Source organism: Streptomyces sp. NPDC001678 (genome assembly GCF_042892945.1).
Classification (GTDB): Bacteria; Actinomycetota; Actinomycetes; order Streptomycetales; family Streptomycetaceae; genus Streptomyces.
Window position 1 is genome coordinate 220,032 of sequence record NZ_JBIAUP010000004.1, and the last position, 57,377, is coordinate 277,408.

Annotated in this window: 48 protein-coding genes and 1 riboswitch (2 of these 49 cut by a window edge); of the genes, 16 read left to right on the forward strand and 32 right to left on the reverse strand. The window is 73.4% G+C overall.

Going from position 1 to position 57,377, the window contains the following annotated elements; translation table 11 throughout:
* From gatA to ACFYZR_RS10405, 6 genes are all read right to left on the reverse strand, one after another.
* Positions 1 to 164: the beginning of an Asp-tRNA(Asn)/Glu-tRNA(Gln) amidotransferase subunit GatA gene (gene gatA / locus ACFYZR_RS10380; protein ID WP_391907811.1), read on the reverse strand. It extends 1,330 nt beyond the left edge of the window; the window shows 164 of its 1,494 coding nt (coding positions 1–164); the start codon lies at positions 162 to 164; the stop codon falls past the left edge of the window.
* A 5-nt stretch (positions 165 to 169) separates the two neighbouring features.
* Positions 170 to 466, reverse strand: a complete 297-nt coding sequence (gene gatC, locus ACFYZR_RS10385; RefSeq protein ID WP_361699689.1) for an Asp-tRNA(Asn)/Glu-tRNA(Gln) amidotransferase subunit GatC — start codon at positions 464 to 466, stop codon at positions 170 to 172.
* A 478-nt stretch (positions 467 to 944) separates the two neighbouring features.
* On the reverse strand, positions 945 to 3,050 hold the full coding sequence (locus ACFYZR_RS10390) for a putative bifunctional diguanylate cyclase/phosphodiesterase (RefSeq protein WP_391907814.1): 2,106 nt from the start codon (positions 3,048 to 3,050) through the stop codon (positions 945 to 947).
* Positions 3,051 to 3,223: 173 nt separating this feature from the next.
* Positions 3,224 to 5,479, reverse strand: coding sequence for an NAD-dependent DNA ligase LigA (gene ligA / locus ACFYZR_RS10395; RefSeq protein ID WP_391907817.1), 2,256 nt, complete (start codon positions 5,477 to 5,479; stop codon positions 3,224 to 3,226).
* Positions 5,480 to 5,487: 8 nt separating this feature from the next.
* A complete protein-coding gene (locus ACFYZR_RS10400) occupies positions 5,488 to 6,510 on the reverse strand; it encodes a methionine synthase (RefSeq protein ID WP_391907820.1) in 1,023 nt (340 codons plus the stop codon).
* Positions 6,511 to 6,562: 52 nt separating this feature from the next.
* Positions 6,563 to 7,261, reverse strand: coding sequence for an SDR family oxidoreductase (locus ACFYZR_RS10405; protein WP_391907823.1), 699 nt, complete (start codon positions 7,259 to 7,261; stop codon positions 6,563 to 6,565).
* A 267-nt stretch (positions 7,262 to 7,528) separates the two neighbouring features.
* Between ACFYZR_RS10405 and ACFYZR_RS10410 the strand changes: the two genes are divergently transcribed.
* The 3 genes from ACFYZR_RS10410 (at position 7,529) to ACFYZR_RS10420 (ending at position 9,383) form a co-directional block, all read left to right on the forward strand.
* Positions 7,529 to 7,978, forward strand: coding sequence for a hypothetical protein (locus ACFYZR_RS10410; protein ID WP_391907826.1), 450 nt, complete (start codon positions 7,529 to 7,531; stop codon positions 7,976 to 7,978).
* Between the two features lie 186 nt (positions 7,979 to 8,164).
* Positions 8,165 to 8,722 carry a hypothetical protein gene (locus ACFYZR_RS10415; protein ID WP_391907829.1) on the forward strand — a complete coding sequence of 186 codons (558 nt, stop codon included), beginning with the start codon at positions 8,165 to 8,167 and terminating at the stop codon, positions 8,720 to 8,722.
* Between the two features lie 124 nt (positions 8,723 to 8,846).
* Positions 8,847 to 9,383, forward strand: a complete 537-nt coding sequence (locus tag ACFYZR_RS10420; RefSeq protein ID WP_391907832.1) for a Uma2 family endonuclease — start codon at positions 8,847 to 8,849, stop codon at positions 9,381 to 9,383.
* A gap of 2 nt (positions 9,384 to 9,385) precedes the next feature.
* On the opposite strand, the gene mnmA is transcribed toward ACFYZR_RS10420, so the two are convergent.
* Positions 9,386 to 10,537, reverse strand: a complete 1,152-nt coding sequence (gene mnmA / locus ACFYZR_RS10425; RefSeq protein WP_391907835.1) for a tRNA 2-thiouridine(34) synthase MnmA — start codon at positions 10,535 to 10,537, stop codon at positions 9,386 to 9,388.
* Between the two features lie 95 nt (positions 10,538 to 10,632).
* Between mnmA and ACFYZR_RS10430 the strand changes: the two genes are divergently transcribed.
* Entirely contained in the window at positions 10,633 to 11,337 is a 705-nt protein-coding gene (locus tag ACFYZR_RS10430) for an N-acetylmuramoyl-L-alanine amidase (RefSeq protein ID WP_391907838.1), read from the forward strand.
* Between the two features lie 85 nt (positions 11,338 to 11,422).
* Here ACFYZR_RS10430 and ACFYZR_RS10435 read toward each other — a convergent pair whose 3' ends face one another.
* Positions 11,423 to 12,592, reverse strand: a complete 1,170-nt coding sequence (locus ACFYZR_RS10435) for a cysteine desulfurase family protein (protein WP_391907843.1) — start codon at positions 12,590 to 12,592, stop codon at positions 11,423 to 11,425.
* A 13-nt stretch (positions 12,593 to 12,605) separates the two neighbouring features.
* On the reverse strand, positions 12,606 to 13,616 hold the full coding sequence (locus ACFYZR_RS10440; protein WP_391907846.1) for a helix-turn-helix transcriptional regulator: 1,011 nt from the start codon (positions 13,614 to 13,616) through the stop codon (positions 12,606 to 12,608).
* Between the two features lie 111 nt (positions 13,617 to 13,727).
* Between ACFYZR_RS10440 and ACFYZR_RS10445 the strand changes: the two genes are divergently transcribed.
* Positions 13,728 to 14,306, forward strand: a complete 579-nt coding sequence (locus tag ACFYZR_RS10445; RefSeq protein ID WP_391907849.1) for a TIGR03086 family metal-binding protein — start codon at positions 13,728 to 13,730, stop codon at positions 14,304 to 14,306.
* Between the two features lie 24 nt (positions 14,307 to 14,330).
* Here the strand turns inward: ACFYZR_RS10445 and ACFYZR_RS10450 are convergent, their stop codons facing one another.
* From ACFYZR_RS10450 to ACFYZR_RS10500, 11 genes are all read right to left on the reverse strand, one after another.
* Positions 14,331 to 15,167 (reverse strand): thioesterase family protein, encoded by an 837-nt coding sequence (locus tag ACFYZR_RS10450; RefSeq protein ID WP_391907851.1) that lies wholly within the window; start codon positions 15,165 to 15,167, stop codon positions 14,331 to 14,333.
* A gap of 51 nt (positions 15,168 to 15,218) precedes the next feature.
* Positions 15,219 to 15,887 carry a trimeric intracellular cation channel family protein gene (locus ACFYZR_RS10455; RefSeq protein ID WP_391907854.1) on the reverse strand — a complete coding sequence of 223 codons (669 nt, stop codon included), beginning with the start codon at positions 15,885 to 15,887 and terminating at the stop codon, positions 15,219 to 15,221.
* 119 nt (positions 15,888 to 16,006) lie between these two features.
* Positions 16,007 to 17,470: a M1 family metallopeptidase gene (locus ACFYZR_RS10460; RefSeq protein ID WP_391907857.1), complete on the reverse strand. Its 1,464-nt coding sequence runs from the start codon at positions 17,468 to 17,470 to the stop codon at positions 16,007 to 16,009.
* Positions 17,471 to 17,611: 141 nt separating this feature from the next.
* Positions 17,612 to 18,688 (reverse strand): ABC transporter ATP-binding protein, encoded by a 1,077-nt coding sequence (locus tag ACFYZR_RS10465; RefSeq protein ID WP_391907860.1) that lies wholly within the window; start codon positions 18,686 to 18,688, stop codon positions 17,612 to 17,614.
* A gap of 23 nt (positions 18,689 to 18,711) precedes the next feature.
* A complete protein-coding gene (locus ACFYZR_RS10470; protein ID WP_391907862.1) occupies positions 18,712 to 19,827 on the reverse strand; it encodes an ABC transporter ATP-binding protein in 1,116 nt (371 codons plus the stop codon).
* Positions 19,824 to 20,822, reverse strand: coding sequence for an ABC transporter permease (locus ACFYZR_RS10475; protein ID WP_391907865.1), 999 nt, complete (start codon positions 20,820 to 20,822; stop codon positions 19,824 to 19,826). Before ACFYZR_RS10475 ends, ACFYZR_RS10470 begins: the two co-directional genes overlap by 4 nt.
* Positions 20,823 to 21,014: 192 nt before the next feature.
* Positions 21,015 to 22,793 carry an ABC transporter substrate-binding protein gene (locus tag ACFYZR_RS10480; RefSeq protein WP_391907867.1) on the reverse strand — a complete coding sequence of 593 codons (1,779 nt, stop codon included), beginning with the start codon at positions 22,791 to 22,793 and terminating at the stop codon, positions 21,015 to 21,017.
* Between the two features lie 122 nt (positions 22,794 to 22,915).
* Positions 22,916 to 23,914, reverse strand: coding sequence for an ABC transporter permease (locus ACFYZR_RS10485; RefSeq protein ID WP_391907870.1), 999 nt, complete (start codon positions 23,912 to 23,914; stop codon positions 22,916 to 22,918).
* A 436-nt stretch (positions 23,915 to 24,350) separates the two neighbouring features.
* Positions 24,351 to 25,151, reverse strand: a complete 801-nt coding sequence (locus ACFYZR_RS10490) for an enhanced serine sensitivity protein SseB C-terminal domain-containing protein (protein WP_391907873.1) — start codon at positions 25,149 to 25,151, stop codon at positions 24,351 to 24,353.
* A 72-nt stretch (positions 25,152 to 25,223) separates the two neighbouring features.
* Positions 25,224 to 25,958, reverse strand: coding sequence for an enhanced serine sensitivity protein SseB (locus ACFYZR_RS10495; protein WP_391907876.1), 735 nt, complete (start codon positions 25,956 to 25,958; stop codon positions 25,224 to 25,226).
* Positions 25,959 to 26,106: 148 nt separating this feature from the next.
* Positions 26,107 to 26,712, reverse strand: a complete 606-nt coding sequence (locus ACFYZR_RS10500) for an AAA family ATPase (RefSeq protein ID WP_391908548.1) — start codon at positions 26,710 to 26,712, stop codon at positions 26,107 to 26,109.
* 137 nt (positions 26,713 to 26,849) lie between these two features.
* Positions 26,850 to 26,947: riboswitch (glycine riboswitch) on the forward strand.
* Positions 26,948 to 27,115: 168 nt separating this feature from the next.
* On the opposite strand from ACFYZR_RS10500, the gene gcvT reads away from it, so the two are divergent.
* From gcvT to ACFYZR_RS10520, 4 genes are all read left to right on the forward strand, one after another.
* On the forward strand, positions 27,116 to 28,231 hold the full coding sequence (gcvT, locus tag ACFYZR_RS10505) for a glycine cleavage system aminomethyltransferase GcvT (RefSeq protein ID WP_391907879.1): 1,116 nt from the start codon (positions 27,116 to 27,118) through the stop codon (positions 28,229 to 28,231).
* Between the two features lie 78 nt (positions 28,232 to 28,309).
* Complete coding sequence (gene gcvH, locus ACFYZR_RS10510) at positions 28,310 to 28,684, forward strand: glycine cleavage system protein GcvH (protein WP_391907882.1); 375 nt, start codon at positions 28,310 to 28,312, stop codon at positions 28,682 to 28,684.
* Between the two features lie 33 nt (positions 28,685 to 28,717).
* A complete protein-coding gene (gene glyA / locus ACFYZR_RS10515) occupies positions 28,718 to 29,980 on the forward strand; it encodes a serine hydroxymethyltransferase (RefSeq protein ID WP_391907885.1) in 1,263 nt (420 codons plus the stop codon).
* Between the two features lie 232 nt (positions 29,981 to 30,212).
* On the forward strand, positions 30,213 to 31,595 hold the full coding sequence (locus ACFYZR_RS10520) for an L-serine ammonia-lyase (RefSeq protein ID WP_391907888.1): 1,383 nt from the start codon (positions 30,213 to 30,215) through the stop codon (positions 31,593 to 31,595).
* 64 nt (positions 31,596 to 31,659) lie between these two features.
* Here ACFYZR_RS10520 and ACFYZR_RS10525 read toward each other — a convergent pair whose 3' ends face one another.
* Positions 31,660 to 32,724: a hypothetical protein gene (locus ACFYZR_RS10525; RefSeq protein WP_391907891.1), complete on the reverse strand. Its 1,065-nt coding sequence runs from the start codon at positions 32,722 to 32,724 to the stop codon at positions 31,660 to 31,662.
* 171 nt (positions 32,725 to 32,895) lie between these two features.
* On the opposite strand from ACFYZR_RS10525, the gene ACFYZR_RS10530 reads away from it, so the two are divergent.
* The gene (locus ACFYZR_RS10530; protein WP_391907893.1) at positions 32,896 to 33,138 is read left to right on the forward strand and encodes a hypothetical protein; all 243 of its coding nucleotides are present in this window, start codon (positions 32,896 to 32,898) and stop codon (positions 33,136 to 33,138) included.
* 43 nt (positions 33,139 to 33,181) lie between these two features.
* Here ACFYZR_RS10530 and ACFYZR_RS10535 read toward each other — a convergent pair whose 3' ends face one another.
* The 5 genes from ACFYZR_RS10535 to ACFYZR_RS10555 all read right to left on the reverse strand — a co-directional run bounded on the left by ACFYZR_RS10535 (position 33,182) and on the right by ACFYZR_RS10555 (position 38,344).
* Positions 33,182 to 33,592 (reverse strand): hypothetical protein, encoded by a 411-nt coding sequence (locus ACFYZR_RS10535; protein WP_391907896.1) that lies wholly within the window; start codon positions 33,590 to 33,592, stop codon positions 33,182 to 33,184.
* Between the two features lie 99 nt (positions 33,593 to 33,691).
* The gene (locus ACFYZR_RS10540; protein WP_391907899.1) at positions 33,692 to 35,659 is read right to left on the reverse strand and encodes an FG-GAP-like repeat-containing protein; all 1,968 of its coding nucleotides are present in this window, start codon (positions 35,657 to 35,659) and stop codon (positions 33,692 to 33,694) included.
* A 290-nt stretch (positions 35,660 to 35,949) separates the two neighbouring features.
* Positions 35,950 to 36,492 (reverse strand): RNA 2'-phosphotransferase, encoded by a 543-nt coding sequence (locus ACFYZR_RS10545; protein ID WP_391907902.1) that lies wholly within the window; start codon positions 36,490 to 36,492, stop codon positions 35,950 to 35,952.
* Between the two features lie 32 nt (positions 36,493 to 36,524).
* Positions 36,525 to 37,511: a helix-turn-helix transcriptional regulator gene (locus ACFYZR_RS10550; protein ID WP_391907905.1), complete on the reverse strand. Its 987-nt coding sequence runs from the start codon at positions 37,509 to 37,511 to the stop codon at positions 36,525 to 36,527.
* A gap of 2 nt (positions 37,512 to 37,513) precedes the next feature.
* Complete coding sequence (locus tag ACFYZR_RS10555; RefSeq protein ID WP_391907908.1) at positions 37,514 to 38,344, reverse strand: SRPBCC domain-containing protein; 831 nt, start codon at positions 38,342 to 38,344, stop codon at positions 37,514 to 37,516.
* Between the two features lie 179 nt (positions 38,345 to 38,523).
* Between ACFYZR_RS10555 and ACFYZR_RS10560 the strand changes: the two genes are divergently transcribed.
* From ACFYZR_RS10560 to ACFYZR_RS10585, 6 genes are all read left to right on the forward strand, one after another.
* Positions 38,524 to 39,789: an ABC1 kinase family protein gene (locus ACFYZR_RS10560; protein WP_391907911.1), complete on the forward strand. Its 1,266-nt coding sequence runs from the start codon at positions 38,524 to 38,526 to the stop codon at positions 39,787 to 39,789.
* Between the two features lie 57 nt (positions 39,790 to 39,846).
* Entirely contained in the window at positions 39,847 to 41,160 is a 1,314-nt protein-coding gene (locus tag ACFYZR_RS10565; RefSeq protein ID WP_391907914.1) for a KR domain-containing protein, read from the forward strand.
* A gap of 92 nt (positions 41,161 to 41,252) precedes the next feature.
* Entirely contained in the window at positions 41,253 to 42,578 is a 1,326-nt protein-coding gene (locus ACFYZR_RS10570; RefSeq protein ID WP_391907917.1) for a HEAT repeat domain-containing protein, read from the forward strand.
* A gap of 46 nt (positions 42,579 to 42,624) precedes the next feature.
* Complete coding sequence (locus tag ACFYZR_RS10575) at positions 42,625 to 43,296, forward strand: DUF6073 family protein (protein WP_391907919.1); 672 nt, start codon at positions 42,625 to 42,627, stop codon at positions 43,294 to 43,296.
* Between the two features lie 111 nt (positions 43,297 to 43,407).
* Positions 43,408 to 45,507, forward strand: coding sequence for an SRPBCC domain-containing protein (locus tag ACFYZR_RS10580; protein WP_391907922.1), 2,100 nt, complete (start codon positions 43,408 to 43,410; stop codon positions 45,505 to 45,507).
* Positions 45,508 to 45,509: 2 nt separating this feature from the next.
* A complete protein-coding gene (locus ACFYZR_RS10585; protein WP_391908551.1) occupies positions 45,510 to 46,532 on the forward strand; it encodes a methyltransferase in 1,023 nt (340 codons plus the stop codon).
* 70 nt (positions 46,533 to 46,602) lie between these two features.
* On the opposite strand, the gene ACFYZR_RS10590 is transcribed toward ACFYZR_RS10585, so the two are convergent.
* The 6 genes from ACFYZR_RS10590 to ACFYZR_RS10615 form a co-directional block, all read right to left on the reverse strand.
* Positions 46,603 to 46,956 carry a hypothetical protein gene (locus ACFYZR_RS10590; protein WP_391907925.1) on the reverse strand — a complete coding sequence of 118 codons (354 nt, stop codon included), beginning with the start codon at positions 46,954 to 46,956 and terminating at the stop codon, positions 46,603 to 46,605.
* Positions 46,957 to 47,018: 62 nt separating this feature from the next.
* Positions 47,019 to 47,459, reverse strand: coding sequence for an acyl-CoA thioesterase (locus ACFYZR_RS10595; protein ID WP_391907928.1), 441 nt, complete (start codon positions 47,457 to 47,459; stop codon positions 47,019 to 47,021).
* Complete coding sequence (locus ACFYZR_RS10600) at positions 47,456 to 53,932, reverse strand: SDR family NAD(P)-dependent oxidoreductase (protein WP_391907931.1); 6,477 nt, start codon at positions 53,930 to 53,932, stop codon at positions 47,456 to 47,458. The genes ACFYZR_RS10595 and ACFYZR_RS10600 overlap by 4 nt, the downstream gene beginning before the upstream one ends.
* Positions 53,929 to 54,912 (reverse strand): enediyne biosynthesis protein UnbU, encoded by a 984-nt coding sequence (locus tag ACFYZR_RS10605; RefSeq protein ID WP_391907934.1) that lies wholly within the window; start codon positions 54,910 to 54,912, stop codon positions 53,929 to 53,931. Before ACFYZR_RS10605 ends, ACFYZR_RS10600 begins: the two co-directional genes overlap by 4 nt.
* A 51-nt stretch (positions 54,913 to 54,963) precedes the next feature.
* Positions 54,964 to 56,877, reverse strand: coding sequence for a CRTAC1 family protein (locus ACFYZR_RS10610; RefSeq protein WP_391907937.1), 1,914 nt, complete (start codon positions 56,875 to 56,877; stop codon positions 54,964 to 54,966).
* 195 nt (positions 56,878 to 57,072) lie between these two features.
* A protein-coding gene (locus tag ACFYZR_RS10615; protein ID WP_391907940.1) for a DUF1702 family protein crosses the window boundary here: on the reverse strand, positions 57,073 to 57,377 show its 3' portion. It continues 682 nt past the right edge of the window; 305 of the gene's 987 nt are visible here — the last part of the coding sequence; its start codon lies beyond the right edge, outside the window; its stop codon occupies positions 57,073 to 57,075.

Here is a 57,377-nt window from a genome sequence, read left to right on the forward strand (position 1 = left end):
TGGGCGAGCGCGCCCTCGCGGTCGACGTGGAGGAAGGCGTGCACCTTCTCGTCGACGGCCTCGATACGGGCCAGGTGGGCCTCGGTGACCTCGACGGCCGTGAGCTCGCCGGAGGCGATCTTCTCGGCGATCTCGGCCGCGGTGAGCTTGATCAGATCTGCCATCGTGGTCAGTCCTCCCCCAGGATCTGCGGCACCTTGAAACGCTGCTGCTCCTGGGCGGGGGCGCCGGAGAGCGCCTCCTGGGGGGTCAGCGACGGGCGGACTTCGTCCGCACGCATGACGTTGGTCAGGGGCAGCGGGTGGGAGGTCGGCGGTACGTCCTCGTCGGCCACATCGGAAACGCGGGCGACCGCGCCGATGATCACGTCGAGCTGTTCGGCGAAGTGGTCGAGCTCTTCGTCCTTCAGCTCCAGACGCGACAGCCGGGCGAGGTGGGCGACCTCCTCGCGCGTGATGCCAGGCATGCAGCGATCCTCAAGGGTGGGATGTATAGGGTTTCGGCCCAATCCTATGGCTCCGGCGGGTGTGCCCGCGAAACGGTTTCGCTGCCGCTGGGCCGGGTGGTCCTTTCGGGGGCTTCGGACGGTCGGGCACCGCCGGGCTCCCCGGCGGGGGTTGCTCGCCATCGCGGCGGGGTGGAGGGGTGCCCCGGTCCCGCCCTTTCACCGTTTCCCGGGGCTGCCGCCCCCGACCCCGCAGGGCATGGCCGAGGGCTTCGCCCCGGCCCGGGCACGGAACCCGGGCACGGAACCCGGGCACGGAACCCGGGCACGGAACCCGGGCGGCGGCCGAGCCGCTCGCCCTCCCGGGGGCTCCGGGGGCTTGCCCCCGGGAAACGGTGAAGGGGCGGGGCTGGGGTCCCTTCCCGCCGCGGCGGCGGTCGGCCACCGGCTACGGGCCCGGCGGTGCCGGACCGCCGGAAGCCCGGGCAGCCCGACCCGCCTACGTGACCGCGTCCTCCTCCGCCGGCGCCGGTGCCGGCGTCGGCGCCGGGGTCAGCGGCTCCTCACGGACGCGGACACCGGATTCGCGGAGGCGGAGCCAGGCCGTGGTCTCGTCCGGCGGCATCGCCGCCGCGACGAGCCAGCCCTGGACCGCGTCGCAGCCGAGGTCGCGCAGTCGTTCCCAGGTCTCGTCGTCCTCGACGCCCTCGGCGACGACGAGGAGGCCCAGCGAATGGGCGAGGTCGAGCGTGCAGCGGACGATCTCGGCGTCCTCGTTGTCGATGGCGAGCCGGGCGACGAAGGAACGGTCGATCTTCAGCTCGCTGACCGGGAGGCGGCGCAGGTGGACCAGCGAGGAATACCCCGTGCCGAAGTCGTCGAGGGACATCTTCACGCCGTGGCCGGTGAGCCCGGCCAGCGTGTCGGCGGCGCGCTGCGGGTCCTCCAGGAGCACGTGCTCCGTTATCTCCAGCTGGAGCGCCCCGGGAGGCACGCCGTGGCGGGCGAGGCGGGCGGCGACGGAGCCCGCGAAGCCCGGGGTGTGGACGTCGCGCGGGGAGACGTTGACCGCTACGGGGACCTCCAACCCCATGGCCCGCCACTTCGCCACCTGGCCGAGCGCGGTCTCCAGGACGTACTCCGTCAGCCGGGGCATCAGGCCCGACGATTCCGCGATCGCGATGAACTCGTCCGGGGAGACCCGGCCCCGCTCCGGGTGGACCCAGCGGACCAGGGCCTCCAGGCCCTCGACATGGCCGTCGAAGCCGACCTTGGGCTGGTAGTGGAGCTCGACCTCGCCGGCGTCCAGCGCGCGGCGCAGGTCGCCGAGGAGGCCGAGGCGGTCGGGGGTGTTGCCGTCGCGGCGGGCCTCGTAGACCTCGACGCCGCTGCGGTCGCGCTTGGCCTGGTACATCGCCACGTCGGCCCGGCGCAGCAGCCCCTCCGCGTCCAGGGCGTGGTCGGGGTAGACGGCGACGCCGGCGCTGGCCTCCAGGACGAGGGTGAGCCCGTCCAGGTCGAGGGGGGAGCCGAGGTCGGCGACGAGGGTACGGGCGACCCGCTGGGCGCTGGTGAGGGAGTCGGCGGTGGGCAGCAGCACGGCGAACTCGTCGCCGCCGAGGCGGGCGGCCTCCGCGTCGCGGGGCAGGGCGAGCCGGAGTCGTTCGGCGATCTGGAGGAGCAGCCGGTCGCCGGCGAGATGACCGAGGGTGTCGTTGACCGACCGGAAACGATCGAGGTCGATCAGGACGAGCGCGGCGCGGGCCCCGGCCCGTTCGGCCTCGTCCAGGGCGCTCCAGGTGCGTTCCAGCAGCCACTGACGGTTGGGCAGTCCGGTGAGGGGGTCGCGCAGTTGTTCCTCGGCGCGGGCGCGGGCGATCCAGAGGGTGGAATCGAGGGCGATGAGGGGGACCGCGAAGAGGGGCAGGAGGACGGGCGAGTGGTCGGCGACGACCGCGATCAGCGGGGCGATGCCGAGCAGGGCGATGCCGACGAGGGCCTGCCGCATCAGGGCGGTGCGGGCGATGCTGGTCAGCGCGGCGCGCGGGGCCATGGACCACCAGAGGAGCGCGCGGGTGACGGCGAGGTAGAGGAAGGCGGCGAGGGCGATCTTGGGGGCGGCGGAGAGCCGCCAGGTGTCGGGCAGCCAGGGGCTCTCGACGCCGGCGGTGATCCCGCAGGCGGCGAGGCCGAGCCCGGCGGCCGCGATGCCGAGGATGTCGACCGCGCCGTGGAGTAAGGCCTGCCGCCATCGGTGGCGGCGGGCGGTGGCCACCAGGGTGACGACCGCGATGCTGATCAGTACGGCCGGGAGCCAGCCGTAGAGGAGCAGGACGGCCAGGGTGAGGGCGGCACCGGATCCGGTGCCGCCCCACCAACGGTCCCGGCCGAGGGCGACGAGATGGGCGACGATGAGCGCGGTGAGGGTCGCGAGCGACCAGCCGACCGTCTGCCCCGGGAAGAGGGCCCGTTCCGAGGAGACCGCCCGCAGTACGCCGACGGTGAGCCCGAGCGCGGCCAGGGCCACGCAGACCGTCGGCAGCCCGGGCGGGGAGAGCCGCCGCGGCCGCGATGCCGGTTCGGCGCTGTCGGTGGTGGGTTTCATGCCCGTCCCTCTCACAGCCGGCGGTGCCCGCGCCACGGCAGGCGCACATCTCAACAGTAGGCCGCAGAAGGCTACGGCGGGCAGCGATCGGCAGCGGTTGCCCGAATGCGATCCGGCGTTCTGTAGCCATCTGGTATGCGCTGTAGGGGTAATGCCCACTGCCTATGCGGGCATTACTCCGCTGGGGTGGCCTCCTGGGGCACGGCCGCCTCGCGCGCCGCCTCGGGGCCTTCCTCCAGCAGGACGGTGAAACCGTCCTCTTCGAGGACCGGGACCTTCAGCTGCATCGCCTTGTCGTATTTCGAACCGGGGTTGTCACCGACGACCACGAAGTCCGTCTTCTTCGATACCGACCCGGTCACCTTCGCGCCCCGGCTCTGGAGGGCCTCCTTGGCGGCGTCCCGGGTGAAGCCCGTGAGGGTGCCGGTGACGACGACGGTCAGCCCGGCGAGCGGACGCGGACCCTCCGCCTCGCCGGCCTCCTCCTCCATCCGGACCCCGGCGGCCCGCCACTTCTCGATGATCTCGCGGTGCCAGTCCTCGGCGAACCACTCCCGGACGGCGGTGGCGATGGTGTCCGAGACGCCGTCGACGGCGGCGAGCTCCTCCTCCGTGGCCTCGGCGATCCGGTCGATCGAGCGGAACTCGCGGGCCAGCGCCGCCGCGGCGACGGGACCCACATGGCGGATGGACAGGCCGTTGATCACCCGGGCGAGCGGGCGCTGCTTGGCCGCCTGGATGTTCTCCAGCATGGCCAGGGCGTTCTTCTTCGGCTCGCCCTTCTGGTTGGCGAAGAAGGTGACGACCTTCTCCTCGCCCGTCTTGGGGTCGATCTTGGGCAGACCGCTGTCCTGGTCCCGCACATACGACTTGATGGGCAGCAGTTCCTCGATCGTCAGACCGAAGAGGTCGCCCTCGTTGACCATCGGCGGGGTGGCGGGCTCCAGGGGCTGGGTGAGGGCCGAGGCGGCCACATAGCCGAAGTTCTCGATGTCGAGGCACTCGCGGCCCACGAGGTAGTACAGCCGCTCGCGGATCTGGCCCGGGCAGGAGCGGGCGTTGGGGCACCGGAGGTCGATGTCGCCCTCCTTCATCGGGCGCAGCCCGGTGCCGCACTCAGGGCACTCGGCGGGCATCACGAACTCCCGTTCGGTGCCGTCGCGCAGATCCACGACGGGGCCGAGGACCTCGGGGATCACATCGCCGGCCTTGCGGATGACGACGGTGTCGCCGATGAGGACGCCCTTGGCCTTGACGACCTCCTGGTTGTGGAGGGTGGCGAACTCGACCTCGGAGCCGGCGACGGTGACGGGCTCGAAGACGGCCTGCGGGGTCACCCGGCCGGTGCGGCCGACGCCGACGCGGATGTCGAGGAGCTTGGTGTTGACCTCCTCCGGCGGGTACTTCCAGGCGATGGCCCAGCGCGGGGCGCGCGCGGTGGAGCCCAGCCGGCCCTGGAGGGGGATCTCGTCGAGCTTGACGACGACGCCGTCGATCTCGTGCTCCATCGAGTGCCGGACCTTGGGCTGCCCGTAGTTCGCGATGAACTTCCGCACCTCGTCGAGCGAGCCGAAGACCTCGGCGTGCGCGGCGGTGGGCAGGCCCCACTCCCGCAGCAGCTCATACGCGTGCGACTGGCAGTCGATGTCGAAGCCCTCGCGGGCGCCGATGCCGTGCACCACCATGTGCAGCGGGCGGGTGGCGGTGACGCGCGGGTCCTTCTGGCGCAGCGAACCGGCCGCCGCGTTGCGCGGGTTGGCGAAGGGGGCCTTGCCCGCCTCCACCAGGCGGGCGTTGAGCTCCTCGAACTTCTCCATCGGGAAGTAGACCTCGCCGCGCACCTCGACGAGGGCGGGGATCCGCTCGCCCTTCAGCCGGTCCGGGACCTCGGAGATGGTGCGGACGTTCGGCGTGATGTCCTCACCCGTGCGGCCGTCGCCGCGGGTGGCGGCGCGGGTGAGCCGGCCGTGCTCGTACGTCAGGTTGACGGCGAGGCCGTCGACCTTGAGCTCGCACAGGAAGTGGTAATCGGCACCTTCGCCGAGGTCCTTGGCGATGCGCTCGGCCCAGGCGGCGAGCTCCTCGTCGTCGAAGGCGTTGTCCAGGGAGAGCATGCGCTCGCGGTGCTCGACGGCGGTGAACTCCGTCTCGTACGCGCCCGCGACCTTCTGGGTCGGCGAGTCCGGCGTGCGCAGCGGCGGATACTCCTCCTCCAGGGCCTCCAGCGACCGCAGCAGCTTGTCGAACTCGGCGTCGCTGACGACGGGGGCGTCCTTCACGTAATACCGGAAGCGGTGCTCCTCGACCTGCTCGGCGAGCAGGGCGTGCTTCTCCCGCGCCTCGGCGGGCACCGCCGCTTGCGCCGCGAGCTTCTCGAGCTCTTCGCCTCGCCGTTCGACAGCCACCGTCTCGTCCTCCCGTTGATCCATGAGCGCCGTCACTCAGGGTTGTCTGCGAGTGATTTCGCCGCCCGGACGCAGTGGGCGAGGGCCGCCCGGGCATACGCGGGCGAAGCGCCCGCGAGCCCGCACGACGGGGTGACGACCACGGACTCCGAAAGAGCCCCCGGTGCCAGCCCCAGCCTGCGCCACAGCGTCCTGACACCCATGACGCTACCGGCAGGGTCGGACAATGGGCCGTCCACGCCGGGCACCATGCCGGCGAAGAGGGTCGTGCCCGCCTCCACCGCCTCACCGATCGCATCGTCCTCACGCTCGGTGAGGAGCGAGAAATCGAACGAGACGCCGGTGACTCCGGCGCGGCGCAGCAGCGCGAAGGGCACGCCGGGGGCGCACGAGTGCACGACGAGTTCGGCGCCGGCCTCCGTCGCGACCGCCGCCATGTCTCGCAGCGCGCCCTCGACGACGGCCCGGTCGACGGCACGGTGGGTGCGGTAACCGCTGGCCGTACGGATCTGGCCGCGCAGCACGGCGGGCAGGGAGGGCTCGTCGAGCTGGAGGACGAGCCGGGCGCCGGGCACCCGGCGGCGCACCTCGGCGAGGTGGCCGCGCAGGCCCTCGGCCAGGGAGGCCGTGAGGTCGCGGCAGGCGCCGGCGTCGCCGAGGGCGGCCTCGCCGCCGCGCAGCTGGAGGGAGGAGGAGAGGGTCCAGGGCCCGACGGCGGAGACCTTCAGCGCGCCCTCGTGGCCCTGAGTGAACTCTTCAAGGGCGTCCAGGTCCTCGCCGAGCCAGGAGCGCGCGCGACGGGTGTCGCGGCCGGGCCGGTCGCTGACACGCCAGCCGCTGGGCTCCAGGTGTGCGAAGACCTCGACCAGCATCCCGGCGGTGCGGCCGATCATGTCCGCCCCGGGCCCGCGCGCGGGCAGCTCCGGGAGGTGCGGCAGCGCCTCCAGCGACCCGGTGACGGTCTTCGCGGCCTCGCGCGCGACTCCCCCGGGCATCGAACCGACGCCGGTGGCGACCCCCGCGCCCCAGCTCCTGACGTTGCTCTTCTCGCTCACTCAGGAAGGGTACGAGAAAGGGGCCGCGCGCCCGGCCGGGGCCGGAGGGCTATCAGCCGCCCGAGTACCCCGGGCGGACCGACAGGTCGTTGACCTCCGCGTCGCGCGGCAGGTCCAGGGCGAGCAGGATCGTCGCCGTGACCGACTCCGGGCTGATCCACTTGCCCGGCTCGTACTCCTTGCCCTCCTGCTGGTGCACGCTCACCTGCATGGCGGTGGCCACCCGGCCCGGGTAGACGCTGGTGACGCGGACGCCGTGGGTGTGCTCCTCGGCCCGCAGGGAGTCCGCGAGCGCCTTCAGGCCGTGCTTGCTGGCCGCGTACGCGCCCCAGCCGGGGTTCGCGCGCAGCCCGGCGCCGGAGTTGACGAAGACGACGTGCCCCTGCGAGACGCGGAGCTGCGGCAGCAGCAGCCGCGTCAGCTCGGCGGGCGCGACCAGGTTGACGGCGAGCGTCCGGTTCCAGGTCTTGGGGGTCAGCTCGCCGATGTCCCCGAGGTCGGCGACGCCCGCGATGTGCAGCAGGGAGTCGACGCGGTCGGGCAGGGTCTGGTGGCCGAGCGCCCAGGAGAGCCGGTCGGGGTTGCCGAGGTCGGCGACGAGGGTGTGGGCGCCGGGGAAGCGCGCGGCGAGCTCCTTGGCCCGGCCCGCGTCGCGCGCGACGAGCCAGAGTTCGTCGCCGCGCTCGTGCAGCCGCCGGGCGACCGCCTCGCCGATGCCCGACCCGGAGCCGGTGATCACATGTGTTGCCATGCCCCCCAGCTTGCCCCACCGCGCCGGGGGCGGGCACCGGCCCCGTACGCCGCGTCTGTCCCCTTGTGTGGCGTCTTCGGGCGAGCCGGACGCTAAGGGACGATTTCCTATGTCTCCGATATGGATTCGGAATCTTATGGGTCGCGAACCGATCACAGTGTTACCGACGGTATCGCAAAAGCGGTAATGGCATGCCTAGCGTGACGCGGGCTCACCGGCGGCGTAATCCCCGCGCCGTTTTCCGTCATTTCACTGAAAGCAGTCATAGTGAAGATTCGCATATCCCGCACCGCCGCCATATCCGGATTCGTCATCATCGCCCTGACCGGAGCGAGCGGCTGCGGCAGCGACTCGAGCGGGAAGAGCGGCTCCTCCGGCTCGGGCGCCGCGGCCGCCGCCGCTGCCACCACCGACGGCTCCGGTGACGGCACGAAGGACGTCACCATCTCCGACTGCGCATACGTCGAGAAGCAGGGCATCGCGGCCAAACTGAGCGCCATGAACCCCAGCGCGACGGCCACTTACAGCTACACCGTCACCGTGAAGTTCACGGCCCCGGACGGCTCCGCGCTCGAGTCCCAGGACTTCTCGCTCCTGTTCGTCCGCCCCGGCCGCACGGACAACCACGACATCACCGCCCCCTACAGCCCGAAGGCGGGAGCCCCCACGAAGGGCGCGAAGTGCGAGATCGCCAAGGTCGTGCGCGGAACCGGCTGAAAATATTCCGCCCGTACCGTCCCGCCCCGCCCTATCCCTCTTCGGAAGCCGTTCTGTCGCGGTCGTGTCACAGAAACAGCCGGTGACCTGCTGGGATTTGGCCATGTGTAAACACCCCGTTAGCGTGACGTGCGCTCGTCAAATGATCAACGCATCGTCTCGTCACTTCATCGGGGGAGTTCACATATGAAGCTTCGTCATGTCCGCGCGACCGCCGTTTTCGGAATCGTCGTCGTCGCCCTCACGGGCGCCCGGGGTCACCATGGCGCGAGCTGCGGCGGCGGATCCAGCCATCACAGCAGCGGCTCGTCCACGAGCGGGGGCACGACCGGGGGCACGACCGGGGGCTCGTCGACCGGCGGCGGTTTCAGCGGCGGCGGGACGACGAGCGGTGGCGCCACCACCGGCGGTACCACCACCGGTGGCACAGCCACCGGTGGTGGTGGCGGCGACGCCATGCGCGACATCAAGATCATGGACTGCGCCTACACCGACCGCCTCGGCATCACGGCGAAGCTCAGCGCCACCAACGGCAGCGCGACCCTCAAGTACACCTACCGCCTGACCGTGCAGTTCACGGACCCGGAGGGCAAGGTCACCACGCGCTTCCCGTCCATCCCGTACGTGATGCCGGGCAAGTCGAGCACGCTCGACGTCTCCACCCCGTACGTACCGAAGGCGGGCTCGCCGAGCAGCGGCGGCAGGTGCGAGGTCACGAACGTGACGCGGACGATCGCGAACTAGGTTTCCAGAGGTAACCTTCGGCACTCTTCGCCCGTTTGGGCGAAGGACGCGCGAGCGGGTACGGGCGGCTCGCCTTCCGGGGCAGAGTCGTCCGCAACCCATCACACTGCAGCTGGAGCACCCGGTGACGACCACCGAAATGCGGAAGTTCGAGGAATTCGACGCGTCGTTCCCGGAGCACAACGCCGAGATGATCGACGGACAGGTCTGCATCAACACCGTGGTGACATCCGGTCACGGCCAGGCGGTTCTGGCCATCGCGGCCCAGCTCGTCGACGAGTGGTGCGTCATGACCAAGGTGGACACGGTCTACGAAGGCTGGCGTGGCACGACCCTGCTTCGCCCCGACCTCTCGGTCGCGGCCCCCGCCCACCATGGCGCGGACCTCCCGCGGTTCCCCGCAGAAGAGATCATTCTGGTCACCGAGGTCACTTCCAGGTCCACTTTCGAGAACGACACCCGCCGCAAGGTCGCGAAGTACGCCCAGGCCGGTATCCCCTACTACCTCGTCGTGGACCCCATCAAGGGCCGGTGCCTGCTCCACTCACTCCCCGAGGACGGCCGCTACCGCTCGAAGGTCGAGAGCAAGTTCGGCGACCCGGTATCGGTCGGCGCCCCTCTGGACACCGACATCGACACCTCCGCCCTCTACACCTACTGAACCTACTGACCCGCCCGCGCGGCGGCCCGCTCCGTCGTCGCGATCGTCGCAGAGCCGACGACGCGGGTGTCGTCGTAGAGGACGATCGCCTGGCCGGGGGCCACGCCGCGGACCGGCTCGGTGAAGCGGACGCGGAGCTCGTCGCCGACGAGCTCGGCCGTCACCTCGGTCTCGCCGCCGTGGGCGCGCAGCTGGGCCGTGTACGTGCCGGGGCCGGCCGGGGCCACGCCGCACCAGCGGGGCTTGATGGCGGTGAGGGCCGAGACGTCCAGGGCCTCCACCGGGCCCACCGTCACGGTGTTGTTCACCGGGGAGATGTCCAGGACGTAGCGCGGCTTGCCGTCCGGGGCCGGGCGGCCTATGCGCAGGCCCTTGCGCTGGCCGATGGTGAAGCCGTAGGCGCCCTCGTGGGTGCCGACCGTGTTGCCGGCCTCGTCGACGATGTCGCCCTCGGCCCGGCCCAGCCGCTTCGCCAGGAAGCCCTGGGTGTCGCCGTCGGCGATGAAGCAGATGTCGTGGCTGTCGGGCTTCTTCGCCACGGCCAGGCCCCGGCGCTCCGCCTCGGCGCGGATCTCGTCCTTGGTGGTGATCGTGTCGCCCAGCGGGAACATCGCGTGGGCGAGCTGGCGCTCGTCCAGGACGCCCAGGACGTACGACTGGTCCTTGGCCATGTCGCTGGCGCGGTGCAGCTCGCGGGTGCCGTCCTCGCCTCGTACGACCGTGGCGTAGTGGCCGGTGCAGACCGCGTCGAAGCCCAGCGCGAGGGCCTTGTCCAGCAGCGCGGCGAACTTGATCTTCTCGTTGCAGCGCAGGCAGGGGTTGGGCGTGCGCCCGGCCTCGTACTCGGCGACGAAGTCCTCGACGACGTCCTCGCGGAAGCGCTCGGCCAGGTCCCAGCAGTAGAAGGGGATGCCGATCACATCGGCGGCCCGGCGGGCGTCGCGGGAGTCCTCGATGGTGCAGCAGCCGCGCGCGCCGGTGCGGAAGGACTGCGGGTTCGCGGACAGCGCGAGGTGCACACCGGTCACGTCGTGCCCGGCTTCGACGGCACGGGCCGCCGCGACGGCGGAGTCGACGCCGCCGGACATGGCGGCGAGCACACGGAGGCGACGTCCGTCGCGGGGGCCTGAAGGTGCACCGGGGAAGTCAGTCATAGCCCTCCCAGGGTACGGGGTGCCCGGAACCGGGCGGGTGGCGCGGGCGTTTCCGCTCAGGACGGGGCGCCTGCCCCGCCGGGACGGGGGCGCGGGTGGAAGCGGAGCGGGCGGAAGCGGAGCGGGCGGAAGCGGCGCCGGTGGAAGCGGAGCGGAAGCGTGGCGTCGGGCGTCGGGCGCTGCTGATCGGCGGCGCCAGCGCCGTGACGGCGGCCGGCGCGGCCGGGTACGCGGGGCGGGACGAGCTCGCCCGCTGGTGGTGGCGCGTGGCGGGGCGGGAGCGGCCCCGGACGGACGGGGCGGTCGACCACCCGGGCGCCGAGTGGGTCGCCGCGTCGTCGGCGAACTGGCGGCGGGCCTCACGGCCGGACGACTACGACGTCGACCGGATCGTCGTCCACGTGGTGCAGGGCGACTACGGAGAAGCCCTGCGGGTCTTCCGCGATCCGCTGCACCAGGCGGCCGCGCACTATGTCGTGCGGCGGGACGGGCATGTGGCACAGACCGTCCGCGAGCTGGACGTGGCGTTCCACGCGGGGAACCGGGCGTTCAACGAGCGCAGTGTCGGGATCGAGCACGAGGGGTACGTGGAGCGGCCCGGCGACTTCACGGACGCGATGTACGCGGCGTCCGCGCGGCTGGCGGCGGGGATCTGTGGGCGGTACGGGATTCCGGTGGACCGGAGGCATATTGTGGCGCACTCCGAGGTGCCGGGTACGGACCATACGGATCCCGGCTCGCACTGGGACTGGGACCGGTACCTGCGGCTGGTCCGGGCGGCGGGCCCTGCGGGCGGCTGAGCCCCAGCCCCGCCCTTTCACCGTTTCCTGGGGCTCCGCCCCAGACCCCGCTCCTCAAACGCCGGAGGGGCTGAATTCAGCCCGCCTAGCTCAGTCCCGCCGTTCGGGCCCGGTCCACCACCGGGCCGATCGCGTCGATCACCGCCGTGACGTCCTCGCGCGTCGACGTGTGGCCCAGGGAGAAGCGCAGGGTGCCGCGGGCCAGGTCGCGGTCGGTGCCCGTGGCCAGGACGACGTGGCTGGGCTGGGCGACGCCGGCCGTGCAGGCGGAGCCGGTCGAGCACTCGATGCCCTGGGCGTCGAGGAGGAGGAGCAGGGAGTCGCCCTCGCAGCCCGGGAAGGAGAAGTGGGCGTTGGCGGGCAGCCGGCCCGCCGGGTCCGGGTCGCCGCCGAGGACCGCGTCGGGGACGGCGGCCCGGACGCCCTCGATCAGCTCGTCCCGCAGCGCCCCGATCTCCCGGGCGAAGTCCGCGCGCCGCTCGGCGGCCAGCCGGCCCGCCACCGCGAAGGCGGCGATCGCCGGGACGTCGAGGGTGCCGGAGCGCACGTGCCGCTCCTGGCCGCCGCCGTGCAGCAGCGGTACGGGCGTGTACTGGCGGCCCAGCAGCAGGGCGCCGATCCCGTACGGGCCGCCGATCTTGTGGCCGCTGACGGTCATCGCGGCGAGCCCGGAGGCGGCGAAGTCCACGTCGAGCTGACCGACGGCCTGCACGGCGTCGGCGTGCAGCGGAACGTCGAACTCCGAAGCCGCGTCGGCCAGTTCGCGGACCGGCATCACCGTGCCGATCTCGTTGTTGGCCCACATCACCGTGGCGAGGGCCACGTCGTCGGGGTTACGGGCGATGGCCTCGCGGAGGGCGTCGGCGTGGACCCGGCCGTAGGAGTCGACCGGCAGGTATTCGACGGTCGCGCCCTCGTGCTCGGCGAGCCAGTGGACCGCGTCGAGCACCGCGTGGTGCTCGACGGGGCTGGCCAGGACGCGCGTACGGGCCGGGTCGGCGGCGCGGCGTGCCCAGAACAGGCCCTTGACGGCGAGGTTGTCGGCTTCGGTGCCGCCCGCGGTGAAGACCACTTCGCTGGGGCGCGCGCCGAGCGAGGCGGCGAGCGATTCGCGCGCTTCCTCGACCGTGCGGCGGGCGCGGCGGCCCGCGGCGTGCAGCGAGGACGCGTTGCCGGCGAGGGGCAGCTGGGCGGTCATCGCCGTCACCGCCTCCGGGAGCATGGGGGTGGTGGCGGCGTGGTCGAGGTAGGCCATGGTGGGCACGATTCTACGAGGCCCGGTCCGGGACCGTGGCGGGGTGTTCCAGCCCCGGAGGCGGCATCCGCTTGCGCCCGGGGTCGTACAGCTCCGCCACGGCCCGGGCGGCCGCCGCCAGCTCCCGCCGTACCGGCTCCGGCGAGATCACCTCCAGGTCCGGGCCGTAGGCCAGCAGGGATCGCGCGTCCTCCGGGCCGGCGAAGGCGAATTCCACGGTCGCGGGGTCGCCCTCGGACGGCGGCCCGGTGAGCTCCCGGCCGCGCAGACGCAGGAGCGTGGCGAGGCGGGAGCGGCGTACCCGGGCCGTCACCAGGAGCTCCGCGGGCCGGCCCTCGACCTCGCGGCGCAGCTCCTCCCAGACGTCCGTCAGCTCCAGGCCGGCCCGCCGGCGTACCGGCTCGTCGGTGAGGTTCGCCCTCAGCACCCGGTCGGCGCGGTAGAGGCGGGGGCGGCCGCGGTGGTCGGCGACGAGGTACCAGACGCCGGCCTTGGCGACGAGGCCGTAGGGGTCGACGGTGTACGTGCTCGGTTCGGCCGTGCCGCCGTGGCGGTAGCGCAGGCGCAGCCGGAGGTCGGTGAAGACGGCGGTGCGCAGCTCGCCGAGGTCGACGGCGGCGGTGGGAGCCGCCCAGCGGACGGGGTCGATGTGGATGCGGCGGCTGATGGCCTCGGCGGCGGGGCGGTGGACGGCGGGCAGGGCGGCCATGACCTTGCGCAGGGCGGAGCCCAGGGCGCCGTCGAGGCCGAGGTCGGCGTGGGCGCTCGGGCCGGCCAGGACGAACAGGGCGCGGGCCTCGTCGGCGGTGAGGCCTGTGACGTCGGTGCGGTAGCCGGGGAGCAGGGCGATGCCGCCGTGGCGGCCGCGTTCGGCGTAGACGGGCACACCGGCGGCGGAGAGGGATTCGACGTCGCGGTAGATCGTGCGGACGGACACCTCCAGGCGCCGGGCGAGCTCGGCGGCGGGCACCCGGTCGCGGTTCTGGAGCAGCAGGAGTATCGACAGCAGCCGGTCGGATTTCACATGATCAATCTTGGATCAAACTTGACGGCAGGTGTCAGGTTTTGGCGGGAGGGTGCTCCTCGAACGACCGACCGTTCGACCGATCACCCCGTCCGCAAGGAGCAGTGACCCATGGACCTCGACCTCGACCCCCGCCCCCTCCACGCCCGTGCCACCGGCCAGGTGGCGGCCCTGATGGCCCGGGTGAAGCCCGAGGCGCTCGGCGACCCCACGCCCTGCGACGGGTTCGACGTGCGCGGTCTGCTGGCGCATCTCGTGGGCGGTGTCCGTGCGGCCGCCGAGCTCGGCCGTACCGGCGCTGACGTGACGCTGGAGGCCGCCGAGGGCGTGCCGGACGACGGCTGGCTCCGGGCCTACGACGAGGCCCGCGCGCTCTTCGACGAGGTGTGGGCCGACGACGCGAAGCTGGACGCGCCGGTGTCCGTGCCGTGGGGCGAGCTGCCGGGCCGGGCGTACCTCTCCTCCGGCTGTGTGCTGGAGACGGTCGCCCACACCTGGGACCTGTCCGCCGCCCTCGGCCACCCGCTGCCCCTGGACCAGGAGCTCGCCGAGTACGCCCTCCGGTGGGCGCGCCGGGTGCTCCCGGCGGGGCGGCGCGGCGCGCCCGTGCCGTTCGGGCCGGTGCGTCCGGCCCCCGAGGGCGCGGACGCCTACGCGCGGCTGGCGGCGTGGCTCGGCCGGGAGGTCTGAGCCGGAAGGAGGCCCGGCGGCCGCTCAGAGGGCGGGCCTGGCCAGCTGGCGCGACTGGGCGACGAGCCGGTCCCGGCTGTCCCAGACCTCCGCGTCCTCCTCCATGTAGCCGCCCGCGAGATTGCGGCTGGTCTTGAGGATCCGGAGGGGGCCGGGGGCGGGGCGCACCCGGATGTGGGCGGTCAGCTCGACGGTGGGCACCACTCCGGTGACGCCGTACTCGAAGGCGGTGGGCGGCAGCGAGTCGACGGCCAGCAGCAGCGAGAGCGGGTCGGGGGCGCGGCCGTCCGCGAGGCCGTACCAGGCGCGGATCTCGCCCCGGCTGCTCGGCCGGCCGGTCATCCAGCCGGTGGTGGCCGGGTCGAGGCGGTAGTCGAGCCGGTGGACGATCTCGGGGACGGGCACCGCCGGGGCCGGTCCGGGGTCGAGGAGGCCCCGGCACTCCTCGTACGGCGGCAGGGGCGGGGGCGTGGCGATGGTGCGGACGTCGTCGGGGAGGACGGCCAGGTCCCCGTAGGCGGCCAGGACGCGGACGCGCTCGGTCTCGGTGCCGTCCTCGGTGCGCTGGAGGAGGCGGGCCTGGCCGGTGGAGAGCGAGCGGCCCGTGCGGAGCGGCTCGGTGCGGATGACGGCGGGGCCGGGCCGTGAGGCGCTCAGATAGTGGGCGGTGACGGTGAACGGGTCGGGGTGGGGCAGGGTGTCGCGCAGGGCGCGGGCGAGCAGGGCGAGGAGGTAGCCGCCGTTGAGGGGGCCGAAGACGGTCCAGCCAGGGTGGAGGCGGGCGTCGTAGCCGCCCGGCCCGTTGGCCGAGATCGCGGTGTCCCGGTCGAACTCGCTGTCGCCGATGGTTGCCGGAGCCATGCGAGAACGCTAATGCGAAAACGTTACGTCCGGCGTTCGGTCCGGACGGTCTCATCCCTGGGTGGGGTCCTCGACGGCGGCGCTGCGGCGGTGCCAGGCGCGCGGGGCGCGCCAGTGGTAGCGCATCGCGAGCAGCCGCAGGACGAACGCGACGGCGGCGGACAGCATGCTGGTGGAGACGTTGAGCGCGTCGTAGCGGATGAGCAGCGCGGCCATGGTGGAGCCGACCATGGCGGGCACGGCGTACAGGTCGCGGTCCCAGCGCAGCAGCGAGGGCACCTCGTGGGCCAGGACGTCGCGCAGCACGCCGCCGCCGACGGCCGTGGCCAGGCCGAGCGTCGCGGCGAAGGTCAGGCCGAGCCCGTGCCCGTAGGCCTTGACCGTGCCCGCGACGCAGAACAGCCCGAGCCCGGCGGCGTCGAAGACGTTCACCGCCTTGGTGATCCGCTCCACCTCCGGGTGGAGGAAGAAGACGATCACGGTGGCGACCAGCGGGGTGAGGAAGTACCCCAGGTCGGTGAAGGCGGCGGGCGGCACCGCTCCGATGATCAGGTCCCGGAACAGCCCGCCGCCCAGCGCCGTGACCTCCGCCAGCACGGCCATGCCGAAGACGTCGAAGTTCTTGCGGACGCCGAGCAGGGCGCCCGACATGGCGAAAACGAAGATCCCGGCGAGGTCGAGCGAGTGCTGGACGGAGGGACTGAACAGATCGGTGAGCACCAGACATTCTTACGCGCCGGCGGCCGCGCTCCCGACTCGTCCCGGTATGCGGACCGGCGCGCCTCCGGCGGCCACGGTCCGACTACGGCAGTCGGCTACGGCAGCCGGCGACGGCCCGGCTACGGCAGCTTCGGCTTCTGCGGCGTGGAGAGCCAGGTCCGGAAGAAATCGCTCAGGTCCTGGTGGGAGACCGCCTCGGCCAGGCCGGTGAACTGGGCGGTGCGGACGTTGCCGCCCTTGTGGAGCTTGGTCCACAGCGGCAGCAGCTTGAAGAACGCCTTGTCGCCGATGCGCTCGCGCAGCATCTGGAGGGTCATCGCGCCCCGGAAGTAGACGGACCGCGAGAACATCGTGTCGCGCTTGGGGTCGGCCACGTCGAGCTTCCAGAAGGCGTCGCCGTCGCCGTGGGCGTTGTACGCCTCCAGGAAGGACTGGTGGGCGCTCTTGCGGCCCTTGTGCTCGTCCCACAGCCACTCGGCGTAGGTGGCGAAGCCCTCGTTGAGCCAGACGTCCTTCCACCGCTCGACGGACAGCGAGTCCCCGAACCACTGGTGGGCCAGCTCGTGGACGACCGTCGACTCGTCGCGCACGGCGGAGTAGACGGGCTTCGTCTGGACCTCCAGCGAGAACTCGGCCTGCGGCATGTCGTCGACGATGGCGCCCGTCTCCTCGAAGGGGTACGGGCCGAAGAGCTTGGACCAGTAGTCGGTGGCCTCGGCGGTGATGCCGTAGAAGTCGAGCTTGTCCGTGGGCAGGGCGGGATTGGTGGCGACGTAGATGGGGGTGCCGCCGGGGGTGACGCCCTTGCGCACGTCGAACTTCCCGATCGTGGCGGTGGCGAGGTAGGGCGCCATCGGCTTGCTCTCCCGCCAGTGGGTGATCGTGGTGTCGCCCCGGTCGCGGGTGGCGAGGAGTCTGCCGTTGGAGACGGCGGTCAGGCCCTTGGGGGCCCGGATGGTGATGTCGAAGGTGGCCTTGTCGGAGGGGTGGTCGCTGGAGGGGAACCAGGTGGAGGCGGCGTTGGGCTCGCACGCCACGAAGACGCCGTCCTTGGTCTTCATCCAGCCGTACTTCGAGCCGAAGATGATGGGGCCGCTCAGCGGCTGGGGTATTCCGCCGTAGGTGACGGTCGTGGTGAAGGTGTGGCCCTTGACCAGTGGGAGCGCCGGACGGATCCGGATCTCGTCGCCCACCCGGGAGAAGGCGGCGGGCAGGCCGTTCACCTCGACCTTGGAGACCGTGAGCTGCTGGAGGTCCAGGTCGAAGGAGGAGAGGCTCTGGGTGGCCCGCGCGGTGACGGTCGTCCTGCCGTCCAGCCGGCCGCTGGAGGGTGTGTAGCCGACGTCCAGATCGTAGTGGAGGGCGTCGAAACCGCCGTTGCCCAGCTCGGGGAAGTAGGTGTCGCCTATGCCGGGGGCGCCGGCGGTGGGCCAGGCGGACCGGTCGGAGCGGGCGGACGCCATGGGGGCGGCCGCGAGCACCCAGGCCGAGGCGGTGGCCGTGGCCAGGGCGAGGAGCCGGACCGGGGTCCGGCGGCCCTTCGAGCGTATGGAGAGGTCCCGGAGCGGGCGGGAGAGTGCCATGAGCCGTCCCTTCGAACGTGCGAGCGCATGTAGCGGCGAACGCGCCGACTCTGCACTCCCCCGCCTCGCGGTGCTCAGGTCTTTACCAAGTCATTTCGATCATCGTCATTTCGATCATCACGAGCCAGCCTCGCACGCCGCTTACGCGCCCGCACCTTCCGTCACCGGTTCGGGTGCTTCCGGTGCGTTCTCCGGGTGATGGCAGGCCACCTGGTGACCGGTCCGCAGCGTGAGCAGCGGCGGCTCGTCCCTCCCGCACACCTCCGTCGCCTTCCAGCAGCGGGTGTGGAAGCGGCAGCCGGCGGGCGGGGAGATCGGCGAGGGCACGTCGCCCGTGAGCAGGATCCTCCCCCGGCTACCGCCGGGAGGTGCCCCCACCCGCTCGGCACGCCGCCCCGGGTCCGGCACGGGCACGGCCGACAGCAGCGCCTTGGTGTAGGGGTGCATGGGCGTCTCGTAGAGCGAGGCGCGGTCGGCCAGCTCCACGATCTTGCCGAGGTACATCACCGCGATCCGGTCCGAGACGTGCCGGATGACCGACAGGTCGTGGGCGATGATGACGTAGGTCAGCCCGAGCTCCTCCTGGAGGTCGTCCAGGAGGTTGACCACCTGGGCCTGGATGGAGACGTCCAGCGCGGAGACCGGCTCGTCGGCGACGACCAGCCGGGGCTTGAGCGCGAGGGCCCGCGCGATGCCGATGCGCTGGCGCTGGCCGCCGGAGAACTCGTGCGGATAGCGGTTGTAGTGCTCGGGGTTGAGGCCGACCAGCTCCAGCAGCCGCTGGACCTCCCGCTTCACCCCGCCCTCGGGCGCGATGCCCTGGAGCCGGAACGGCGCCCCGACGATCGTGCCGACGGTGTGCCGGGGGTTCAGCGAGGAGTACGGGTCCTGGAAGATCATCTGGACGTCGCGGCGCATGGGCCGCATCCCCGCCACATTGAGATGGGTGATGTCCTTGCCCTCGAACTCGATCCGCCCGTCGGTGGGTTCGAGCAGCCGGGTGATCAGCCGGCCCATGGTCGACTTGCCGCACCCTGACTCGCCCACCACGCCCAGGGTCTCCCCCGCGCGCACGTCGAAGCTCAGCCCGTCCACGGCCCGCACCGCGCCCGCCCGGCGGCGCAGCAGGCCCTTGACGATCGGGAAGTGCTTGACCAGGCCCTCGACCTTCAGCAGGGTCTCGCCGGCCTCGGGCGCCGACTGCGCGGGGATCGTCATCTGTTGATCCTTCTGTTGTTCCTTCAAAGCTTCGGCGCGATCTCTTCGGTCCAGATGCGGGTGCGCTCCTCGGGCGGAAGGTGGCAGGCGGAGTGGTGCGGCCGGCCGCCCTCCGCGCCGGGGACCGGGCGCAGTTCGGGGCGCTCGGTGCGGGTGACCCCGCCCTTGGGGACGTCCGCGTAGGGGCAGCGCGGGTTGAAGGCGCAGCCGGAGGGCACGTTGATCAGGCTGGGCGGGGAGCCCTTGACCGGGATCAGCCGCTCGGTCTGCTCGCGGTCGATCCGGGGCATCGAGCCCAGCAGGCCCCAGGTGTAGGGGTGCTGGGGGGAGCGGAAGACCCGTTCGGCCGGGCCGCGTTCCACGCAGCGGCCGCCGTACATCACCAGGATGTCGTCGGCGAGCTCGGCGACCACGCCCAGGTCGTGGGTGATGATGACGACGGCGGAGCCGAACTCCTTCTGGAGGTCGCGGATCAGGTCCAGGATCTGGGCCTGCACGGTGACGTCCAGGGCGGTGGTGGGCTCGTCGGCGATCAGCAGCTCGGGGTTGTTGACCAGCGCCATCGCGATCATCGCGCGCTGGCGCATCCCGCCGGAGAACTGGTGGGGGTAGTCGTCGACGCGCCGGTCGGGCTGGGGGATGCCGACCCGGTCCAGCAGCTCGACCGCGCGTTTGCGGGCGGTCTTCTTGTCCACGTCGTGGTGGACCCGGTAGGCCTCCACGATCTGGGCGCCGACGGTGAAGTAGGGGTGCATGGCCGACAGCGGGTCCTGGAAGATCATCGCCATCTCGCGGCCGCGCAGCCGGCGCACCTTCTCGGGGTCGGCGCTCATCAGCTCGGTGCCGTCCAGCCAGATCTCGCCGCTGATGCGGGCCTTGCGGCGGCCGTACTGCCCGACGGTGTGGAGGCCCATGATGCCCAGCGAGGTCACGGACTTGCCGGAGCCGGACTCGCCGACGATGCCGAGGGTGCGGCCCTTCTCCAGCTGGAAGGAGAGCCCGTCGACGGACTTCACCAGGCCGTCGTCGGTGGGGAAGTGGATGCGCAGGTCGCGGACGTCGAGGAAGGCGGTCGGCCGGGCCGTGCCGTCGACCGGCTCGCCGACGGCGCCGCCGCCGGGCACGGGTGTGGTGGTCACGAGAGCCTCACTCGGGGATCGATCACGGCGTACAGGAGGTCGACCACGAGGTTGGCGACGACGACGGCGGTCGCCGCGATGAGCGTCACGCCGAGGATCAGCGGCAGGTCGCGGTCGCTGATGGCCTTCACGGCCGCCTGGCCCAGGCCCGGCAGGTTGAAGGTGGTCTCGGTGAGGATCGCGCCGCCGACGAGGGCGCCGAGGTCCATGCCGAGGATGGTGAGGACCGGGGTCAGCGTGGAGCGCATGGCGTGCTTGCCGATGACCACCGGTTCCCGCAGCCCCTTGGCGCGGGCGGTGCGGATGTAGTCCTCGCCCAGGATCTCCAGCATGGTGGCGCGGGTGAGCCGGGCGTACATGGCCGCGTAGAGGAAGGCGAGGGTGATCCAGGGCAGGATCAGCCCACTGAACCAGCCGGCCGGGTCGTCGGCGAAGTCGACGTAGTCGCCGTCCACCCAGCCCAGGCCGTAGGAGAAGATCGCGAGCGAGACCAGGCCGGTGAAGTAGATGGGCAGCGAGACGCCGCCCAGGGCGACGGTCATGGCCGCGCGGTCCCAGAGGCTGCCGCGCTTGAGGGCGGAGACCACACCGGTGGTCACCCCGCCGATCAGCCACAGCACACAGGCGCCCGCGGCCAGCGACAGCGTCACCGGCACCCGGTCCTGGAGCACCGGCCAGATGTCCTGCTCGGTGCGGAAGGAGTAGCCGAAGCAGGGCACGTCGCAGTGCACGGTGGTGCCGCCGCCGGTGTAGTCCCGCCCGGCGACGATGCCGGTGACGAAGTGCCAGAACTGCACCAGGATCGGGTCGGACAGCCCGAGTTTCTGCCGGATGCCCTCGATGGTCTCCGGGTCCGCCTGCTTGCCGACGTAGAGCGCGGCGGGGTCGGCCCCGGTGAGCTTGGGGATCGCGAAGAAGATGCCGAAGGTCACCAGGGTGACCACGAGGAGCATCACGATGACGGCGAACAGCCGCCTGACGATATAAGCGAACACTGCGGTCGGCCGGCGGCGGCCGGGGACCCCCGTATCGCCCGGGGGTCCCCGAACCGCCGCGCGCGGCCCTCACCTGCCCTTCGGGCCTAGCGGCGGGTGCGCCGGCGGCGCGTACGGTCTGTCACTTGACGGCGCCTGTCACTCGGCGACGCGTGGTCGCTCGGCGACGCGCGGTCACTCCATGGCGCCTGGTCACTTGGCGACGCCGAGGGAGGCGTAGTCGTAACGTCCGTTGTAGGAGTCGGCGGTGTAGGCGTTGGTCAGCCGGGAGCTGCGCCAGGTGATGGTCTTGTCGTAGACGAAGGGCAGGTACCAGGCGCCCTCGGTGACCTTCTTGTTGGCCTCCTGGTAGATCTTCCCCGCCTTCTCGACGTCGATCTCCGCGATGGCCTGGTCGTAGAGCTTGTTGATCTCGGGGTCGTTGAGCTCGGTGTAGTTCTGGTTGCCGCTCTCCTGGATGAAGCGGCCGTCGGTGATGGGCTGGAGGAAGCCCTGGCCGCTGAGGAAGTCCGCGCCCCAGCCCATGATGATGATGCCGTAGTTCTTGTCCTTGACGTTCTTGGGGGCGCCGATGATGCCGGTGGACTGGGCGCCGTCGTACTGGTCGATCTGGGCGTCGATGCCGACCTTCTTCAGGGCCGCCTGCATCGACTCGGCGGTCGCGACCTCCGGCGGCTTGTTGTTGCGCACGGCGATCGTGGTCTTGAAGCCCTCGGGCTTGCCGCAGGCCTTCAGCTCCTCCTTGGCCTTGGCCTCGTCGGGCTTGCCCTGCTTCAGGTTGAACGGGTCGTAGTTCGGGTCGAAGCCCTTGACCACCGGCGGGAGCATGCTGATCGCGATGTCACCGCCCGCCTGCGGGCCGCCGCGCGCGGTCTGCAGCGAGGTGTGGTCGGCGGCGTAGATGACGGCCTTGCGGCAGTGCTCGTTGTCGAACGGCGCGACGGTCTTCGGGAAGGCCGCGTAGCGGATGAAGCCGGTCTGCGGGTTGTCGACGTTGGCCTTGTACGAGTTCATCGCCTTCTGCCGGCCGGCCGAGCCCAGGCCGGTGGCGTTGATGTCGAGGTCGTACTCGCCGGCGAGCAGCTTGTTGTCCATGTCGTCGGCGTTGGTGGTGAGCTTGACCGTGATCTTGTCGGGCAGAGCCTTGCGGACCGGGTCGGACTTGCGGTCCCACTTGTCGTTGCGGACCAGCTCCAGGCCCTTGTTAGGGGTGTAGGAGACGAATTTGTACGGGCCGCTGGAGAACGGGCGGGACCCGTACTTCTCGGCGGTGTCCTTGTCCGGGCGGACCGGGGCCGCGGCGGGGATCGCCAGCATCTGGAGGAAGTCGCCGTTGGGCTTGGGCAGATGGAAGACGATCGTCTTCTCGTCCGGCGTCTCGATCGCCTTCAGGCCGAGCTTGTCCTTGCTCTCGTCCTTGTACGGGCCCTTGTACTCCTTGCCCGGGTCGAGGGTCTGCATCAGCCACAGCGGGCCGCCGGAGATCTTGTCGGTCGCCCAGGTGCGCTCGATGCCGTACTTGATCTGCTGGGTGGTGATCGGCTGGCCGTCCTCCCAGGTCAGCCCGGAACGGAGCTTGAAGGTATAGGTCTTCTTGTCGGCCGAGAGCTGGCCGGTGTCCGTGGCCATGTCCGGGACGACGTTCACGCTCTCCAGGCCGGGGGCCGGCTTGGGGGTGACGAGCGTGCGGGTGTAGTAGCGGGCGAAGTCCCACATGAAGCCGTAGTAACCGCGCTGCGGGTCCCACGAGTCGGCGTCCTGGGTGCCGATGAACTTCAGCTCCCCGCCCTTCTTGTCGGCAGGGGTGGCGACCTTGTTCACACCGGCGTTGAAGCCCGCCGCCTTGCCGCCCTTGCCGCCGCCGTCGCTCTTGCCGCCGCCACCGCCGCAGGCGGTGGTGGTCACCAGGGCCGCGACCGCGAGCGCCGCCCCGGCGGCCAGTCTGCGCCTCGAAGTTCGTTGGGTTGTCACGATGTAGCGGACCTCCGTGGTCGGTCGCCGCCCGGAACGGGCCGGCGGGTGCGGGAAGGGGCCTCCTGGCGGTTCGACAGGGGCGGTCGGTACGGGCGTACGGGAAAGAGGGGGGACTCGCGTCAGCGCGAGCCCTTCGGGTCCAGCGCGTCCCGCACGCCGTCGCCGAAGAGGTTGAAGGCCAGCACGGTGACGAAGATGGCGAGACCCGGGATGATCATGAACATGGGGTCGCTCTCGTAGGTGGTGACGGCCTTGGAGAGCATCTGTCCCCAGGAGGCGGTCGGCGGCTTGACGCCGGCGCCGAGGAAGCTCAGCGCCGCCTCCGTCAGGACGTTGGTGGGGATCATCAGCGTGGCGTACACGGTGATCGGCGCCACCAGGTTGGGCAGCAGCTCCCGGAAGAGGATGTACAGCCGGCCCGCGCCCAGGCTGCGGGCGGCCTCGACGTACTCCCGCTCTCTGAGCGAGAGCGTCTGGCCGCGGACGATCCGGCCCACGTAGGGCCAGCCGAAGAACCCGATGACCGAGATCAGCACGGCCATCCGCACCCCCGAACCGGTCAGCCCCCACAGGGAGTTGGGGACGACGGAGACGAGCGCGATGATGAAGAGCAGCTGGGGGAAGGCCAGCAGGAGGTCCATGACCCGGCTGACGACCGCGTCCACCCAGCCGCCGAAGTAGCCGGCGACGATGCCGAGGACCGTGCCGATCACGACCGCCACGACGGCCGAGAGGAAGGCCACGAGCAGCGAGACCCGGGCCCCGTAGACGACCCGGCTGAAGACGTCCCGGCCGTTGACGGGCTCGGCGCCGAAGAGGAAGTCGGAGTTGATGCCGCCCCAGGAGGCCTTGGGGGTGCTGGAGAGGGGGTCGATCAGCTCCTCGTGGTACTCGTTCGGGGGGTGCCCCAGCAGGCCCACGATGGCCGGGGCCAGGATCGCCACGAGGACGAGCAGCAGGACGACGGTCCCGCCCGCCAGGGCGAACTTGTCACGCTTGAGCCGTGTCCAGGCGATCCGCCAGGGCGAGCGCCCCTCGATGGTCCTCGGCGGTGCGCCGTCGGCGACGGGGGCGGCGCCGGCGTCGGCCGGTCCCGTGTCGTGCAGTGGTGCCGTCATCGTCTGGTGGACCCCTCTCGGCCGGCGGCGACCGGCCCAACGCCCGCCGCGCTCGGGGCGGCTGGTTCACATCACTGGTGCGGGACGCGCTCCGCGCGGCGGTGCGCGGGGATCGCGGTGGTACGCGAGGTGCAGTGGTGCGGAACGTGCGGAGGTGCGGGAGGTACTGGCAGTGCGGAACGTGCGGGACGTGCGGTGGTACCCGGAGAGCGCCGGTGCGGGAAGCACCGGAGGTGCGGGTGGTACGGGACGTGCGCACAGAGCGGTCGTACGGCGGAACAGGTCGTACGCAGGAACGAAGTCCTTGTTGGGCGGGAGTCTTCATCGCTCCCGCGATCACCCGCCAGCCCTCACCGTCAAAGGATGCGCAAACGTGATGTGCGAAGGGAGCTTCCGTTATACGGACGTCAAGGGGCCCTGAGCGGGCGTCATGGCGTCAGTAGGCCCCGGCCTGCCAGCCCTGCTGCGGCGGGGGGTAGCCGTAGCCCGCGGCGGGCGCGGACGGCGCGACGCCGGCCCCGTAGCCCTCGCGGGCGAAGAACGGCCGGCTGTTGGCCCGCATCCACATCGCGACGGGGTCGTACTCGTCCGCCATCGACACCGTCGACACCGGCAGCCCGTCGGGCACCGCGGCGATCGACTGCTGCATCATCAGGCGCACGGCCTCCACGGCGGCGGGCGAGGTGTCGTACAGATCGAGCCCGATGGCCAGGTACGGCGTGCCCAGGGCGGGCCGCACCCAGGCCCGGCGCAGCGCGCGGACCACGGGGGTGCGGTGGGCGTTCTGCCCGAGCAGGGCGTAGAACTGCGGGATGTCCAGCGCCGGTTCGCTCAGCTGGAGCGGGCCGGCGGGCAGCCGGTCCAGGCCGGCGACGATCCGGCGCAGGTCGAGCCAGGGGATGCCGACGCCGCCGCCGGGGGCGTGGGGGTTGAGCCACAGGCTCCAGCGGTCGGGGTAGAGGGAGGCGGCCACGGCCCGGCCGGTGACGACCTCGTGGGCGCGGTTCCAGCCGCTGGCGGCGAGCTCCTGGGCGGAGGTCACACAGGGGGCGTAGCCGAGGCCGTCGACCTCCATGTTCCCGTACTGGGCGTCGGGCGAGCCGGCCTGACCGTGCCACAGCAGCATCCACACCCGGCCCTCGGCGAGGGACCGCAGCAGCTGCTCGTAGGTGTCGTACCGGCCGGGCGCCACCTGGCGCAGCACCTGCTCCACGCCGCTCTCCGCGCCCGCGCTCACCTGGGTCCGCCTCTTCTCTTGGCCGTCTGCTGCTACCAGCTTACGAGCCCGCGGGGGCGGGCATGAGAGCTGTCACAGGTCACGGTCGTAGAACGGTCGTATCCGTGTCCGTATCCAGTCGCCCACGGGGTCGTCCTGGGCGACGTCCAGGAAGACGAGCTGTACGGGCCAGGGCACGGGCACCCGGCCCAGCGCGCGGCCCAGGGCGTCCAGGGCGGCGGAGCGGCTCCCCGGGTCGGGGAGCCCCAGCTCGACGCCGACGAACAGCGCGGGATCGGCGCCCTCGACGCTGGCCATGGCGCGGCGGGCGGTCCGGACGACGCCGGTGTCCGCGAACTCCAGCCCGGCGGCGGCCAGGAACGCGGTCGGCTCCTCCTGCCAGTCCGGCTCGTACAGCCGTACGCGGCCGCCGGTGGCGTCGCCGTCCAGGGCCGTGCGCCCGGCCCGGCACAGCCCGGCGACGGCGGGCGGCGGCAGGGGCACGGTGACGGTGCCCTCGGGGTTGACGACGATGCCGACCTGCGGGGGCAGGCCGCGGGCGAACTCGACGGCGGGGGCGACGACGAAGGACATCCCCGGACCGGCGACCGCCGTGAACTGCTCCTGGGAGCTGAAGACGGGGACGTAGGCGGCGCCGCCGAGCTCCAGGGTGGGGAGGTCGAGGTCGGGGCTGTCGGGTCCGCCGCCCTTGGGCAGCGGAACCCACACGTTGCTGCGGCCGAGCGCCTCGACGATGCGGGGGCCGGAGTCCGGCACGCCGACGGAGGCGGCGAGCACCGCTTCGAGCTCATTGGCCGGCCAGGTCATCGTCTCCCCTACCACCGTTCGTCGGACGCATCCCGCACCTTAACGGCTGCGCCTGGGCTTGCCCGGGGCGGGTTGGTTGTCCGGCACCGCCGGGCTCGTCCTCGCAGGCTGATCGCCGTCGTCACGGCCCGGCGGTGCCGAGCCGGCCTCAGCCGAAGGAGATGACCCGCAGCGCGTCCGCCGCCTCGCGGTCGAGGAGGACCGCCGAGGTCGTGCCCGCCGGGTGGTCGCCCGCCGTGAGGGCGGCGACGAGGCGGGACGTCGCGCGGCGGTGGCGGGCGAAGGAGCGGACGGAGACGCCACGGCCGCGGGCGCGCTGGCCGGCGAGCGCGGTGGGCGCGTCGACCGCCAGGACCACCAGGTGCAGCCCCCCGCCCCGCCGCCGCGCGTCGCGCGCGAGCCAGCGGCGCACCCAGCTCCACTGCCCGCAGTCGTGCACGACGACGCTGTCTCCCGAGCGCAGGGCCCGCCACAGCGCGGCGTAGTGCGCGACGCGGACGACGGGCCGCCAGAGGGCGTAGGGAAGCGTCAGCGGCAGGCGTTCGAAGCGCTCGCGCATGTCCTGGGAGTCCACGCGGTGGACGGCGGGGGGCACGACGCGCCGTATCAGCGTGGACTTGCCGCCGCCGGGCAGACCGGAGACGACGAGCAGGTCGCCCGCCGGATAGCGGAGCTCCGATATCGCCACGGCACCCCCGCGCAGATCGCGCACCCCGTGCGTCTCCTCCGCCCCCACTTCCGTACGCACGGTGATCGCCCCCTCTCGCAAAGAAAAGGTAATCCAATTTGAGGGGCGGCGGGCGGTCCGTCGCACGCCCGTACGTGCAATGATGTGCGCGCCAAGCTCGACTCACGCTCGACTCAACTGCAAGCAATCGCATACTGGCCGTTCGAATCCGCGCGGGAGAGTCCCGGGTGCCATGTGCCCCGGGCGCCGAAGGAGCAAGTTCCTCCCTTGAATCTCTCAGGCCCCGTACCGCGCGGGTGAGGCAGATCTGAAAAGCGGGCCGCGCCCACGCGGTCCCACCCAAGGTGCAAGCCGGGTGCCTTTGACGACAGGCGAGGGCTCTCGGTGAACCTCTCAGGTTCCGATGACAGATGGGGAGGCCGCCTATCCAGGCATTTCCTCCGCGATCCACCTGCCCGGGAGCCCGATCATGACCGATGCCCCCCGCCGTACCGCCCTGGACGCGCTGCACCGCGCGCTCGGCGCGACCATGACCGACTTCGCCGGCTGGGACATGCCCCTGCGCTACGGCAGCGAGCGCGACGAGCACATCGCCGTGCGCACCCGCGCGGGCCTCTTCGACCTGTCGCACATGGGTGAGATCACCCTCATGGGCGCCCAGGCCGGGCAGGCCCTGGACCACGCCCTGGTGGGCAACATCTCCGCGCTGGCCGTCGGCCGGGCCCGCTACACGATGATCTGCCGCGAGGACGGCGGCATCCTCGACGACCTGATCGTCTACCGGCTCGGCGAGGACGAGTACATGGTCGTCGCCAACGCCTCCAACGCCCAGGTGGTCCTCGACGCGATCACCGAGCGCGCGGCGGGCTTCGAGGCGACCGTCCGGGACGACCGCGAGAACTACGCGCTGATCGCGGTCCAGGGCCCCGCCTCCCCCGCCATCCTGAAGTCCGTCACCGACGCCGACCTGGACGGCCTGAAGTACTACGCGGGCCTGCCGGGCACCGTCGCGGGCGTCCCCGCGCTGATCGCCCGCACCGGCTACACCGGCGAGGACGGCTTCGAGCTGTTCGTCGCCCCCGCCGACGCCGAGAAGCTGTGGCAGGCCCTGACCGAGGCGGGCGCGGACGCCGGGCTGGTGCCGTGCGGCCTGTCCTGCCGCGACACGCTGCGCCTGGAGGCGGGCATGCCGCTCTACGGGCACGAGCTGACCACGGCCCTCACCCCGTTCGACGCCGGGCTGGGACGGGTCGTGAAGTTCGACAAGGCCGGCGACTTCGTGGGCCGCGAGGCGCTGGCGGCCGCCGCCGAGCGGGCCGAGACGGCTCCGCCGCGCAAGCTCGTCGGGCTGATCGCGGCGGGCCGCCGGGTGCCGCGCGCCGGATTCGCGGTGACGGTCGGCGGCGAGGTCGTGGGCGAGGTCACCTCCGGTGCCCCCTCCCCCACCCTCGGCAAGCCGATCGCGATCGCCTACGTCGACGCGGCGCACGCCACGCCGGGGACGGAAGGGGTATGTGTGGACATTCGCGGCAGTCACGAGCCGTACGAGGTCGTCGCACTCCCCTTCTACAAGCGGGAACGCTGACCCCTCACTGAATCCCCCTCATCTCATCTGTCAAGACCCCTTGCACAAGCACCCACGCGCGTACAGGAGAATCTAGCCATGAGCAACCCCCAGCAGCTGCGTTACTCCAAGGAGCACGAGTGGCTGTCGGCCGCCGTCGACGGTGTGGCGACGGTCGGGATCACCGAGTTCGCGGCCAACGCGCTCGGCGATGTCGTCTACGCACAGCTCCCGGCGGTCGGCGACACGGTCACCGCGGGCGAGACCTGTGGTGAGCTGGAGTCGACCAAGTCGGTCAGCGACCTCTACTCCCCCGTCACGGGTGAGGTCGTCGCGGCCAACCAGGACGTCGTGGACGACCCGGCGCTGGTGAACTCCGCCCCCTTCGAGGGCGGCTGGCTGTTCAAGGTGAAGATCACGGACGAGCCGGCGGACCTGCTGACCGCCGACGAGTACACCGACTTCGCCGGCTGACCCCGCCCGCTCCCTCCCGCGCAGGAAGAACTCATGTCGCTTCTCAACAGCTCCCTCCATGAGCTCGACCCCGACGTCGCCGCCGCTGTCGACGCCGAACTCCACCGCCAGCAGTCCACCCTCGAGATGATCGCCTCGGAGAACTTCGCTCCGGTCGCGGTCATGGAGGCCCAGGGCTCGGTCCTGACCAACAAGTACGCCGAGGGCTACCCGGGCCGCCGCTACTACGGCGGCTGCGAGCACGTCGACGTCGTCGAGCAGATCGCCATCGACCGCATCAAGGCGCTCTTCGGTGCCGAGCACGCCAACGTGCAGCCGCACTCCGGCGCGCAGGCGAACGCCGCGGCGATGTTCGCCCTGCTCAACCCGGGCGACACCATCCTGGGCCTGAACCTCGCCCACGGTGGTCACCTGACCCACGGGATGAAGATCAACTTCTCCGGGAAGCTCTACAACGTGGTCGCCTACCACGTCGACGAGCAGACCAACCTGGTGGACATGGAGGAGGTCGAGCGCCTCGCCAAGGAGCACCGCCCGAAGCTGATCGTCGCCGGCTGGTCCGCCTACCCGCGCCAGCTGGACTTCGCCGCCTTCCGCCGGATCGCGGACGAGGTCGGCGCGTACCTGATGGTCGACATGGCCCACTTCGCGGGCCTGGTCGCCGCCGGGCTCCACCCCTCGCCGGTGCCGCACGCCCACGTGGTCACCACCACCACCCACAAGACCCTGGGCGGTCCGCGCGGTGGTGTGATCCTCTCCACGGCCGAGCTCGCCAAGAAGATCAACTCGGCGGTCTTCCCCGGTCAGCAGGGCGGCCCGCTGGAGCACGTGATCGCGGCCAAGGCCGTCTCCTTCAAGGTCGCGGCCACGGAGGAGTTCAAGGAGCGCCAGCAGCGCACGCTGGAGGGCTCGAAGATCCTCGCCGAGCGTCTGATGCAGGACGACGTCAAGGAGGTGGGCGTCTCCGTCCTCTCCGGCGGCACGGACGTCCACCTGGTCCTGGTGGACCTGCGCAACAGCGAGCTGGACGGGCAGCAGGCCGAGGACCGCCTCCACGAGGTCGGCATCACGGTCAACCGCAACGCCATCCCGAACGACCCGCGCCCCCCGATGGTCACCTCGGGCCTGCGGATCGGCACCCCGGCCCTGGCCACCCGTGGTTTCCAGGCCGAGGACTTCCGCGAGGTCGCGGACATCATCGCCGAGGCCCTCAAGCCGGGCTTCGACGCGGCGGCCCTGCGCGGCCGCGTCACGGCGCTCGCGGACAAGCACCCGCTGTACCCCGGGCTGAAGTAGCGCCGAAGCACGGGATTAACCGGCCGGTACGGGGCACCGGGCACGCTCAGGGAGCGGGCCGGTGCCCCGCACCGCGACAGGGCCCCCACCGCGGAGTGAGCTCCGCCACCGCGGGAAGCCGCCCGCATCCCGCACACTGATAGATGAATGCGGAATTCCGCTTTCCACCGCACCAGCTGTTCCACCCCTGTACCACCCCGTACCACCCCCGACTCATAGAGGAGCTGCCACCGTGGCCATCTCCGTATTCGATCTCTTCTCGATCGGCATAGGCCCGTCCAGCTCCCACACGGTCGGCCCGATGCGCGCCGCCCGGATGTTCGTGGGGCGCCTGAAGAAGGACGGTCTGCTCGCCCAGACCACCTCGGTACGGGCGGAGCTCTACGGCTCCCTCGGCGCCACCGGCCACGGCCACGGCACCCCCAAGGCCGTCCTGCTCGGCCTGGAGGGCCACTCCCCCCGCACCGTCGACGTCGAGATCGCCGACGACGAGGTGGAGCGCATCCGCACCACCAAGCGCCTGAAGCTCCTCGGCGCCGAGATCGGCTCGGACCACGAGATCGACTTCGACGAGTCGACCCAGCTGATCCTCCACCGCCGCCGCGCCCTGCCGTACCACGCCAACGGCATGACCCTCTTCGCCTACGACGAGGCCGGCGCCCCGCTGCTGGAGAAGACCTACTACTCGGTCGGCGGCGGCTTCGTCGTCGACGAGGACGCCGTCGGCGCCGACCGGATCGTCCTCGACGACACCGTCCTGAAGTATCCCTTCCGCACCGGTGACGAGCTGCTGCGGATGTCCCGCGAGTCCGGCCTGTCGATCTCCGCGATGATGATGGAGAACGAGAAGGCCTGGCGCACGGAGGAGGAGATCCGCGAGGGCCTCCTGGAGATCTGGCGGGTGATGCAGGCGTGCGTGACGCGCGGCATGTCCCGCGAGGGCATCCTCCCCGGCGGCCTCAAGGTCCGCCGCCGCGCCGCCAGCACCGCCCGCCAGCTGCGCGCCGAGGGCGACGCCCAGGCCCGCGCCATGGAGTGGATCACGGTCTACGCCATGGCCGTCAACGAGGAGAACGCGGCCGGCGGCCGGGTCGTCACCGCCCCGACCAACGGCGCCGCGGGCATCATCCCGGCCGTTCTCCACTACTACACGAACTTCGTGCCGGGCGCGGACGAGGAGGGCGTCGTCCGCTTCCTCCTCGCCGCCGGCGCCATCGGCATGCTCTTCAAGGAGAACGCCTCGATCTCCGGCGCCGAGGTCGGCTGCCAGGGCGAGGTCGGCTCCGCCTGTTCCATGGCCTCCGGCGGCCTCGCCGAGGTCCTGGGCGGCACCCCGGAGCAGGTCGAGAACGCGGCCGAGATCGGCATGGAGCACAACCTGGGCCTGACCTGCGACCCGGTCGGCGGTCTGGTCCAGATCCCCTGCATCGAGCGCAACGGCATGGCCGCGGCCAAGGCCGTCACCGCCGCCCGGATGGCGCTGCGCGGCGACGGCCGCCACCACGTCTCCCTCGACAAGGTCATCAAGACCATGAAGGAGACGGGCGCCGACATGAAGGTCAAGTACAAGGAGACGGCGCGCGGCGGCCTCGCCGTGAACGTCATCGAGTGCTGATCGCCGTCTGACGTACGCGTACGCCCCTGGTCCGGCTGCCCGCCGGACCAGGGGCGCCGTGGTTCTAGCGGTTCTTCTCCGCGTCGTAGGCCTTCACGGCCGCGTCGCCCAGGTGCGGGCTGCGCTCCTCGTCGGAGCTCTCGCTGTTGTGGTAGCTGACGTTGCCGATCAGATAGCCCCAGCCGCGCCCGAGCTGGAGGTCGTCCAGCCAGGGGCCGCCGCTGGCGCCGTGGCCCTGGTCGCAGTGGATGGCCTCCTGGCCGGGCTGGAACGGCCAGGTGCCCGGCCGCCAGGTCGTGCCGACGCAGTAGCGCAGGTCCTTGCCGGTGATGCCGGAGCGGGCCGGGTGGGTGTCGAAGGGGTAGCCGAACTCATGGGCGTGCCAGGTGTAGCCGGAGTTGAACCTGTACCCCTGGGAGCCGGTCACGTCGGCCACCTTGCGGCCGTTCTGCGGCCAGAGGGTGATCACGGCGAGGTCGTAGTCCTTGTTCCCGCCGTTGAGGTAGCCCTTCGGGGTGGTCACGGACTTCCATGTCCACGAGCCGAGCGGCTCCCGGTCATTGTGGTAGTCGGGGACGAACCGGAAGTTGCTGTACCAGTGGCCGTTGCCGTCGCTGGCGCAGTGCCCGGCCGTCCATATCAGGCTCTTGTTGGGCGAGTTGATGACGGAGGCCGTGCACTGGCTCCCGCCCTTGGGCGTGTCGAAGTAGAGCTTGCCGACGGTGGTGGCCGGCATGCTGCCATGGGCGGTCCACACCTCGGACCGGGAGATGTCGGCGAGCTTTCCCGCCGCGTCCGCCGCTTCCCGGGCCTCCTTGGCGACGCCCGCCACCGGCGCCGATCCCTGGCCCGTACGGGCCGGGAGCTTGTGCGTCTGCGGTGCCGCCGGGCGTCCGCCCGGTGCCGGCCCGGCCACCGGCCGGGCCTCTCTGATCCGTTCGGCCGTCCAGTGGGCGGCCACCCGCGAAGGAGCCTGTGAGGGATCCCCCGTCGAGCTGTGCTGTACCGCTGTGGCCGCCGTGTTCGCGTCCATCGGCTTCGCGGTTTCGTCGGCCTGGGCGGCGCCCGCCGGGACGCTCAGTCCGAGCGCCAGCGCTCCGGCGGCGGCCGCCATGAATCGCGTCTTCACCCCGTTCCCCCTTTACGTCGTGTGCTCGAAGCACGAAGACGGGTGCGAGTAGAGCAGGCAGGCGGAGGGGAAGGAGGGGTTCGGACAGCATTGGCCGGAACTGTGCGTACGGCAGGGGCCTTTCGCTACCGTGGCGGCAGGAACGCACCACACAGGAAGCTGGTGATCCCGATGGTGTCCCGGAAGGCGAAGGCGGCGCTCGTGGCGGTGGGCGCGGTGGCGCTCGGTCTGGCCGTCACGGCGGCCCTGTGGCCCGGTGACCGGGACACGGCCCCCGGGCCGCCGTCCCGGCCCGAGACGGCCGTGGTGCACGACTCCACCGGGAACCCGGCGGAGGTCGAGGAGCACTGGACGCCGGAGCGGATCCGGCAATCCGACGAGAACATGCGGCACGCCACGGGCGAGGACGACTAGGGCGTCCCGTCGACGGCCCGGCCCGCGGCGACCGCGGCGGCGATCAGAACGTCAGCTCAGGGCCGTAGGTCACGTCCGCGTTGCCGTTCCAGTAGACCCGCAGCTCGGTCTGGTAGACGTGCCCCCGCGCCGGGTTGGACAGCAGGTTGCCCTGGTAGCGCGTCTTCACGTTGGGGGTGCCGCACGGGAACCACTTGTCCCAGCGGAAGTTGGTGGTCTTGTCCACCATGACCACGTCCACCGAGCAGTTGGCGTCCGAGAACGTCGTGTACGCGTCCGAGTTGACATAGCCCTCGGAGGTGGCGCTGATGCAGGACTGCTTGTACTCGGGCCCGCCGCAGCCCCCGCCCGACGCCGCCGACGCGCTGCCCGCGCCCGCCAGGGCGATGCCCCCGGTCAGCGCGGCGGAGGCCAGGACCATGGCGGTGCCCCGCCGGATTCCACGGATCGACATGACGTGTCCTTTCGGCCGGGCCTGACCCCGTCGGTCAGGCCGTGAGCAGAGGTTCCGGCAGCCGCTTCAACAACGCGTAAACGCATGCGTAAACGCGCGTCACCAGCCGCCGGTGAGCCGGAGCGGGCGACTGAGCGCGGCGTTACCGGTGTTGCGCCACTCCTTGAGGACGCCAGTCGTGTCGTCGCGGGCCATGAGGTGGGCGATGCCGCCGGTGCGGAGGGGCATCGGGGTGAGCTCCGAGAGGCGGCGGCCGTCGGCGATCCTGCGGGGGCGGGCGAAGGTGCCGTCCTCCTTGCCGGTCCAGAGCAGGAGGGCGCCGTGCCCGTCGACGGCGACGAGGTCGGTCCTGCCGTCCCCCGTGAAGTCGCCGGCGCGGGTCCGGGTGGCGTGCCAGCCGTCCATGAGCTTTCGGGGGCGGCCGAACGTGCCGTCGCCCTCGCCGGGCCAGACGCGGAGCGTCCCCCCGGCATCGGCGGCGACGAGGTCGGGGATGCCGTCGCCGGTGACGTCACCGGCCGTGGTCTGGGTGAAGCGCCAGCCGCCGGTGAGCTTTCGGGGGCGGCCGAACGTGCCGTCGCCGTTGCCGGGCCAGAGGTGGAGGGTGTCCGAGGCGTCCTTGGCGATCAGGTCGGTCCTCCCGTCGCCCGTGAAGTCGGCCGCGACGGTCTGGGTGAACTCCCATCCCCCGGTGAGCCGCCGGGGCCGGGCGGCGAAGGTGCCGTCGCCGTGCCGGGCGTCGTCGACGTCGGTGTTGCCCGGCCAGAGGTACAGGTCGTTCCGCCGGTCGGCGGCGATGACGTCGGGGATGCCGTCGCCGGTGACGTCCGCGGCCGTGGTCTGGGTGAAGGTGGGATCGACGCGCGGGGGCGCGGGGAGCAGGGCGTCGGAGAGGGCCTGGCTGCCGTTGTCACCGAAGTGGAGGCGGTCGCCGCCCCGGTTGTAGTAGGCGGCGAAGAGCCGTGTGGGGTCGAGGGGATCGCGCGACGCCTCGTCGAAGTCCGCCACGGAGTCGATGTCGCGGGTGCCGCGGAGGTAGGCGTTGACCTGCTGCCGGACCCGTTCCCGGGCCGGGGTCCAGGCGTTCTCGTAGCCCCGGAAGGGCGGGATCGTGGCGGCGGTGAAGGTCAGCCCGGCGGCGTGGGCGCGGGCGGCGAGCCGCCGGATCCCGGCGACGATTTCCGCGCCGCCCGCGTCGGCGAAGAGGATGTCGTTGACGCCCTCGAAGAGGACGACGGAGCGGACGTTCGGCTGGGCCAGGGCGTCGCGGTCGAAGCGGAGCAGCGCGCTCTGTCCCGACTCGGCGGGCTCGGTGCCGCGGAGCAGGTGGTTGGCGGAGATCCCGGCGTTGACGACGCCCATGGGCCGGGGCCGGGCCTGGAGGGCGCGCGCGTAGTCGTCGGGCAGGCGGCGGTCGGTGTCGGGGGTGGTGTGCCCGCCGTCGGTCTGCGAGTCCCCCAGGAGGACCACGGTCCCGCCGCTGTGCGGCGCGCGGACGTCGACGCCGCCGAGGAACGCCCAGAAGGGGAACCTGGTGGGGAAGCCGGCGCCCCCGGTGTCACCGGTGTGGTCCGCCGCGTCGCCGGGGGCGGACGCGTAGGAGGTGGTCAGGGTGTACGCGTGGAAGGGCGCGGTGCGGACGGCCTCCGGCAGGTACACGCTGACCAGGAGGTTCTCGTCGGCCTTGACGCGGAAGGCGGCGGGGTCGCTGAGGACGCTCCCGCCCGGCCCGATGACGGTGCCGCGCCGCCCGCCCCCGCCGAAGGTGAGGGTCACGGGGGCGGCGGCCGCGCCGGCTCCCCGGTCCTGACGGGCGAGGGTGGCGCGCCCGATGGTCACGGGCTCGCGGCTGAAGGTGTTCACGAGCTGGATCCGGGCGGCGGACCCGGCGATGCTGGTGTGGACGACCATGCGGAGCGTCTGCCGCCCGGTCACGCCGGTGCGGGAGGCGGGGCCGGCGGTGCCCATGGCCGTGCCCCAGGTCCTGGTCCAGGAGGAGGCGCCGGCGGCGGCGCCCGGGGAGGCGGCGAGCAGGGGGACGACCGCCGCGCAGAGGGCCGTGACCACGGCCGTGACCAGGGTTCGCCCCAGGGGTCGTCTTAAACGGGTGCGTGTCAGACGGGTGCGAAGGTGCCGTGCCATGGGTGCCGTCTCCCTCCGGGCGACGCGGCGGACGAACCGCCGTTGAGCTGCCGGGCGCACACATCATGGAGGCACGGCGGAGCCCGGGGAAGGGCCCGGAGCCCATGACTCCCGTTGGTCGACGAGGGATCGCCGGGCGGTCACGGGGAGTTCAGCGGGGGTCGGTCGCGGGGGCGGCCGGGGGGCGGGACCAGCGGGGCGCCTCGGGAAGCGGGTCAGCCCGGGAAGCGGAGGAAGGGCGGCGGCACGGCCTCCGTCAGCCAGACGCCGTTGTCCGTCACCAGGAAGGCGTGCCCGGCGCGGTGCATGGCGCCCGCGTCGACGGAGAGGATCACGGGCCTGCCCCGCCGGGCGCCCACGCGCTCCGCCGTCGCGCGGTCGGCGGACAGGTGGACGTGGTGCCGGCTCATCGGGCGCAGGCCCTCCGCGCGGATCGCCGCGACGTTGCGGGCGACCGTGCCGTGGTAGAGGTACGGCGGGGGCTCGGTGACCGGCAGTCCCAGGTCGACGGGGACCGAGTGGCCCTGCCGGGCGCGGACACGGCCGTCCTCGACGGCGAAGCGCCCCTTGTCGTTCGTGGCGACGACGTGGTCCAGCTCTTCCCGGGAGAAGGGGAAGCCGTGCGCGGCGGCCGCGGCCAGCAGGGTCCCGATGTCCACCCACCCCTGCGGGTCGAGCTCGATGCCGATCCGGCCGGGCTCGTGGCGCAGGTGCTTGGAGAGGTATTTCGAGATCCGTACGGTGCGGGCGTGCGTCATGCGTCCAGCGTGCCGCGCGCGGGTGGGGCCCGTCACCCGGGTTTCGCCGCGACCGCCGCGAGCGTGCCGGCGGCGGGGGCCGTGGCCGGGCCCGTGGCGTCCCGGGCGAGGAGCAGTGGGAGGGCCAGGACGATGGGCGGGTCGATCGGCGCGGGGGCGCGCAGGCGGAGGCGGAACGAGCCGTGGGCGGGGGCCCGGGTCGTCGCGACCGAGCGGCGGGCGCCCGCCGGGTCGTCGAGCGCGTCGGCCACGCGCGTGGCGCGGTCGAAGCAGACGGCCAGGACGTGGTGGTCCGCGTCGGCGGGCGGGCGCAGCCGGACGGTGGCCGTGGCGGCGGTCACCTCGCAGGCCACGGGGAGGTCCTGGGGGACGCCGTGCGGGAAGAGGCCCGTGAAGAGCACGGCGTCGGAGAGCTCGGCGTCGGCGGGGGCCGTGCCACCCACCCGGCCGGTGATCTCCGCCGCCCGGCCGGGGCCGGTGGGTCCGGTGGTCCCGGCCAGTCCGCTCGCGTCCACGACCTCGCCGATGCCCCGGTCGCCGTGCCGGTCGACGAGCGCCTTGAAGCGGCTCGGGGACATCCCGACGAGGCGGGTGAACTGGGTGGTGAACGTACCGAGGCTGGCGTAGCCGACGGCCGTGCACACGTCCGTCACCCTGGGGCTGCCCCGGATCATCATCCGTTGCGCCTCGGCCATCCGCAGCGCGGCCAGGAAGCGCGCCGGGGTGACGGCCGTGACGCCGCGGAAGACGCGGTGGAAGTGGAACGGGCTGAACAGGCCCGCCTCGGCGTGGTCGGTCAGGCACTGGGTCTCGCCCAGGTGGTCGCGCATCCGGCGGATCGCCCGTTCGACCGAGGCGAGTTGCTCCGCCGAGGGCGACGGGCGCGAGGACGACGGACGCGAGGCCGGCGGGCGGACGGCCGGGGCGGACGCCGGGGGCGCGGTGGACGGCGGGGGCGGGGCGGACGCCGAGGCCGAGGCGGGCGCGGTGGACGGCGGGGGCGCGGCAGCGGCGCGCACGGTCAGCCCGGCCCGGCGGCGGCGAGCGCCCGGTCGCGGGCGGCCGCCAGGGAGGCGACCCAGGTGGCCGTGAAGCGGCGGCGCAGTTCCTGGGCCCGGCCGTCCGGGAGGCCGAGGGCCGTCCAGCCGCGGTGGGCGAAGGACAGCCGCAAGCCCGCTCCGGCGGGGGCGAGCATCACTCTGGCCGCCGGGGTCCCGGCGGTCTCCGGGACCGCGACGGTGAACGTCAGCTCCTCGTCCTCGCGCAGCTCCCACTCCCGCAGCGCGAATCTGCGCGGTCCCTCGTCGTCGACGACGAAGAACCATGCCGGACGGAAGCCGTCCTCGGCGACGGGGAGCCAGTCCAGCAGCGTGGGGTAGGCCAGGGGCCGGTACGGGCCGACCGGGAGGTCGACCGCGCCGTCGATGTCGTCGCGCAGGACGTAGCGGGCACCCCGGCCGGTGCGCAAGTGACGGGCGAGGCGGGCGAGGAAGTCCGTCCAGCCCTCGTGGAGCTGGCCCGCCTCGGCGGGGGTGCGGGTGTCGTCGTGGTCGGCGACCGTGAGCAGGGCGGCGCCGGGTCCGGCCGCCTCCAGGGTCCACACGACGCGCTGCCGCTTGCCCACGCCCAGGAAGCGCCAGACGAACTCCACCGTGCGGCCGGGGACGAGGGCGGTGGGCCGCAGGGTGAAGAAGTCGCCGTCGTCGAAGTCGAGGCGGTTGTCCTCGCCCACGGTCAGCGGGCCCGCGAGATCGCCGAACCACCGGGCCACCCGGGCCGGTTCGGTCAGCGCCGGCCAGACGCGCGCCGGTGGTGCGGGGAGGCGGGCGGTGACCCGTACCGCGTCCGACACTTCTTCCTCCTCTCGTCGCCGATACCGGGCCGTTCGCCGGTACCGTGCTACCGCCGGAGGGATCGCTCCCATATTATGTAGCCTCTGTTCGGTGTCAACGCTCCAACTCGGCGCGTCCCCGGGCAAGTTCAGCCGATCGCTCGAATGTCGGGAGGACGCCGGGAGGAGGCCAGGAGGCCATGGAGGTCAGCCACGCCGCACTCGCCGGACGGCTCGCGACCGTCGCCGCCGTCACCACCCGGCACGCCGCCGCGGGCACCCTCGACGCCGTGCGCGCGGGGCCGGGCGCGCTGCCGGAGGTGATCGGCTTCCACGCGGCGCGGCTGCTGTCGGGGCTGGGGCCCACGTTCGTCAAGGGCGGGCAGCTGCTCAGCACCCGGCACGACCTGCTGCCGCCCAGGATCTGCCGGTCGCTGGGCCGGCTGCACGACCGGGTGCCACCGATGACCCGGGCGCAGACGGCGGAGGCCCTCGGCCGGGCGTACGGCTCGCGCCGGGCCTGGCCGTTCGCCTCCTTCGACTGGACGCCGGCCGCCAGCGGCAGCATCGCCTGCGTCTACCGCGCCGTGCTGGCCGACGGGCGCGGTGTGGCCGTGAAGGTCCGCAGACCCGGCATCCAGCACCGGATGCACACGGACTTCGCGCTGCTGAGCGCCGGGGCCCGGCTGATGGAGCGGCTGCCGCCGCTGCGCAAGGTGCCCGCGCGGCGGATCGTGGAGGAGGTCGGGGGCGCGGTCCTCGGCCAGCTGGACCTGGAGCGGGAGGCCCGGTCGCTGGCGGCGCTGCGCGCCAATCTCTCCCGGCTGCCGTACTTCCGGCTGCCCGCGCCGATCCCGGAGGCGTCCGGACCGGAGGCGCTGGTGATGGACCTGATCGAGCCGCTCGACCGCTTCCAGGCCGGGCTGCTCGACCGCGAGCAGCGCCGGAGGATCGTCCGCAACGTCCTCCAGGGCGTCTACCGGATGCTGTTCATCGACGGGCTCGTGCACTGCGACATGCACCCGGGGAACCTGTATCTCAACCCCGACGGCGTGGTGGTGCTGCTGGACGCGGGCTTCGTCGTACGGCTGGAGCCCGCCGTGCGCCGGCTGTTCGCGGAGTTCTTCATGAACATGTCCCTGGGGCGGGGCCCGGAGTGCGCCGACGTGGTGCTGCGCAGCGCCGAGCACATCCCGCCGGGGTGCGATCTGTCCGGCTTCCGGTCCGGGATCGAGGAGCTGGTGGCGGAGACGACCGGGCGGACGGCCGGGCAGTTCCGGCTGGGGCCCTTCGCCACGCGGCTGTTCGACCTCCAGCGGCGCTCCGGGATCGCGGCGGCACCGGCCTTCGTCTTCCCGCTGATGTCGCTGCTGGTGCTCGAGGGAATGATCAACGAGTTCGACGTGGACGTCGACTTCCAGGGCGAGGCCATCCCGACCCTGCTGACCGCGCTCAACACGTACTGAAACCGCTGAACACCCGCCGAACACCCACTGAACCCACCGACCTTCACCGGAGGCGCCATGGACAGCGCTGACGCGGCGGACGCGCGGGCCGTACGGGACGCGCGGGCCGTACGGGCGTTCCGGCCGGTTCCCGTGCGGGTGGGCGACGGCGGGCCCCCGGCGTCCGCCGCCTTCCGCTGGGACGTGACCGGCGACCCCCGGGACCCGCTCGCCGTCGCCCTGCGGCACGCGTCCCGCCGGGACGCCGAGCCCGCCGTCGCCGTCGTCCTCGGCACCGCGCACCGGGCCGGGGACAGCGCCCTGCTGCTGGAGGGGATCGCTCGCGCGAGCGCGGGCGGCGGGCGGCGGCTGGTGCTGCTGCACCGGGGCGCCGGGGGCGGGAGCCTGCTGCGCTCGGCGGCGCTGGAGTCGCCGGGGCTGCGGGTCGCCGCCCTCGAACTGCCCGTACGGGACGCCGGTCCCGGCCTCCCCGCCAGGATCGCCCGCCTCGCGCACGGCGCCGCCCCCGGTGCCGAGCTGCGGGTGGCGGGGGACGGCCGGGTCACCCGTACCGGCTGGCGCGCCGCCGGGCTGCCCGAGCCGCCGGTGCCGCCGGACGGCCCGGCCAGGCCGGGCGGCGTCGCGCTGGTCACCGGCGGTCTGGGCGGCCTCGGGCTGCGGGCAGCCGCCGTGCTGTCGGCGGTGCGCTGCTACCGTCCCGTCCTCCTCGACACCACCGCCCCCGGGGAGCTGCCGCGCCGCCCGGCCGCGCTGCTGCGCCGGCTGTGCGAGGCCCCGCCCGGCGCCGACGTGCTGACCGTCGACGTCACCGACCACCGGGCGGTCGCCCGGACGCTGGGCCGGATCCCCCTGCCCGTACGGGCCGTGGTGCACTGCGCGGGTGTCGTCGCGGGCGGGCCGGTCGCCCTCGCCCGGCCCCGGGACCTGGACGCCCTCGCGGCCCCCAAGGCCGAGGGGCTCGGCACGGTGCTCGACGCCCTCGACCCCGGCGCGCTACGGCACCTGGTCGTCTTCGGCTCGGTGACCGCGCGGGTGGCGCACCGGCAGCTGGGGGGCTACGGGCTGGCCAACGAGCTGCTGCGGCGGGAGGCGCTGCGCCGGGCGGCGACCTTGCCCCGCTGTGCGACGGTGGTGGCCGAGTGGTCGCTGTGGAGCGGGGCGGGCCAGGCGCATGAGATGGGTGCCGTGGGGCAGGCCCGGCGGATGGGCATGGCGCCCGTGCCGCTGGCGCCGGGCATGGTCGCGTTGTTGCGGCTGCTGCGGTGGCCGGCGGGGGCGCGGGCGGCCGGCGCGGTCGTCCTCACGGGGCCGGGCGAGGACCGCACTTTCCCGCCGGAGGGTCCCGACGAGTGGGACAACAGCCCAACTTGAGAGAAGGCAAGCGGCCCGGGGTCGCATAACTTACCGATAGCGAGTTCTCCCTCTGCCGGTCCCGACCGGCTCTGTCGGAAGGAAGCTCACACATGGCTATCGACTTGTGCAACAAGTCCCCGGCCTCGCTGGCCGAGGGCGACCCCGGCTCCTGGGCCAAGGCGGCCCCCGAGGACCCGGTCCTGCTGGAGGACCTCGGCACCGAGCAGCGCGACGCGCTCAACTTCGCCTACCGCACCACGCTCAGCAACGTCGACCCGCGCTTCGTCGCCGGCGACCCGGCCGCCTGGGCGAGCGACTTCGGCTACGCGCTGGACCGGGTGGCGATCCGGCTGGACAACCGCAGCAACGACGAGCTGCGCGAGCAGGCGCTGAACCACCCCGACCCGGCCATGCGCGAGCAGGCCCTGTTCGAGTACGCGGACCGCGACCACGCGGACGCCATCGACCTGCTGGCCCAGGCCGTCCTCCACGACACCGACCGCCAGGTGCGCTGGGACGCGCTGTGGGCCGTGGAGAAGCTGGGCGGCGCGCGGGCGGTGGCGACGCTCCAGACGTTCCGAGGAGACCCGGACCCCGAGATCGCCGAGTGGTCGAGGCTGTTCATCAGCGAACTCCAGACCGGCGACCCGGCCTTCGACGGCCGCGAGGGCCGCCACACCCCGGGCCGCACCTTCGACGAGACGATCTTCCTGCTGATCCACTGCGATCTGTACGTCCGGCTGGACGACTCGAACCAGCACTGGGGCAAGATCTCCCTGGCGCCCCAGGGCCTGGCGAGGGTCTACGGCCAGGCCCACGCCTGCCCCAACGTCGCCACCCGCGAGAGGCAGCTCGTCATCGCCAAGACCATCGCCGGCCTCCACACCGACGGGTCCCCGCACGTCGACAACTACCTCTTCCGCGGCTTCACCGACCGCAGCCGCCGCGACCGCGGCAACTTCTTCTTCGAGTCGCTGGTGCCCCGGCCGTTCTTCAAGTCCGGCCGCGCCGACGACCCGTCCCAGGGCGTGCGCCAGGCCAACATCGGCTTCGCCCGCTACGGCACCTGGCACCTGGAGCCCCGCTTCCGGGTCCACGACGAGTACGCGATCCGCTACGTCCGCGGCCGCTTCCAGGGCTGGGGGCACGTCAACCTCGGCCGGATCGCGGGCAGGCCGCTGGAGGAGGTGCTCACCCCGGGCAACGGCGTGCTGTCCACGCTCCACGACCCCGAGGCCGGCCCGATGACCAACGCCTTCATCCTCGGCACGTTCAAGGGCAAGCTCAACGACTGGGACGGCGACGGCGTCATCGACCTCAACTCCCGCGACGTGTACTCGACCGTCGACGGCGAGATCGACTCCGACCAGGACGGCGTCCCCGACGAGCCCGGTCTGACCTGCTGCGACTGGACCGTACGGCAGCCCCTGCCCTGACGCGCCGCGGCGCGCTTCCGTCTTCCACCGCCCTGAAAGGGGAGAGATGTCCGCTCCGACGCAGCGGCCGTCCGTGGTCTATGGCCGCCCGGTCACCACGGACGGTGTGCGCAACCTGTACTCCGGCACCAGCGTGAAACCCTGGACCCCGCCGGTTCCCGGCATCGACAACCTCGGCATCACCTCGGTCGACACCTTCGCCGTCCCCGGTGTCGGCGAGTACACGGTGCCCTTCGACGGCTACGTCCGCGTGGTGCGCTCGCAGCCGACGTCCGAGGAGTGGTCGAAGGCCGAGGTGTACACCAACCTCATCGAGATGAAGATGGAGGGCTCCTGCGAGGAGCTCGGCCGCATCACGGTCGTCCTCAACCCGGACTGCCTGTCGACCGGCCAGATCCGCACCCCCTTCGACCCGTACGCGGGCGAGGGACCGGCCGCCAAGGCGTGCCGCATGGCCGTCGGCGCCATCTTCGACATGCCCAAACTGGGCCTGCGGCTGGCCAACAAGGAGCCGATCATCCTCACGATCGACGACGTCCGCCAGATCCCGCCCGCCGGCTCGCCCGGCAAGGGGCAGATCTACCGGATGCTGCCGCTGCACGACATCGAGCGGATGGACGACTCGCCGGTCGCGTACGTCACCAGCCTGCGCTTCACCATGGGCGGCTACCTGCCCTGGGAGCGGTTCGGGCCCGAGTACAAGGAGTTCGGCAAGTAGGCACGTAGGCGCCCCCCGGCGGTCCGCTGTATGTCATCCGCGGGCGCGTCGTGGCCGGTCGCGCAGTTCCCCGCGCCCCTTCGGGGCGCTCCCCCTTCCAGGAAGGTGCCCATGACGCCCGCCGACCCCCGTCCGCGCGGCCTCGCCCGCGAGTCCGCCGCCTTCCCGCCGCTGGGCGGCAGCGCCCGTCCCGTCGCCCAGGACCGGTGGGAACGGCTGGTCAGCACCGTCGCCCTGCCCGAGCCGCCGGAGGCCGTGTGGGCCGCGCTCACCGAGCCGGACCGGGTGGCGCGCTGGCTGGCGGTCTGCCGGGGGCCGTGGGCGGTCGCCGGGCGGGAGTCGACGCTGGACTTCGAGGACGGCGAGTTCTTCTGGTGCCGCACCCTGAGCGCGATCGCGCCGCGGGGGCACCGGGCGGGCTCGCTGCGCCTGCTGTGGCGCTGGGTGGGCGTGGGCCCGGCCACGGCGGTGACCTGGACGGTCGCGCCCGGGGACACGGGCGGTGGCACGACGGTCACCGTCGTCGAGGAGGCCGACAACCCGCCCTCCGACTGGCGGTCCTGGAACGGCATGGGCTGGCCCGGCATCCTCGACCAGCTCGCGGCCCATCTGCGCACCGGCACCACCTGGCGCTGGCCGTGGCGCCGGGTCGGCCCGTACCTCCAGATCCCCCTGCCCGTGCCCGCCTACCGGGCCTGGCAGGAGCTCACCTCCCCGGCGGGCGTCCAGCACTGGCTCCAGCGCTCCACCGGCGCCCTAGAACCCGGCGGCGAACTCGGCCTGATCATGGGGGACGCCAGCGGCACCGTCCGGATGCGGGTGACCCGGATGGTGGACGCCGCCCAGGAATTCCCCTCCTACCTCCCCTACCTGGAGTTCGAACTGCGCCGGCCCGCGTGGACGGCGGCGCTCGGCGGCCGGCTGTGGATCGAGCCGGCGGGCCTCGCGTCCTCGCTGCTCCAGGTGTGCCACTTCGGCTGGGAGAACCTCGACATCGCCGACCCACTCACGGAACGCCGGATCCTCACCGGCTACTGGACGGCGGCGGCGGACCGCGCCCGCGCGCTGTTCCTCCCGCAGGGCCCGGCGGCGGGCCCGCACGGCTGGTCGATGGGGAGCGGGCAGCCCCTGGGGATGCCGGAGGGGCTGGACCCGCTGGCTGTCCAGGACTTCCTGGGCCGGGCCGTCGGCGACCTCGGCGCGGCCATGTCCGGGGTGCTGGTCGCGCTGGGCGTACGGCTGGGGCTGTTCACCGCGCTGGGCACGGGCGGGCCGGCCACGGCGACCGAACTCGCCGGGCGCACCGGCCTGTCGGAGCGCCATCTGCTGGAGTGGCTGCGCGGCCTGGCGAGCGCCGGCTATCTCGACCACGACCGCGCCGACGACCGCTTCACGCTGCCCCCGGCGCACGCGGCCGTCCTCGCCTTCGAGGACTCGCCCGTCCATCTCGCCCCCGGCTTCGAGCTGCTGCCCCCGCTGGCGGCGGCCGTGGAGGACGTCGCCGAGGACTTCCGCACGGGCAAGGGCGTCGACCGGGGCGCCTACTCCGAGCGGCTGTTCGCCGCCATGGAGCGGATGAGCGCGACCTGGCTGGACACCGAGCTCACCGAGCGGTGGATCCCCGCCGTCCCCGGGCTGGCGCCCGCGCTGGAGAAGGGCGGGACGGTGGCGGACATAGGCTGCGGCGGCGGCCTGGCACTGGTCAGGCTGGCGAGGCGGTTCACCGACTGCCGCCTGACCGGCTACGACCTCCACGAGCCGAACGCACGCCGCGCGGACGAGGCCGCCCGCGCGGCGGGCGTGGACGGCCGGGTGACGATCGAGACGACGGACGCGACGACGGCACTGGCGGACACCGGACCGCTCACGCTGGTCACCATGTTCGACGTCCTCCACGACGCGGCCGCGCCCGAGGAGTTGCTGCGGACGGTACGGGGGGCGCTCGATCCGGAGCACGGCGTCCTGCTCGTCCTGGAGTCGCTGTCGGCGGACGACCCCGCCGACAACACCGGCCCCCAGGCCACCGTCCTCTACGCCACCAGCACCCTCTACTGCCTGCCCACCGCGCTGGCCGACGGCGCCCCCGGGCTGGGCACCCTGGGCCTGCCACCGGCGGAGCTCCACCGGCTCGCGGAGGCGGCGGGCTTCGGACGCGTCGAACGGATCCCGACGGCGAGCCCGTTCAACGCCCTGTACGCGCTGCGGCCGTGACCATGGACGAGGCCTTCGCTCGGCTCCTGGCCCTGAAGGACACGATGACCCCATGGGCCCTGCGGGCCGTGGCGACCCTCGGCGTCCCCGACCTGCTCGCCGACGGCGAGCTCGGGGTCGCCGAGCTGGCCCGGCGCACCGGCGTCGTACCGGACGCCCTGCACCGGGTCCTACGACTACTGACGGCCCGCGGCGTCTTCACGGAACCCGCCCCCGGCGCCTACGGCCCCACTTCCCTCTCCCGGCTGCTGGAGTCCGGCGGCCGCCCCATGAGCATGGGCCCCTGGCTCGACCTCGAGGGCGCCATCGGGCGCGGCGACCGCGCCTGCGTCCACATCCTGGAGGCGCTGCGCACCGGCCGACCCGTGTACGAGCGGGTCTACGGGCGCCCCGTCTGGGAGGACCTGGCGGCGGACCCGGCACTGGGCGCGTCGTTCGACGCGGCGATGGCGGCCCGCGCCGCCGCGCTCGCCCCGGCGGTGGCCGCCGGGTACGACTGGTCGACGGCCCGCCACGTCCTCGACGCGGGCGGCGGCACGGGCACCGTCCTCGCGGAAGTCCTGCGCGCCCACCCCCACTTGCGGGGCACGCTCCTGGACCGCGCCCCGGCCGTGACGGCGGCCCGCGCCGACTGGGGCGGCACCGCCGAGGGGCGCCGCTGCGCCTTCACGTCGGGAAGCTTCTTCGACGCCCTCCCGGCCGGCGCCGATGTGATCCTGCTGGTGAACGTGGTCCACGACTGGCCGGACGAACACGCCGGCGCCCTCCTGCGCCGCTGCTCGGAGGCCCTGCCCCCGGGCGGCCACGTCCTGATCACCGAGCACCTGCGCGAGGGCGACGGCGGCGCCAGCACCAGCGCCGGCCTGCTGGAGCTGGACCTCGTCATGCTGCTGGTCTACGGCGGACGCGAGCGCGACGCCGACGAGCTCCGGGAGCTGGGGGAACGGGCGGGGTTGCGGCTGAACGGGGTGACACCGATGCCGGGCGGGCTGGGTCTGCTGGACTTCGTCCCCGCCCCGCCCTGAAAAGCCCGGCGAAGCATGCCCGGCCACACCTGGTATCGCCTGAGTGGGACCGATGGTGGGCACAGTCGGCTTATGCCGGTGCCTTGTACGTCCTTCCGCTGCCCGACGCCTTGGCGTGCAACCCGGTGGCGAGGTCGGCGAAGTCGATCGCGGCCTGCCGGGCCTCCTCGTCGTCCGCGATGTCGGCCAGGGACTGGGTCCACCAGTGATACAGGAAGGCCTCGAACAGGGCGCCGTCCGGAACAGTGACCAGCTCGGCGTCGAACTCGCCGTGAAGCTCCTCGCGCAGGTGCGCGCGAATGCCACCGACCGTGTGCGGGACGTCCGGTCCGCGATAACCGCTCTCGTCACGGGCCTGCCGGATCGCCACCGCCCACTCCGGAGTCGGCGCCGCGGTCACGCCGTCTTCTGTGGTGTCGTCCATGACGGGAAGTATCACGCGCCTCCGACCCGCGTCGCAGGGTTTCGGGCGCCTCCCGGCTCGGTTCACCCGTACTGGAACGGCTTCAGTGCGGCCAGCAGTTCCTCCGGTACCGGCTCGGGCTCCATGACGCCGCCGTCGCCGGTGCGGCGCATGCAGGCGACGGTCTGGTGGCCGCGGGCCACCAGTTCCGGCGGGCTGCCGGGGCGCACGTAGTCGAAGGCCATCTCGATGCGGTTGCCGGCGAGGTGGCGCAGCGACATGTGGACGTCGATCTCGTCCAGTGCCCGGCATTCGCGCAGGTACTCCATGTCGCAGGAGACCGTGACGAGCGTGAGACCGTGGGCGAAGGCCGCGACCGTGCCCGGCGCGTGCTCGGCCAGGAAGCGCTCGCGGCAGTGGCCCTGCCAGCGCACGTAGTGGGCGAAGTAGACGTTGCCGGCGAGGTTGGTCTCCTCGAACGGGACGTGGTGGCGGTGGACGTAGGTGCGCCGGGCAGGGGTCATGCGCGGCTCCCGGCGGCCCGGGCCCGTACGGACCGCGGTACGCGGACGGGCGGCGCGGTGCCGACCGCCACCGCGACCGGGGCGGACAGACCGGCGACGCGGACGACGACGGTGGCGACGGCCAGGTCGCCGGCCCGCAGCAGCACCCAGCCGTCGGCGGCCGTGCGCTCCACGCGCAGCGGGGCGTCCGGGCGGGCGCCGAGCGCGAGCAGGGCCTGGCGGCATGTCAGCAGGCGGGCGTAGCCGTGGCCCGGCTCCCCGCCCGTCGCCCGGTCCGCCTCCTCGGCCACGGCGGCCGCGCGGGGGCCCAGCAGGTCCCGCCAGCGCTCGGGGGGCGCGTCGGGCACGGGCGCCCAGTCCACGGCCACGGGCCGGCCGGCGACGGCGACCAGGGCCCGGTCGCCCAGGTGGGCGGCGCGGCGGAAGCCGTCCGCGGCGACGGGTACACCGTCGGCCGTGGCACCGACCGCGAGATCCACCCCGGCCTCGGGCAGCAGGCCGTCCAGGCTGCGGGTGAGGTACGGGCCGAGCAGTTCGGCGGGCCAGGGCGCGCCGGCGGGCCGGGGCAGCGGGCCGACGTCCTTCAGCCGCAGGCCGTGCCACGTCTCCAGGACCGTCCCTGCGGCGTCCTCCACGCGCACGTCGTAGCGGTAGCCGTCGGCGTCGTGCGCCGTCTCGTGCGCGTGCACCACCACAGCGCCCTCCCCGGGCGCCGGGCCGTGGAAGCGGACGGCGTCCGCGCCCACCGGCAGCACCCGCCGGTGCGGCACACAGCCCTGGAGCACGTGCACGTACGCGTCACGCAGCGCCGCGTCACCCAGCAGCAGCCTCGGGCTGTGGAAGCCGCTGAACCACTCCCCCGTGCCGCCCGCCGCCACCTCGGCCACGCAGCGGCGGCCGCTGAGCCGCCGGTAGCGCACCAGGCGGCGGAAGCGCGGGCCGTGGAAGAACAGTTCGCCGTAGTGCGGCGAGCGCGCGGCGTCCGCGCGGACGGGGGCCGCCGGCGGGCCGGCCGGCGCCTCACCCGTGCGGTACACCGCGCGGAAGTGGTCGGCCGCGAAGCCCGTCTCGTCGCTGCGCACCACCGCGACCACCGTGCCGTCGTCGTGGCGGAGCGCGGCGACGCGGACGGTGCGGGAGCCGTCCGGCGGCACGGTGACCGGCCGTTCGAAGGCGGCTTCGGAGACGGTGAGGACGGTGTCGTGCCCGGTGACGGCGGCCGCCGCCTGGGCCATGGCCTCCAGGCCGACGACGGCGGGCAGCAGGGGCACGCCATCGAGGGCGTGGTCGGCCAGGTACGGGTCGTTGCCCAGGCCCACGCGGGCGTCGGCCACCACCTCCACGCCCGGCTGGTGCACCAGCGGCCGCTCCAGGAACCGCAGCAGCGGCAGCGACTCGTCGGCGTACCGCAGCGTCCCGGCGCGGGGCAGCCGCCCGGCGACCAGCACCGACGGCGGCAGGTCCGGGGCGGCGAGCAGGGACAGCAGGATCCTCGTGCCGTCGGCCACGGGGATCGGGGCGACGCCCTGGCGGCGCAGCGTCTCGACGGCCCCGAGCCGCTGGGCCATGCCCGCGCCCTCCCACTGCGACCATTCGACGGTCAGGCAGAGGCAGTGCGGCAGGGCCGCGCCGAGTTCCTCGACGCGGCGTCGCATCAGGTCGTTGGCGAGGGCGTAGTCGGCCTCGCCCGGCAGCCCGATCCGGGCGATCACCGACCCGTAGGCCACGAGGAGGCGCAGCCGCCCGGTGTCCACGGCGGCGAGGACCGCGTCCAGCCCGGCCCGCTTGGGCGCGCAGGCGGCGCGCAGCCGCTCTGGGGTGACGGTCTCCAGCCGCCCGGGTTCGTTGCGCCCGGCGCAGTGGAGGACGGCGGTGACGGGACCGAGGCGCGCCTCGGCCTCGGCGACGCGGCGGCGGACGGCGGCGGGGTCGGTGACGTCGGCCGTGAGGTACAGCGCGGTCACTTTCTCGTCGGCGAACCGCCGTAGCCATGTGCCGACTTCGGCGTCGTCGCCGGGCGCGCCGCGCCCCAGCAGGGCGAGGCGTGCCCCGGTGGCGCGGGCGAGGGCGAGCGCCGACTCGGCGCCGATGCCCTTGGCACCGCCGGTCACCAGGCAGACGTCGCCGGGCCCGAGGGGGACCGCGGCGGCGTCGGGCAGTGGCAGGGGACGGAGTTCGGTGACGGGCGCGTGGGGGCGTCCGGTGTCGTCGAGGACGATCTCGGCGTAGCCGCTGACGCCGCGCGCCGCGGCCTCGACGGCGGCCTGCCGTATGCCGTCGGGGTGGGGCGGCGCGTCCACGACGAGGCAGGGCTTGCCGGGACGTTCGGCGACGACCGAGCGGGCGATGACGTCGCCGACGGTGCGGTGGTGGAGGAGGAGAACCGGTTCCTCGCCGGTCGCGGCGGCGTGGAGGGCGGCCACGCACTCCACGGGCGTGGGGTCGGGCGGCAGGGCGACGACGGTGGCGGGGACGGCACCGTCCCTGGTGGGGAAGGCGGCACGGATGGCGTCGGCGAGGGGGTGGTCGTCGGGGACGAGGTGGGTCCAGGTGTGGGCGGTCCCGCGGCCCGGCGCGGTGGTGGCCGGGCGGGGTACGAGGCGGTGGGTGAAGGCCCGCACCCAGGGGGCGACGCCTTCGACGGGCGCGTCGTCCTCGCCCCGGGACTCCGGCAACGCGGCGATGTGCGCGGCGAGTCCCGCCACGCTGGCGGTGACGAGCGCCCCGGTGTCGACGGGCGCCTCCCGCCCGAGCGCGCGGGCGGCTTCGGCGGCGATCTGGGCGAGGCGGAGGGAGTTCACGTGGAGGTCGGAGAGGAGGAGGTCGTCGTCGCGGATGGCGTCGGGGGGGAGTTCGAGGGCGGTGGCAATGAGCGTGCGGATGGTGGTGAGGGGGCCGCCCCCTCCTCCCGCCGGGGGCTCCGCCCCCGGGCCCCCGAGGGGGGCACCCGCTACGCCAGCGGAATCCGCAGGCGCCGCCAGCTCTGCGTACGGGAACGCGCTGCCGGAAGGCGGCAGGACGGGGCCGCCGTCGGACAGAGGCGCGCCTACCGGCCAGGTCGAAGCACCGGCACCGGACGCTGCTGCCCCGGCCGCCCCGGCCGCCCGGACCGGCCCGCCCGGACCAGCCGGATCGGGCACGTCCGAGGCCACCGCCGGCCCGGCCCCGCCGGACGCGGGCCACACCGCGTCGTCCCGCGCCGGAACGGTCGGCGTATCGGCCTGCCCGGGCGTGCCCGGAGCCACGGCGTCGTCGACCGCGCTCACGCGCGCCCGCCCAGACCCAGACCGGCCCGGAGCGTCGGCGTCGACACCGGAAGTCGCGGCCTTCGGCTCCCGGGCCGGGCCGGACGGGCCGGACACGCCGGCCGGGCCGCCCGCGCCCGAAGGCCCGGGCGCACCGCCGGGCGCGGGCGACGCCGCGTCACCTCCTGCCGTCCAGGCCGGGGCACCGCGGTCGGAGGGTGCCGCCGCCCCGGCCGCACCACGGCCCCCGGCCTGGCCGGGCACACCCGGGCCCGGGGCGCCGACGCCGGCGCCGGAAGTCGCGGCCTTCGGCTCCCGGGCCGGCCCGGACGGGCCGGACACGCCAGCCGGGCCGCCCGCGCCCGAAGGCCCGGGCGCACCGCCGTGCGGCAGCGACTCCCCGGCTCCGCCGGGCGCCGTCGCGCCCTCGTGCGCGCTCGCGCGCGCGGGCTGCGGTGGTGCCTCGGGGGTCCGGGGGCGGAGCCCCCCGGCCTGGGAAGCGGCGGGAGCGGGCACGACGGTCTCGCACGGGTTCGTCAGGAAGACCCGGGGCCGGGTCAGGTCCAGCGGGCGGTGGAAGCGCCCCGCCGTCCACGGCCGGACGTCCGCCCCGCACGCGGCGAACAGCGCCGCCGTCGTCGCGGCCAGAGCGCCCGCGCCGCACGTGACGTCGAGCGACAGGACGGGCGCCGTCGTGTTGTCGCGGGCCAGCGCGGACAGCGTGGTGCCCGCGCCCACCTCCAGGAGGACGTCCGCGTGGCGCGCCAGCTCCCGTACCCCGTCGCCGAAGCGGACCGGTGCCGTCACCTGCTCCGTCAGCAGCGCGGCCAGGTCCGTGTCCGGCGGCAGCACCGCGGCCGTCACCGACGAGACCACCGTGCCCGAGGGCTTCCCCAGAGCCGCCTCCGCGAAGCACTTCGCCAGCTCCGGCAGCGCCGGCCGCATCGCCGCCGAGTGGAAAGCGTGTGAAACCGCGAGGGGAACGACGGCGACGCCCCGGCGTCGTGCCTCCGCCCGTACCAGTGCCAGGGACGGCACGGGCCCCGCGACGGTCAGCCGGCCGGGGCCGTTGACCGCCGCGATCACCGCGTCCGTGCCGGCCAGCAGGGCTTCCGCCGTCTCCACCGGCGCCGCCACCGCGAGCATTCCGCCGCCGTCCTCGGCGTACCGGGCCATGAGGTCGCCCCGAGCGCGGGCCAGCCGGACGGCGGCGGCCGCCGGCAGGGCCCCGGCCCAGGTCAGGGCGGTGAGTTCGCCGAGGCTGTGGCCGAGCGCCGCCCGGGCGCGGACGCCCAGGCGGTCCAGATAGCGCAGCCCGGCCAGCGAGGCCGCGACCACGGCCGGCTGGACGACAGACGTGTCGGACGTCCCGGGAGCCGACGGCGGCACCTCCGCCAACAGGTCCCCCACCGCCACGATCCGCCCCAGCGCCCCCGTGTCCACACGCCCGCCCACCGTGCCCTGCCCCGGGAAGAGCAGGCCGAGCCGGGCCGTCGGGCCCACGCCCGTGAACACCCCGGCGGCCGCGTCCCCGTGGAAACCCTGGGGCCCCTCCCCCGGCCCCCCGCCGAGCGAGCGCGCCGCCGACCTCAGTCGCTCGGCCAGTTGGTCCGGCGACGAGGCGACCACGGCCACCCGCACGCCGGCCCGCTCCCCGCACGCCAACGCCAACACCGCCGCCGCATCCGTCAGTTCCGCCTCCGACAACGACCCCGCCGTCTCCGCCAGCCGCAGCAGCCGCCCGGCCACCTCCCCGGCGTCGTCCCCGCCCACCGGGAAGACCTCCCACCCCGGCGCGGGCACATACGGCCGCGGGTACGCGTACGCCCGCCGCGCCGCCTCGGCCGCCTCCAGGACCACGTGGGCGTTGACGCCCCCGAAGCCCACGGAGTTGACGGAGGCCCGGCGGGGCAGCGCGCGCCCGGGCCAGTCCTCCGGCTCGTCGAGGGTCCGCAGTGGGGCCGTGAGCAGCGGGTGCGGGTCCTCGCAGCCGGTGGTGGGCGGCAGTACGCCGTGGTGGACGGCGAGGGCGGCCTTGATCAGCCCGGCCACACCCGCCGCCGCCTTCGTGTGGCCGATGTTCGCCTTGACGCTGCCGAGCGCCACGGAGGGCGAGGCGCCCGCCCCCAACGCTTCCCCCAGCACTGTCAGTTCCACCTCGTCGCCGACGGCCGTTCCCGTGCCGTGGCCCTCGATCAGGCCGGCCGTCGCCGGGGCGAAGCCGGCCCGTTCGTAGGCCCGGCGCAGGGCGAGGGCCTGGCCGGCGCGTTCGGGGCGGGTCAGGCCGCCGTGGCCGTCCGAGGACAGGCCCCAGCCCTCGATCAGGGCGTAGGCGCGCAGGCCCAGGCACCGGGCGTCCTCGGCGCGGGCGAGGACGAGGATGCCGCAGCCCTCGCCGGGCAGGAAGCCGGTGGGGTTCCGGTCGTAGACGCGCATCGGGCCCCGGGCGAGCGCGCCGAGGCGGGAGAAGCCGACGAGTTCGAAGGGGTCGAGGCTGAGGTCGACGCCGCCGGCCAGGGCGAGGTCGAGGTCGCCCGCCGCGAGCGCCGTGCAGGCGGTGGCGACGGAGACCAGCGAGGAGGCGCACGCGGCGTCGACGGTGTAGCCGCCGCCGTGGAAGCCGAAGTGGTTGCAGATCCGGCCGCTGATGGTGTTGGCGAGGCCGCCGGCCAGGGACTCGTCGCCGGGGACGGGGAAGGGGCTCTTGTAGAGCTCCTCCAGTTCGCGCAGCAGTTCCCTCCGTTCGTCCTCCGCGAGTCCGCGCCGGCCGAGGACCGTGTCGACCGTGCGGCGGACGTACGGCCAGCGCAGTCTTAGCAGCCCGGTGCGGGAGAACTCGCCGGTGAGGGAGTTGCCGATGACGACGCCCACCCGGTCCCGGTCGAGGCCTGCCAAGTCCTCCCCGTCCGTCATGCCCGCGTCGCGCAGCGCGGCCGCGGCGACGTCGAGGGCGAGCCAGTGGGTGAGGTCGGCGGCGCGGAAGGCGCCGCCGGGAACCCGGAAGGCCTGCCGGTCGAAGGTCCAGCCTTCCAGCACGGCCGCCCGTTCGGCGTCGATGCCGTCGCCGTCCGCCGCCGCGCCGGGCGCGTAGTCGGCGGTCCGCAGCCGTTCGGGCGGGATCCGGCGGAACGCCCGGCGCCCGGCGAGCACGGTCCGCCAGAGCTCGTCGGGGCCGTCGGCGTCGGGATAGCGACAGGCCATCCCCACGATGGCGACGGGGCGTTTCACGGAGCCTCCCGCACGACAGCAGCAGGACGAAGAGCAAGGAAACGTTTCAGCAGGGGTGCCGTCAGCGGCCGGGTCAACGGCAGCGTCACCAGCGCCAGCCAGCGCGCCACGCACACCACGGCCAGCGCGAAGAACAGGCCGAAGGTGATGTGGAGGGCCATCAGCGTCCCGTACGCGGCGGCGATCCCCAGCCCGAAGGCGAACTGACGGCGGGGCGCGAACGGCGTCGTCCCCGGGTCGCTGATCATGTAGTTGGTGTAGAGGATGAAGGCCACCCCGGTCATCGGCGACAGCGCGCCGAGCACCCAGGCGTCGGTGAACGCGGAGCGCAGCAGCGCCTGGAGGACGAAGCCGCCGGCCCAGCCCAGCAGCAGCGGCATCTTCAGGGTGAGCTTGGCGTTGAGCATCGTCCCGGCCACCAGCACCGCGAACGGAATGATCCAGCGGAGCACACCGGGTGGGTACTCGGTGAACTCGTACGGCGGGGCGATGCCCACCCAGTCGTAGATCAGCAGGGTGGCGACGATCCCGGTGTTGGACGGGTTGAGGACGTGCTGCGACTTGCCGCGCACCCGGGCGCGCACCACGTACTTGGAGCCGATGCCGACGGCGGCGGCGAACGCGATGGGCCAGAGCCGGTCGTTGGCGTAGAGCAGCATGGAGCAGGCGAGCCCGGTGATGTGTGCGGGCAGCATGAAGTCCAGGACCTGGCCGAACGGGCCGACGTAGCGCGGCCGCCGGCGGCGCACGGCGGCGTCGACGCTCTCCAGCAGCAGTTCGGTGGCGTAGGCGGTGCCGACGGCGACGAACGGGGTCGCGTACGCCTGCTCGAAGCCCAGCCAGGTCAGCCCGACGATGTTGAGGACCGTGATGGAGAGCGCGAAGCGGCGCAGGGCCTTGCTGCGGCGCTTCTCCGGGGTGAGGCCGGCGGGTTTCCCGGTGGCGGGGGTGGTCGAGGAGGCGGAGGCGGTGGTCGTCACGGGGCACCTCTTCAGAACTGTTCAGGACTCTTCGAGACTCTTCGAGGCTCTTCAGGAGAGGACGACGGTGTGGGCGCCGGGCGCCAGGGACCGGGTGGTCCGGTGCGGCCCGGCGGCGTCGCGCCAGGTGATCTCGACGGCGACCGGTCGTGCCGCGTCGGCTCCGGCCCCCAGCCCGAAGAGCAGCTCGGAGCTGTTGACACCGGTGTGCCCGTTGGCCGGCTGGAGCTGCTGGGTCAGGGTCCGGCCGTCGGCGGTGCTGACGGTGACGCGGGCGCCGATCGCCGGGGTGGTGGCCGCGCCGCCCGGCACCGCAGCGGGCACGACCGGGCGCAGCGCCAGGTAAGGCCCGGCGGTGGGGCCGGTGTTGCGGTGGTAGACGGACCGGCCCCACTGGTTGGCCACGACGATGTCGAGGCGCCCGTCGCCGTCGGCGTCGGTGAGGGCGAAGGAGCGGCTGGGCACCTTCTCGTCGAGCCCCGTCGCCTTGGCCAGGTCGGTGTAGCGGCCGTCGGCGGCGCGCACCCAGAAGCGGTTGCCGGCGGCGCCGGAGAGGTCGTCGCCGGGTTTGACGCGCGGCCAGCTCAGCGGGGAGTGGAGCAGGCTGTCGTTGGCCATGGCGAGTTCCTGGAGCTCGGGCCATTTGTTGGTGCCGCCCTTGACGAAGCCGACGGCCTGGAGGATCTGGGGGGTGCCGCTGTGGTCGAAGTCGCCGGTCTTGACGTCCCAGGACCAGCCGGAGCGGGACAGGCCCAGGTCCTCGCTGCGGTCGTGGTAGGGGGCGATGCCCTTGGCGAGGTCGGAGACCGGGCCGTTGCGGGTGAAGACGAAGTTGCTCTCCTCCAGGGCGTAGGGGAGCGTGATGTTGCTGACGAGGATGTCGGGCTCTCCGCGCCCGGTGAGGTCGGCGAAGGCGACGCCCATGCCCTTGAAGGAGTCGTGGCCGAGGACCTTCGACTTGGGGGTGGTGAAGGTCCGGCGGCCCTCGGCGAGGGCGAAGGACGGCCGGCCCGGCCGGGAGTGGTTGACCAGCAGCCGGTCGGGGCCGAAGTCGTTGGCGATGTAGAGCTCGGGCAGCCCGTCGCCGTCGAGGTCCTGGGCGCCGAGCGCCAGGGCCCAGCCGTGCCGGACGCCCGGGGGCAGGGCGTCGGGCTCGTCCTGGAAGCGGGCCTGCGGTTCCGGCCCGCTCCGGCCCGAGCGCCACAGCAGGACGTGGGTGCTGCCCGCGTTGCGGGCGTTTGACATGCCGTCCTGCATGGCCATCCGGGGGTCGTCGGCGGCCTCGGTGTCGAGGACCTTGGCGCCGTCCGGGAAGTAGTTGCCGACGATCACGTCGGGCCGGCCGTCACCGTCGACGTCGGTGAGGTTGACGGTGGTGGTGTTCCACACCCGCATGGGCGAGACGAGCTCGGTGGCGCGGAAGGCGGCGGCGGACGGCGCCACGGGTTTTCCGTCGCTGCCGGTCTTCCGCAGGAAGAGGACCGGGGAGCGGCCCCAGTAGTAGACGAGGACGCCGGTGAGCCCGCTCTGGGCGAAGTCGCCGGTGACACAGCCCATGGGGGCCATGGTGCGCGGGTTCCAGGGCAGCCCGTCCGGGGTCAGGGCGAAGGGGGCGTACCGTCCGGCGGAGCCCGGCAGGGGGCGGACGGTCACGGAGTCGTCGCGGGGGTCGACGAGGCAGACGTCGGCGTCGCGGCCGGTGCCGGCGATGTCGCCGACGGCGGCGCTCGCGCCGACGGCCGAGATCCACGCGGAGATCCGGCGCAGCGCGGGCTGCACCTGGCGCTCGGTCCGGGCTCCGGTGGGGTCGCCGTTGAGGTACTCGGTGGAGAAGCGGAAGCGCTCGGCCAGGCGGTCCCGTTCGGCCCCGGACGTGCCGGGGCGGGCGGCCGCCACGCCCAGGCAGGACGCGATCACCACGGCGACGGCGGGCGCGGCGAGCGCTCGCCATTCGATGCGGGGCATGCGGGGCATGTTCCCTCCGTTGTCGGCCGGGGCGGGCGTGGAGCGGTTCGGGCGTGAAACGGTTTCGGCCGCCGGGCAGTTCGGGCGTGGGGGCCGGTTCGGACATGGGACGCGGTTCGGGCGTGGGGGCCGGTTCGGGCGTGGGGGCCGGTTCGGGCGTGGGGCGCGGTTCGGGCGTGGGGCGCGGTTCGGGCGTCACCGGGAGGCGAGCGCGCTCCCGCTGATCAGGGCCCGCCAGGCGAGGAAGTCGCCGAGGCTGCCGTCGCCGCGCAGCTTCCGTTCCGCGTCCAGCGTCCAGCCGGCGGCCGTCACCGCGTCGACGCCCACGAGCCGGAGGACCCCCCGGTGGGTGTGCTCGGGGATGTGGCCGCCCCGGCGGCGGGCCTCGGCGGCGAAGGCGGCGCCCTGGGCCAGGTGCTGCCAGTACGGCCCGGAGCACTCGCGCAGCCGGTCCAGCTCGGCGTCGGTGGCTCCCCCGGCGTAGCAGGCGGCCAGGCCCA

Excerpts from the sequence above, each read along its gene's own strand:
- ACFYZR_RS10545 (WP_391907902.1), bottom strand. The coding sequence starts at position 36,492 with ATGACGCACGCCCGCACCGTACGGATCTCGAAATACCTCTCCAAGCAC.
- mnmA (WP_391907835.1), bottom strand. The coding sequence starts at position 10,537 with ATGACTGACTTCCCCGGTGCACCTTCAGGCCCCCGCGACGGACGTCGC.
- ACFYZR_RS10580 (WP_391907922.1), top strand. The coding sequence starts at position 43,408 with ATGACGCCCGCCGACCCCCGTCCGCGCGGCCTCGCCCGCGAGTCCGCC.
- ACFYZR_RS10565 (WP_391907914.1), top strand. The coding sequence starts at position 39,847 with ATGGACAGCGCTGACGCGGCGGACGCGCGGGCCGTACGGGACGCGCGG.
- ACFYZR_RS10560 (WP_391907911.1), top strand. The coding sequence starts at position 38,524 with ATGGAGGTCAGCCACGCCGCACTCGCCGGACGGCTCGCGACCGTCGCC.
- ACFYZR_RS10595 (WP_391907928.1), bottom strand. The coding sequence starts at position 47,459 with ATGACCCCTGCCCGGCGCACCTACGTCCACCGCCACCACGTCCCGTTC.
- ACFYZR_RS10535 (WP_391907896.1), bottom strand. The coding sequence starts at position 33,592 with ATGTCGATCCGTGGAATCCGGCGGGGCACCGCCATGGTCCTGGCCTCC.
- ACFYZR_RS10585 (WP_391908551.1), top strand. The coding sequence starts at position 45,510 with ATGGACGAGGCCTTCGCTCGGCTCCTGGCCCTGAAGGACACGATGACC.
- gcvT (WP_391907879.1), top strand. The coding sequence starts at position 27,116 with ATGACCGATGCCCCCCGCCGTACCGCCCTGGACGCGCTGCACCGCGCG.
- ACFYZR_RS10435 (WP_391907843.1), bottom strand. The coding sequence starts at position 12,592 with ATGGCCTACCTCGACCACGCCGCCACCACCCCCATGCTCCCGGAGGCG.
- ACFYZR_RS10390 (WP_391907814.1), bottom strand. The coding sequence starts at position 3,050 with ATGAAACCCACCACCGACAGCGCCGAACCGGCATCGCGGCCGCGGCGG.
- ACFYZR_RS10445 (WP_391907849.1), top strand. The coding sequence starts at position 13,728 with ATGGACCTCGACCTCGACCCCCGCCCCCTCCACGCCCGTGCCACCGGC.
- ACFYZR_RS10460 (WP_391907857.1), bottom strand. The coding sequence starts at position 17,470 with ATGGCACTCTCCCGCCCGCTCCGGGACCTCTCCATACGCTCGAAGGGC.
- glyA (WP_391907885.1), top strand. The coding sequence starts at position 28,718 with ATGTCGCTTCTCAACAGCTCCCTCCATGAGCTCGACCCCGACGTCGCC.
- ligA (WP_391907817.1), bottom strand. The coding sequence starts at position 5,479 with ATGGATCAACGGGAGGACGAGACGGTGGCTGTCGAACGGCGAGGCGAA.
- ACFYZR_RS10465 (WP_391907860.1), bottom strand. The coding sequence starts at position 18,688 with ATGACGATCCCCGCGCAGTCGGCGCCCGAGGCCGGCGAGACCCTGCTG.
- ACFYZR_RS10405 (WP_391907823.1), bottom strand. The coding sequence starts at position 7,261 with ATGGCAACACATGTGATCACCGGCTCCGGGTCGGGCATCGGCGAGGCG.
- ACFYZR_RS10530 (WP_391907893.1), top strand. The coding sequence starts at position 32,896 with ATGGTGTCCCGGAAGGCGAAGGCGGCGCTCGTGGCGGTGGGCGCGGTG.
- ACFYZR_RS10610 (WP_391907937.1), bottom strand. The coding sequence starts at position 56,877 with ATGCCCCGCATCGAATGGCGAGCGCTCGCCGCGCCCGCCGTCGCCGTG.
- ACFYZR_RS10485 (WP_391907870.1), bottom strand. The coding sequence starts at position 23,914 with ATGACGGCACCACTGCACGACACGGGACCGGCCGACGCCGGCGCCGCC.
- gatC (WP_361699689.1), bottom strand. The coding sequence starts at position 466 with ATGCCTGGCATCACGCGCGAGGAGGTCGCCCACCTCGCCCGGCTGTCG.
- ACFYZR_RS10495 (WP_391907876.1), bottom strand. The coding sequence starts at position 25,958 with ATGACCTGGCCGGCCAATGAGCTCGAAGCGGTGCTCGCCGCCTCCGTC.
- ACFYZR_RS10415 (WP_391907829.1), top strand. The coding sequence starts at position 8,165 with ATGAAGCTTCGTCATGTCCGCGCGACCGCCGTTTTCGGAATCGTCGTC.
- ACFYZR_RS10450 (WP_391907851.1), bottom strand. The coding sequence starts at position 15,167 with ATGGCTCCGGCAACCATCGGCGACAGCGAGTTCGACCGGGACACCGCG.
- ACFYZR_RS10590 (WP_391907925.1), bottom strand. The coding sequence starts at position 46,956 with ATGGACGACACCACAGAAGACGGCGTGACCGCGGCGCCGACTCCGGAG.
- ACFYZR_RS10570 (WP_391907917.1), top strand. The coding sequence starts at position 41,253 with ATGGCTATCGACTTGTGCAACAAGTCCCCGGCCTCGCTGGCCGAGGGC.
- ACFYZR_RS10575 (WP_391907919.1), top strand. The coding sequence starts at position 42,625 with ATGTCCGCTCCGACGCAGCGGCCGTCCGTGGTCTATGGCCGCCCGGTC.
- gcvH (WP_391907882.1), top strand. The coding sequence starts at position 28,310 with ATGAGCAACCCCCAGCAGCTGCGTTACTCCAAGGAGCACGAGTGGCTG.